A 57,671-nucleotide genomic window follows, 5' to 3' on the forward strand; every position below is an offset into this window, starting at 1 on the left:
TTTTTATTCACAGGTTCGCATTTTTTTGAGAGTTTGCTCGGTGAAAACCGCACGATTTCAAGATAATAGCTGGTTTTTACTATTCCGCATGAATGTGTAATGAGTGTGAATCACTGCTATTGGTGATGCATAGCATCATATGTATCGGTCATCAATGTTTCTCAACGATGGCCGATATTTCATGTAAGGATAAAACAGAATATGACTCAGAATCGCTCTGAGAACCCGGTATCGTCTGCTGACGACTTCTTTGAAGAAGAGCAGGCGGGCTTTCATAAGTCACTGGGACCGCGCCAGCTTCAGATGATCGCTATCGGCGGCGCTATCGGCACCGGCCTCTTTCTCGGTGCAGGCGGACGCCTGGCAACTGCAGGCCCCGCACTTGCTTTAAGCTACGCATTTTGCGGTATTTTCGCATTCTTGATTTTGCGTGCATTGGGTGAGCTCGTTGTTCACCGCCCCTCATCAGGTTCAGTCGTTTCTTACACCCGCGAATTCTACGGCGAAAAAGCTGCGTTCGTTTCGGGCTGGATGTACTGGATCAACTGGGCAATGACCTCCATCGTTGACTCCACCGCTATCGCGATTTACGTGAAGTGGTTTGGCCAGTACAGCACTTTTATCGCGGGTATTCCACAGTGGCTCATCGCTCTTCTCGTGATTTTCTTGGTTGTTTCACTCAACCTGATTTCAGTGAAGGTCTTCGGCGAGCTTGAATTCTGGTTCGCACTGATCAAGGTCGCAGCTCTTGTTATCTTCTTGATCTTGGCTGTCTACTTCGTTATCTTCGGTACTCCCACCGGTTCAGAACGCGGCTTCTCTTTGATTGCCGATAACGGTGGCTTCTTCCCGCACGGTATCTTGCCCGCTTTGATCATCATGCAGGGCGTTGTGTTCGCCTACGCGTCCGTTGAGCTCGTCGGTACTACCTCGGGTGAAACCAAGGACGCTCGCAAGGTAATCCCCAAGGCAATCAACACCGTGATCTACCGTATTGCGATCTTCTACGTCGGCTCCGTTCTGCTACTGACCTTGCTTCTGCCCTACACCGCATTTAGCAAGGACGAATCCCCGTTCGTAACCTTCTTCGGCTCCATCGGTGTTGACTACGCAGCACCTATCATGGAACTCGTTGTTATCACCGCAGCACTGTCATCGCTCAACGCTGGCCTGTACTCCACCGGCCGCATCCTGCACTCCATGGCAATGGCTGGCTCAGCACCTGCTTTCGCTAAGAAGCTCAGCAAGAGCGGTGTTCCCTTCGGCGGCATCTTGCTGACCGCAGGTGTTGCACTTCTCGGTGTTGCCCTGAACGCAATCGTTCCCGACCAGGCATTCGAGATCGTGCTGAACCTCGCGTCCTTCGGCATCATCGCGGCATGGGGCTCCATCGTTCTGGCCCACCAGAAGTTCCTGTCGCTGGCAAAGAAGGGCGTCTACAAGCGTCCTGAATACCGTATGCCCGGCGCGCCTTTCACTGACTGGCTGACCGTCGCATTCTTGATCGGCGTTATCGTTCTGATCGGCCTGGACTACCCCGTGGGTACCTGGACTCTCGGCGTGATGATCGTCATCGTTGTTCCTGCTCTCATCGCAGGCTGGTACGCAGTGCGCAAGCGCGTTCTGCAAATCGCAGCGGAACGCGAAGGCTTTACCGGTCTCAACCCAGTCATCGCGCAGCGTCCTGCAACCTCTTACCTCAAAGAGCACCCGGAACACCATCGTCGCCACTAAATAGTGCGAATATGCCCCTTACTGCCTACCGGCGGTAAGGGGCATTTTTGCGTCATAAAATGGTCACAAAACGGGGTATATGACCTAGTGAAGCTATGTTACTGAAGATTCCGCAATGCGACTTTTTACTGCTTGTGAAGCGTCATAAAACTGCATATAGAAACATAGCGAATAACGCCTTCAACCGCTTTATTTCACCCCCGCACATGGTGTTTTCTAGGTAGTGACATACAGCCGTATAAACAAAGGAAATACCTATCATGTCACTGAGCACCGATCGCATTTTGACCACCCACGTTGGTTCACTTCCGCGCTCACTGAAACTGCAAGAAGCTAATGTCGCTCGCAAGGCTGGCACACTTGATGAAGCTGACTTCCAATCCACCCTTGCCGATGAGGTCAAGCAGGTAGTCGCCAAGCAGGTTGAGACCGGAATCGATATCGTCAACGACGGCGAATACGGCCACGCAATGACTCAGGCTGTTGACTACGGTGCATGGTGGACGTACTCCTTCGCTCGCACTGGCGGCCTTGAGCTGGTTAAGGACGGCAACCCCGCTAACGAGGTTCACCGCTCAACCCCCGGCAACCTGAAATACACCACCTTCGGCGATCGTCGTGACTGGACGAAGTTCCGCGATTTTTACACCAGCGAAATTGATACCGGCAATGACCCTGACAGTGCCTTCCCAGTTGCTACCTCCGAGATTTCTTACATTGGGCAGGACGCGGTTGCCTCCGACGTGCGTAACCTGAAGGCCAGTATTGAGGCGGCAGGCGCATCCGCAGGTTTCGTTGCGGCGCTGTCACCCGGTTCTGCAGCTCGCGTGGGCAACAAACACTACGCATCCGATAAGGACTTCCAGTTTGCGTGGGCTGAGGTTCTACGCGAAGAGTACAAGGCAATTACGGACGCCGGTTTGACCCTGCAGATTGATGACCCCTCAATTTCTGAGGGCTGGGACCAGATCAACCCTGAGCCTTCTGTTGAGGACTACCTGGCCTTTATCAAGACCTCTGTGGACGCGTTGAACTACGCCCTGGAAGGCATTCCAGAAGACCAGGTGCGCTTTCACCTGTGCTGGGGTTCATGGCACGGCCCGCACACCACCGACCTTGAGTTCAAGTACCTGGCAGACACCTTGCTGTCGATCAATGCGCGCGGCTACACCTTTGAGGCCGCTAACGTGCGTCACGCGCACGAATGGAAGGTCTGGGAGAACCTGACTCTGCCCGAGGGCAAGTACATTGTGCCCGGCGTTGTCTCGCACTCCACCAACGTGGTTGAGCACCCTGAGCTGGTAGCTCAGCGCATCGAGCAGTTCGCTTCCGTCGTCGGCAAGGAAAACGTTGTCGCATCCACCGACTGCGGTCTGGGTGGACGCCTGCACCCCGACGTGGCGTGGGCAAAGCTGGCGTCGCTGACCGAGGGTGCGCGCATCGCGTCGGAGCGCCTGTTCTCATAAACCTGCTTCGTACATTATTTTTCCCTTTGTACATCGATAATCTTTGTACAAAGGGAAAAATAATGTACAACACCGCGGGGTTGCGTAAGTAATAAACCTGCTTTTTATATTCATTCTGGAAAGATAAAGCCTATTAGATGTATCTAATGTTTTGTCCCCCGTACACATTTATAAAAAAGAATGAATATGAAAACACAATCATGGTAGAAGTTCGGCACCGTCGCTGCCCTCTCAGCTTCCATGCTCTTCCTCAACGTGCCGGCCTTCGCAGAAGAAGCACCGTCTGCACCACAGCCCACCGAAGTTTATGTATCCGACGCTGAGCGTGAAACCGGCCAAATGGCGTCAGCGGCATCTGTTGGCGATTCAAACAACCCAGGTTTTAACTGCGAAGCCACACCCAAGATTGAAGCGCATTCATCCAACCGCGTGTGGAATGCACGTGCAGGAGTACATCAGGACGGCAATGTCACCATGAACGCCAAAAACATTCTGGTTGTCGGTGACTCGCAGGTATGGGGCGGTAACACTCCAGATTCAGGCTTGTGGGGTGGTACTCAGGCTGAAATGGGTTCATGGGTTCTGCGCGGCATCAAGCAAACCGGTCTCACACCTATCACCTACCGTTGCGGTGGAATTGGTTTTGGTAAGTGGCGCCCCAATGTTAGTAGCGACTACTACGGCGGTGTAGTGAGCAATGAATGGGACCTGCCCATGGGCAAGCCGCGAGCAATCTACATTCAGGGTTCAGGCAACGACTCGTACAACGAAGCAGACCGTCAACGGGCTGTTTCACGTGCACGTGAAACTATCAATAAGCTCCGCCTCATTACCCAGATACGCAGATTATTCTGACGGGTCTTATTAGTAATGAAAAGAACTCCAATCACGGTAGCCGAGATGATCTCAGCGAGAAATATTCTGCTTTAGCTCGGGAAATGAACGTTACTTTTGTCCCCTATCAGCACTGGGTATCAGATTACGGAGTGGGTTATGCGTTATACGATAGCTTGCACTTTCACGATTATTACCAGCACCTCCTCGCCACTCCCGTCCGCAATTCCCTGAACGCAGCCCTCGCCGGCTTCACCCTGAAGGGTGGCGTCCAGAGTTATGTGTCTAATAACGGTGGCGCTGCCTACTTTGGTGTTCCGACTTCTAATGAGACCGCGTCCGTTGATGGGGGGGGTGTGGCAGAGCTTCTCTAACGCTAAGACCGTCTACTGGTCGCCGTTTGGCGGCACTCACAGCGTCAAGCTCGGTGGTGAGGCAATCGGTAATAGCTTCCGCACCGCTGGTTACGAACGCGGAGTAGGCTACCCCATTGAGGATGAGACCGCCTACTACTACGGTGCGCGTCAGGTCTTCCAGAAGGCAAATGGTGAGCAGACCCGTTTCTATTGGTCAGCTAATACTGGCTCTCACGCGATGAATGGTAATGGCGCGATTTTCAACAAGTGGGTTCAGGCAGGTCACGCACCTACGCTGGGCTTCCCTGCAACTGATGAAATCTCTCGTGAAGGCGGCGCTCTTCAGTATTTCCGCGCATCCAACGGACGCGAAACCGGCATCTACTGGTCACCGGCTACCGGTGCTCACACCATGAACTCAAAGGGCGCAATCTACAACCACTTTGCGCGTACCGGTTACATCGGTAAGTACGGATTTCCGACTACCGATGAGTACACGGATGCTAACGGCGTCACTCACGTGAAGTTCTCGGGTGGTGCCGACATCACGTGGACGGCACGCGGCGGCGTAGTGGTTCGTTAGCCCGTTTCGTACATCCTTTTCTCTGTGTGCAACGAAAATCGTTGTACACAGAGAAAAGGATGTACAAAGCCGTGAGGGAGGACGCGCACCCCCGCGACCACCTGTTCACACTGTGAAATAGATTCTCGCTCATTGGTCGCATCTCTTCAGAAGCGTAGACTTTTACACAACACACTTGAAGAGACTTGAAGGGAAGAAAAGCAATGCCCCACTTGCGTTCACGCACCTCAACTCACGGTCGCAACATGGCTGGCGCTCGCGCCCTGTGGCGTGCAACCGGCATGGGAGATAGCGATTTCGGTAAGCCAATTATTGCTATTGCTAACTCCTTTACCCAGTTTGTGCCCGGCCACGTGCACCTGAAGAATATGGGCTCGCTGGTCGCATCCGCTATTGAAGAAGCTGGTGGCGTTGCTAAAGAGTTCAACACTATTGCGGTGGATGATGGCATTGCGATGGGTCATGACGGCATGCTGTACTCCCTGCCGTCGCGTGATTTGATTGCTGATTCTGTTGAGTACATGGTGAATGCGCACCGTGCGGATGCGCTGGTCTGCATTTCGAACTGCGACAAGATTACCCCCGGTATGCTGATGGCGGCTATGCGTCTGAATATTCCGGTTATCTTTGTCTCCGGCGGTCCTATGGAGTCCGGCGAGGGCGTTGAGGGCGTCGTTGAGCACCGCCTTGACCTCGTGGATGCGATGGTGATGGCTGTGGATGATTCGGTGAGCGATAACGACCTGGCTCAGATTGAGAAGAATGCGTGCCCTACCTGTGGTTCGTGTGCGGGTATGTTCACCGCGAACTCCATGAACTGCCTCAATGAGGCTATCGGTTTGGCTTTGCCCGGTAACGGCACCACTTTGGCTACTCAGGTGGCGCGTAAGGATCTCTTTGAGAACGCGGGTAAGCAGATTGTTGAGCTTTGCAAGCGTTACTACGAGCAGGATGATGAGTCTGTTCTGCCTCGCAACATTGCGACTAAGGCTGCGTTTGAAAACGCTATGGCGTTGGATGTTGCAATGGGCGGTTCTACCAATACTGTTCTGCATATCTTGGCAATTGCTAATGAGGGTGAGGTTGATTTCACTCTGGCTGATATTGACCGTATTTCGCGCAATGTTCCTTGCTTGGCTAAGGTTGCGCCGAACTCCACTAAGTACCACATTGAGCATGTTCACCGTGCCGGTGGCATCCCCGCAATTTTGGGTGAGCTCAACCGCGCCGGTTTGTTGAACACGAACGTCCACTCGGTGCATGCTGATTCACTGGATCAGTGGTTGAGCGACTGGGATATTCGTTCTGGCGCTGCCACCGATACCGCTAAGGAGCTTTTCTTGGCTGCTCCTGGCGGCGTTCGCACCACGCAGGCTTTCTCAACCGCTAACAAGTACGAGTCCCATGAGACCGATGCTGAAAACGGTTGCATTCGCGCGGTAAAGCATGCTTACACCAAGGACGGTGGCTTGGCGGTTCTTTACGGCAATATTGCTGAGGACGGCGCTGTTATTAAGAGTGCGGGTATTGATGAGGAGCTCTTCCACTTTGTGGGTAAGGCATATGTGGTGGAGTCGCAGGACGAGGCTGTACACGAGATTCTGTCTAAGAACGTAAAGGAAGGCGACATTGTCGTCATTCAGTACGAGGGGCCCAAGGGCGGCCCGGGTATGCAGGAGATGCTCTACCCGACGTCCTACCTCAAGGGTCTTGGGCTGGGTAAGAAGTGCGCGCTTATTACCGACGGACGTTTCTCGGGCGGTACCTCGGGTATTTCTATTGGTCATATTTCACCGGAGGCTGCCGCTGGTGGCGCTATTGGTTTGGTGGAGCACGGCGATGAGATTGAGATTGACGTGCATAACCGCATCCTGCGCGTGAATGTTTCTGATGCTGAGTTGGCTGAACGACGCGCGAAGAAGGGCGATGCGCCGTGGAAGCCCACCAAGCCGCGCGAGCGTGAGGTGTCGAAGGCTTTGCGTGCTTATGCTTCTATGGTGACTAGCGCTGACAAGGGCGGCGTGCGCGTTGTTCCGGAGTAAAAATGATGTAGTTTGCGTATAACAATTGGTCCCGGGTTTTACACCCGGGACCAATTGTTATCTATGGAAAAGTTTAGAAGGTGTAGATTTCTACATCCAGTGGTGCTGCCAAGTGCTTTTCCCATGCTGCTACCGCACCGGTGAAGTGGGAGGTTTGCATATGCTGATCTAGAGCTTTTTGATCTTCCCATCGCTCGATAAAAGCAAAAGAAGTTTCGGAGTCTGCAAGCTTGCCAAAATCATAACTGATGTTGGTGGTTTCTTGACGGCTTGCTTCTACCAGTTCCTGAGCAATAGCGATGAATTCTTGGATATTATCGGGCTTGACCTCAACAGCGGCGCGTACACCAATCATGGTGTTCTCCTTTTAAAAGATGAGTGGTTTGGTCTTTTCAACATAACATTAGTTTTCAGTTGCTCCTCTCACAGTAATATTTTGTCCCCAGAACAGCTGAGCTCATTGCGTTAACCTTCCGTTCATAGATATAAAAGATATAAAGGATATAAACGTAAAGCTTCATAGCGCAGTCATCAGAGAGAGGAAAAGAGCATGTTAACGTCTATGTCAGCGGCGCAAGCGGCTGAGCGCTCGAGCGAACTTGCAATCTTTACCTCTCGCATGACGGGTGAAAACCGCCTGCCTCTTGTTATCACAGGACCCGCTGGGTTCGGTAAAACCACCGTGGTCACCGCGTTTGAAGATTTAGCACGCACTCATAATTGGCGCGTTATTTCAGAAACCGCCAGCAAAGGCGCTTACTCTCGTCTTACCGGCACATATTTGCCGGCGCTATGGGATTCTTTGCAAGATTCATCCGGTAGCTCTTCTGAGAAAAACTTTGAAACTCTATGTCTGACAGAGCAACTTGAGATGCTGTTGGACGCCCTTGAAGAGCTAGGCGCTGGCCTGCTCATCACCTTTGACGACTTTCAAAAATCCAGCGTGAAAGAACTCAAAGAGCTCTTTGTTTTTGCGGAAAAAACCAGAGAAACCAACCAGCCCTTGCAGATTGTGGTGGCGGGGCGTCCTACCGATATGCGCGATGTTCTTGCGCAGTCCAAGGCGTCCTACCTGAACGCGGGGGAGCGCGTAGATCTTTGCTCCTTCAACCGTGAGCAGACCGAAGCGGCTTTCAAAGAAGCATACGTGAGGTCAAACCGTGATCTTGCTAGCGATGCGTTGGCGATGATGTGCGCAGTCACCAAGGGGCATCCACATATGGTGCGTTTACTCTCGAAATTCCTGCTGGATTCCTGCGTGCACCCGCCCACCGAACATGAGATTGAGCAAGGAGCTAAGGCTGCCACAGAGGTTCTAGACTCTACAGTATTTGAGCCGATGCTCGCCGAATTCTCTGCCGGTGACCGCGCTTTCTTGGAAGCTATGTCGGTGGATGACGGGCCGTCCAAAATGAGCGATATCGCAGCTCGTCTGGGCAAAAATCCGCAGTATACCGGGGTCTATCGTAACCGCCTGGTTGAAGCGCACATTATTCGCGCGGCATCCTACGGCAAAGTCACCTTTGCGATTCCTCACTTGCGCGAGTATTTGCGTAGAAAAGCTGAGCAACCCTCAGACTTTAATTTTTAAAAGATTTAAAACAGAAAAACAACATCAACATTTGGAGGTGAAAAGAATGGGTATAACACCGGCAAGTATCAAAAAGATAGAGCTGACATGGGAACCGCCTGACTACACGTCGTCCTATCCTGCGGGTTACACGCAAGAGGGCGTTGCTGTTATTGCGATTATGATGCACACGCATCAATCAAAAGGGATGTGTTACACGGGATTATCAGCGATGCTCTACGTGTCGCGTGAAAACGGTGATCGCGAGATTTTAGCGTGCGGACCAATTACAGAGGGCCGAACGCACTCAATGTTGGATTCGTGCGATGATGTGCACGTTGCCATGATTGGCCGCACTATTTTGCGGGCGTGGGAGCAGATTCCGCAGCAGTACAAAAAGAATCTGGTGACGGTGGTAGCTGACAAACACTACCTCAAATTGCTGTTTCGTCAGTTCCCGCATTTGAAAGAAATTCTTGAGTACAGGGCGCTTGAGAAAATTCTCAACCCTTACGAGTCTCATTCACTGGGCGAGATTCACGTGAAGGTTCTGCGCTCTGAGGCCGGTGAGGTTGTTCCTTACCACCTTGAAGAAGCATCGCGTCTTGCTCATGAACAGATGGAGCGCAACCTTGCGCAGCGTCCTTTAGAGAAACTTGAAGAGTACAGGGTTTTTACGGATTGTTCGTTCCGTTCGACAAACAATAAGCGGTACTCCAAGGGCGGACGCATGGGTATCGGAGGCGTGAGTGAGGACGGCTTTTACTTTCACTCGCACTACGATGCCACCAACATTATGACCGGTGAGCTGACTGCCATGTTGGCTGCTTTCAACATTTTCTACCACGGTGGCCGTCAGCTGATTATTCATACTGACTCTCTGGGTGCTCTCACTTTTGTGCTACGTCTGGCGCATAATCGCTGGTCTTTTGAGCACTGGGTTAAAGAGGGTGTGCAGAACCCGCAGGTCATTCAAGAAATGACCGATTTGACCACCGCTATTCGCGAACGACGCGTGCTGGTCAAGCACGTGCCGGGGCATACCGGTCACGGTCTGCAGGAATCTAGCGACTCGGTGTCTAAGATGCACCGGCACTTTCCGGGGCAGATTGTTGAAAAGTGCGATATGGCTGAGTTCAATCGCCGATGCGAGTCAATTATCACCGCGTTGTCGGGATGCAAAAAGGCTGTGCGTCTGATGTGCCCCGACTGGCTGCAGATTCGCCCCTCGGTGGTGCACGCCCGCAACCGGTTGTGGAAGTAAAAACACTTACTCTACTGAAAAGATCTCCTCGCCTCTTGAGGACGGGGAGATCTTTTGTTGTGAACATCCAGCATCCACCCAGATAACCGCTCATATTAAGTGATATAGCACTCAATAAGTGGAGAGATGGCTTACTTAAGTAACGAACTTGTTTGGTTTTAGAGGCTCCACCCCGCGCACCATGCGTTACCGTAGCTCTGTACTTGACCAGAAAGTTCACTTATGAATACTCCAGAACAGATTCACCAGTCCGTCCCCCTTCTCAAAGAAGAAGACGTGCTGGTTGTCGACCAAAAAGAAATGAAGAAGGCTCTGCGAGCTACCATCTTGGGTAACTTCATGGAGTGGTTCGACATAGGCGTCTACGCATACCTTTCCGCTTCAATCACCGCTGTCTTCTTCCCCTTCGGTGAGCCCTGGAACCAGCTAGCGTTCTTCGGTGCGCTGGCCGCGACCTTCATCGTGCGTCCTATCGGCGGTCTCATTCTCGGGCCGCTGGGCGACAAGCTCGGACGACGCAAGGTACTCGCATTCACCATCATCATGATGGCGCTGGGCACCTTCCTCATCGGTTGCATCCCCTCCTACGACAGCTGGGGCATGTGGGCACCCATCACCTTGATCCTGCTCAAGTTCGTTCAGGGCTTCTCAACCGGTGGCGAATACGCAGGTGCAGCAACCTTCATCGCAGAATACTCAGCAGACCGCCGACGCGGCTTCTGGGCGTCCTTCCTGGACATGGGCTCATACATCGGCTTCGCTTTCGCAGCTGCCCTAGCAACCGGGGTTGAACTCTTGCTCACCGACGAACAGATGATCTCATTTGGCTGGCGTATCTGCTTCTGGGTTGCTCTGCCCCTCGGTATCATCGGCGTTATCATGCGCTCGCACATCAAGGAATCAGCAACCTTCGAAGCGCAGCAGGAAGCCGCTAAAGACGAAGAAGAAAAAGGTATGGGCGCAACCCTTATCGAAATCTTCAAGAAGTACTGGCCCCAGCTTCTCACCGGTGCTGCTCTGGTGATGTGTGCACAGGTTATCGGCTACGCGCTGACCACCTTCATGCCCACCTACCTCACCGAGAACCTGGGCTACGACACCCTGCACGGTAACGCCCTGCTCATTCCGGTACTGCTGATTGTGGCGGCTGGCCTGCCCATCTTCGGTCACTTCTCAGACAAGATCGGCCGCAAGCCGATTCTGATTGCCGGCGCTATCATCAGCATCTTCCTGGCAATCCCGTCCTTCTACCTCATGATGAACGGCGGCGTCTGGATGACCTTCTTCGGCCTGCTGATTATGGGCTTCATGCTCATGTTCCAGGCAGCTATCCAGCCCTCAGCACTGCCCTCACTCTTTGCAACCGAAAACCGCTACGCAGCAATGGGTATCATGTTCAACATCGCTGTTGCGTTGCTCGGCTCAACCACCGGTTCAGTCATTACCGTTCTTGAATCATGGTGGAAGACCGACTATGCCGGCGCCTACTACATCATGATTGCCTGCGTTGTTGGCCTGATCGGTATGTTCTTCTTGCGTGAATCAGCAGGACGCAACCTGCTCGGCTCAATGCCCACCGTTGAATCACACGAAGAAGTACAGGAACTGGTTGAAACCCAGCTTGAAAACGACAAGCTCGACACCTCAACCATGCCCATTCCCGTTGTTCGCATCGAGAAGGCAGAAGCACAACTCGCATCCGAAAACGGTACTGCAACTTCTGCTGCAGAAGGTTCACAGCGCGTAGAATAAACTGCCTGAACCTTCGCGAAGAAACATGAAGGACGCCGGCGCTCAGCAACTGCTGGGCATCGGCGTCCTTGCGTTTAAAGAAGAGGAAAGCGAGTAGGACGATGCGGCCGTCAGCTGGCATTGGGGTTGGCATGAATCGCAGGTGTGAGCGTCAGCGAACCCTGCGAGAGGGACTGCCGGCGGGTCGTAGCGTCCTACAAGCATCCGTTTGCTGGCGACTGCGATCGGCTATCGAGCGCGCCTATCGCAGCTGAGCGTCGCATCCTTGGACTCAGTGTTTTACAGCGCCGGCTTGCCCTGCTTTTTGCGCTTGCGCTGGCGACGAATCAAGAAGAAAAGTAGCGCCGCAACTGCAAGGCCCAGAACAATTTTGACGATCAGGGAGTATTCATCGATGACGACTCCTACCTGCTCCCAATTTTCGCCCAGCACAAAACCGAGGTAGATAAGTACGGCGTTCCACAGGGCAGAACCTGCCAGCGAGAACAGGCCAAAGGTCACAAGATTCATGCGGTCGATGCCTGCTGGAATCGAGATGAGTGAGCGCACACCGGGCAGTAGGCGTCCAAAGAAAATGGACCATTGACCGTATTTATCGAACCATGCGAGGGACTTATCAACGTCCTCGGGCTCAACTAGCCACATCCATTCGGCGACGCGGCGCAGACGTTGCGCGCCGATGGCGGCACCAATGTAGTAGAGCACGTAGGCACCGGCTACTGAGCCTACTGTTGCCCAGATAAAGGCGGCCCACACGTTAATGGTGCCAACGGATGCGGTAAAGCCAGCGAGCGGCAGAACAACTTCGGATGGGATCGGCGGGAAGACGTTCTCAAGGAAGATGGCGATGCCCACGCCGGGCGCGCCGAGGGTTTCCATGAGAGAGATGATCCAGTTGACGATCGAATCGAACATTGAGGCCTTTCAAAATTTTTGTGGTTCTCACTATTCTCAGCGAACTTACTGTATTGCGCTACAGAACTTGCTCCGTGTCACCTGTGAAACTGACCTCTTGTAAAAGTTTTAGGCGGGACTGTCAAAAAACATACTGAGTGTCACTTTCCGTGGATTTGCGCTGTAATTTTCGGATTTTTTCAGCGCCAATCCACGGAAAGTGAGAGGGCAGGACGCGTGCCGCCACCCGCGTCCGTCATATTTCGAAACCTGGGTCACAGTTGTTTACCTGCGCCGCCTTCACCCACTATGGACAGTGAAAAGTTCTACCCTGATTAAAGGAGCACTGAGGTGGCTGAACATACTTTCGGTTTCCGCACGCGCGCATTGCACGCCGGTGGCACCCCTGACACTGAGCACGGTTCTCGTGCCGTCCCGATTTACCAGACCTCGTCCTTCGTTTTAAGGATGCAGATGACGCCGCTAATCTCTTCTCCTTGCAGAAGTACGGCAATATTTATTCGTGACTTTCAAACCCCACCGTGGCGGCGCTTGAGGAGCGCATTGCGTCATTGGAAGGTGGCATCGGTGCGGTAGCGACCGCATCGGGTATGGCAGCTGAGTTCATTACGTTCGTTGCTTTGTGCCAGGCAGGGGATCATATTGTGGCGTCCTCCCAGCTGTACGGCGGCACCGTGACCCAGCTGGATGTGTCGTTGCGTCGTTTTGGTGTTGAGACCACTTTTGTGCCGGGAACTGATCCGGCTGATTTCAAGGCGGCTATCCGCCCTGAGACTAAGGCAGTGTACACCGAGATTGTGGCTAACCCGTCCGGTGAGATTGCCGATTTGAAGGGGCTGGCTCAGGTCGCTCACGAGGCCGATATTCCCTTGGTGGTGGATGTGACGCTTTCCACTCCTTACCTGGTGCGCCCCTTTGAACACGGTGCTGACATCGTGATTCACTCCGTGACCAAGTTCTTGGGTGGTCACGGTACCACTCTCGGTGGTGTTGTGGTTGAGTCTGGAAAGTTCAACTGGGGTAACGGTAACTTTCCGACCATGACCGAGCCCGTGCCTTCGTACAATAATGTTTCATGGTGGGGCAATTTTGGTGAATATGGTTTCTTGACCAAACTGCGTTCTGAACAGTTGCGTGACTTTGGTCCGTCCATGAGCCCGCAGTCAGCGTTTAACCTGTTGCAGGGTGTTGAGACCTTGCCTCAGCGCATGGACGCCCACCTTGCCAACGAGCAAGCTGTTGTCGAGTGGCTGAACACTGATCCTCGCATCGCGTACGTCAACTACGCTGGCTTGCCTGATCACCCGCATCATGCGCGTGCGCAGGAGCTTTTGCCGCTAGGCGTGGGTTCTGTCTTTTCCTTTGGTGTTGCTGGTACTGAGAACGCGAGTGGACGCGACGTGGGTGCCGAGTTTATTGGTGCGCTGCAACTGGCGTCGCATCTGGCTAACATTGGCGATGCTCGCACGCTCGTGTTGCATCCGGCGTCCACCACTCATCGCGCAGTAGCTGGTAGAAGGCGGCGTGAAAGAAGATTTGATTCGTATTTCGGTAGGTCTTGAAGATGTTGAAGACATTATCTGGGATCTTGATCAGGCACTGACTTATGCCACCGGTACTAATCGCGAAGGTGAGAAGGTGGGTGAGTCCGCTGCGGATCAGCGTGCTGCCGCAGAACGCGCCGCTCAATTAGCTGCTGAACAGGCGGCATTCGACGCGGACGCTGCTTGCTACCTACGAAGCTGCCAAAAAGGAGGGCAGATAATGGCTGAGACTACCGAACGCACCTGGGAAGGCCCGTCAGCACCGGAGCGTCTGAACATTCTACGTGATACCCGGTCCATTGCGATCGTGGGTATGTCCGACAAGATTTCTCGTGCATCTTACTTTGTGGCAACTTACCTGCTGTCATCTTCGCGTTACACCGTGTACTTTGTGAACCCTATTCTCGCGGCGAAGGGCAAGGAAGTTTTGGGGCAGAAGGTTTACGCTTCTTTGGAGGATTTGCCTGAGGTTCCCGATATGGTTGAGATTTTCCGTCGTAACGAGGACCTTCCCGGCGTTGTGCAAGAAGCCATTGATCTCGGAGCTAAGACCGTCTGGATGCAGCTGGGGTCGTGGAATGAGGACGCGGCGCATCTTGGTGAGAATGCCGGACTCAACGTGGTCATGGACCGCTGCGTGAAGATTGCGCACGCACGATTCCACGGCGGCCTGCACCTGGCAGGCTTCAATACCGGCGTCATTAGCTCAAAGCGTCAGGTCACAGCCTAGAGTCTGAGCAAACGTGAGAGTAGTTGTGGTGCACTATCACTTTCATAAAGTGCACCACAGCTTTCTCTCACACATAAAATCTCGCCCGCGAAAAGGGTGGGTGAGCGATTTCCCTACAGTGGGCTTTTCTGATGGTGAAAATTTGTTTCCCCGCTCGGAATTTTCACCGTCAGCTCATCTCGCGGTTTACGAGACCCGAAAGTTTTTCTCCAGCCACTGCTGCTGCGTCATGGTTGCGCGCCAAGCATCCAGGCGGGTGGGGGCGCTTGCCGCGTCCAGGCGTCCTGCCGTGCCGTTTTCTACGAACTCGATGTCGCTAAAGCCGAGTTTTTCTGCCACATGACGGCTGGCATCGTTGCCGTAAATAGCCGTCCAACCTAATGCGTCAAAGCCCAGGCCCTGCGGGTCAAACGCAAACCCAATCATCACGCGAAGCGCCTCGGTGAGCAATCCCTGCCCACGAGATTCCGGGTGCGCCCAAAAGCCTAGCTCCGCGAAAGGCCCCTCAATCTCGTGGAGCGTGACGATTCCGGCGAGCTTACCCGAAGCATCAATACCCCACACCAATTCAGTGCCCTGTTCACCGGCTGCACACGTAAAACTGATGTAGTTGCGCGCCGTTTCTTCGGTGTAGTTCAACGGCACACCCATGCACCATTTCAAGATCTCAGGGTCTTGGCAAGCGGCAGTAATAGCGGATGCGTCTGCCTCCCGCAAAGGACGCAACGTAAAGCGTTCGGCAATGAGATCTGGGTGCATGAGAGCCGTCCTTTAGTGAGGCTTATTTACCGGGGGAGCCTGAAGCCAAGCCCGGTGGCCGATAAATTCTTAACCAAAAATCATTACCAGTCTGCGTGGGCATCGCAAAATCTAGCGGGGCGAAATGTGCGGGGATTATTCCGCTAATTCTTGCATTTGAAAGTATTAGAGAGTGTCCGAGCGACTAAAAACCCGCGAAGTAAAGCGGTTTTTCGTAGGCTGGCTCACAAGAAAAGCGTACCAAAAGCTTTTAAGTCATAAAGCTTCATATTAATTACGGTAACCACTTTTGACGGGCATAAACTAACCCAATCACAGAAGTACGCGAAGCGTCCCCGAACAACCACGAAAGAAGTTTTACATGTCAGGTTTTACTACTCGCGCTATTCACGCCATTGAGAACATCGAGAATGATGCAATCGTCCCGCCGATTTACCTCGCATCCACTTTCGGTCAGCCCACCACTTTCGAAGAGGGCCCCTTTGAATACCAGCGCGGCGGCAACCCCACCCGCGCCAATGTGGAAACCACCATGGCAAAAATTGAGGGTGCCAAGCATGCGCGTGTTTTCGCATCCGGCATGGGTGCAACCGCAGCGGTTATGGGTATGCTCAAGACCGGCGAGACCATGCTCATGGGAATGCCTGTATACGGCGGTAACTACCGCTTTGCAACCATCGAGCTACCCAAGCGCGGCGTCGAATCACGCTTTATCCACGACTTTGCAACCCTGAGCGATGATGACTTCGATGAGACCGTCAAGATGGTCTTCCTCGAGACTCCCACCAACCCCACCCTGCGTGTTGCTGACATTGCGCGCATCGCTGAGATTGCCCACCGCAACGGCGCAATCGTGGTTGTCGATAACACCTTCATGACGCCCTACCTGCAGCTCCCGCTAGAACTCGGTGCGGACGTCGTTGTACAGTCAGCCACCAAGTACCTAGCTGGTCACGGTGACTTGCTGGGTGGTGTTGTCACCACCAACGATGCAGAAATCGACGAGCAGGTCTTCAAAGCACAGCTGATTTCCGGCGGCATCTTGCCTCCGATGGATTCATACCGCCTGATGCAGAACGTCAAGACCTTGGCAATCCGCATGGAACGCCAGCAGGAAAACGCTCTCAAGATTATTGAGATGATGCGCGATCACCCCGCCGTTGACGAAATTTTCTACGCGGGCTCAGCCAACGAGAATGAGGCTGAAATCCAGTCACGCCAGGCAAAGGGCATCGGCGCACTGTTCTCCTTCACCCTCACAGAAGGTAAGGACGTCAAGGCCTTCCTCGACACCCTTCAAATCTTTGAATTCGCGGTATCACTGGGCGGCATCGAATCACTGATCTGCCTGCCTGCAACCATGACGCAGGGCGCCTACGCACCTGAGCACCTCAAAGACTCGCACGTTGCCCCCAACCTGCTTCGCGTAGCGGTCGGTATCGAAGACATCGACGATCTTCTGGGCGACTTGCGCACCGCGCTCGACGCCGCGTAAACCCGCGTCCACTAGAGTTTAAAAATAACCCCGCCAACGAAAGGTAAACACACATGGCACCGGCAGTAACACGTAAAGCAGCTCTTCAGCTTGTTGGTTTGGGCGCAGTTGGCGCTTTTCTCGCGGCATGCTCGTCAGACAACGGCTCAGGGAGCACCAACGCTGCAGATAAGTTGCAGGCAATTAAGGATGCCGGCAAAATCCGCATCGGTATGGAAGGCACCTTTAAGCCCTTCGGCTACCACGACGAGTCAGGTAAGCTTGTCGGTTTCGAGAAGGAAATCGGCGACCTCATCGCTCAGGACCTCGGCGTTGAAGCGGAGTACATTGAAACTCAGTGGGACTCACTGATTGGTGGCGTTGATGCTGACCGCTACGATCTTGTGATCAACAACGTTTCGGCTACTGATGAGCGCAAGCAGAAGTACGACTTCTCAGTTCCTTACGCAATTTCAGAGGGACGCGTGGGCGTGCTCGACAACTCATCGTTGAAGAAGATTGACGACATTTCAGGTAAGACCGCAGCGCAGTCAGAGACCTCAAACTTCCGCACCCTGGTTGAAGAAAAGGGCGCGACCATCATTCCCGTCACCGGTTTTGATGAGGCAATTGAGCAGGTTCTCTCGGGTCGCGCAGACCTTACCGGCAATGACTTCGTGACCTTCCAGGCGTACATCCAGGAGCACCCCGAAGCTAAGCTCCGCTTGCTTGATGGCACTTTGGGCGAAGGTTCAGAGGCTGCGATCCTTATGCCTAAGGGCGCAACTGACCTTAAGAAAGCAGTGGATGATTCCATCACCAAGCACCTGGACAACGGCGACTTCAAGAAGATCTACGAGAAGTACGTCAACGCTGATTTGAGCCCGAAGGCATAACTAACACCATCTCAAGAGTAGTGTTCTGTCCGGCAGATACATCGTCGTCCGCTGTCCCTCTCGCTTCACTCGCGCGGGGGCGCTCGGAAGCGATTCACGCCAGCCCCGAGCCAGCAGCGGACGACAGATGTATCTACCGTTCAACGGACGCCGATAGAAGGCGTTGAAACTGTCTTCGTCAGGCCTGCTCTGTGTAAGTTTTGTTGATTGCAGGCACCATCTACACCCCCAATATTTTTAAAGGTTATTGATGAACCGCTACATTGAACTCTGGATAGAGTCGCTGCCTCAGTTGCTTGAGGCAATGGTGAAGGTGACTTTGCCGCTGACTCTGATTGCGTTCGTGCTTTCACTGCTGATTGGTATTTTGGCAACCGTGATGCGCACCCGCTCGAATGTGAACCCGTTGAACTGGATTTCACGTTTTTATGTGTGGGTTTTCCGCGGAACGCCTCTGCTGGTACAGCTCTTTTTGATTTTCTACGGCCTGCCGCGTCTGGGCATTACCCTTGATACGTGGACGGCCGCCATTATCACCTTGAGCCTCAATACTGGCGCGTACGTTGCTGAGACTTTCCGCGCGTCTGTGGCGTCTATTCCGCGTGGCCAGTTTGAGGCTGCTCGCACCCTCAATTTCACTAAGATGCAGACGCTGACCAAGGTGGTTATTCCGCAGGCTGTGCGTATTGCTTTGCCGCCGCTGGGTAATGATTTGATTGACTTGGTGAAGGGCACTGCGTTGGTTTCAACGATTTCGCTGGTTGATCTTTTCCAGTCAGGACGCCAGGTGGCTGCTCGTACCTACGAGCCGCTGGCGATGTACCTTGAGGTCGCTTTCCTGTACCTGATTATTGTCACGATTCTTTCGTGGGGTCAGCGTTATCTTGAGAAGCGCAGCAGCCGCTATGTAAGGAGTGCGAATGCTTAAGCTTGAGGATCTTACAAAGAGCTTTGAGGCCACCACGGTGCTCGATAACATCTCGCTGGACCTTGAGAGTGGCGAGACCACTGTTATTTTGGGCCCGTCGGGTTCGGGTAAGTCTACGTTGCTGCGTTGCTTGAACTTGTTGGAGACTCCGCAGTCCGGCACTTTGTTTATTGAGGGCGATCTTGTGGAGTTCGGCGGTAAGCTCACCGATGAGCAGGTGCGCACTATCCGCAAGCACTCGGCTATGGTGTTTCAGAGCTTTAATCTTTTCCCGCATTACACTGCTTTGCAGAACGTGGCGTTGGCGCCGGTTCTTAACGGCAAGATGAATAAGAAGGACGCGAACAAGCTGGCGTCTGACTTGCTGGATAAGGTGGGTTTGGGTGCGAAGAAGGATTCGTACCCCGATAATCTTTCGGGTGGTCAGCAGCAGCGTGTGGCTATTGCTCGCGCGCTTGCGGTCTCACCCGATTACTTGCTGTTTGATGAGCCAACGAGCGCGCTTGATCCGGAGCTTGAGGCTGAAGTAATCGGTGTTCTGATTGATTTGGCGCGTGAAAAGCGTTCGTTGGTTGTGGTTACCCACAATATGGCGTTTGCGCAGAAGGTAGCCGACCGCATCGTCTTTCTTGAGGGCGGGCATGTGCTGTATAACGGCAGACCAGAAGGCTTTTTCTCGTCAACGAATGAACGTATTCGCAGGTTCTTAAATATCTTCGAAACCGTTTAAGGTCGCTTGAGTAAATCAATAAATGAGGAGCGGGCAAGGCGTTGGCGCCTTACCCGCTCTTTTGTTGTCCTTTTATTTACGGGCACCTAAACTTTTTATAGTTCACTTGATTAACAGTCCAGTAACTGGAATCTATGTTTAAGGTTACCTCTCAAGGTTGGCTAAAAACCACAATTTAGTGTTGTCCGTTTTGCCTAGTCACGGTGCTTATTATCTGCAAAATACTTTTTTCTTCAACCAATATGGGTACAGCCTGGGGCTGTATGTCGGACGCTCAGACTGCTTATAAATAGCCAAAAACCCGTAGCGTGGTAGATGGTCTTGCACCAGTTCGGGTAGGGGAAACCTGAACTGCGGGGAAGAGCAAGACTGTATCGCACACACCGTGTTACGCGTAAATCACGCCCATTTTTATCTACAAGGGGATAACAAATTTTATGGGCGACTTCCGTCTAAACCGTCGAACTGCTTTGATCGCTGTCGGTGCAGGTGCCGGCGTACTTGCCGCATCACCGGCTTATGCGGCTGAAGAATCAGGCACAATTACTCCGCCGACTCCTGTACCTGATCCCAGCACACAGACTCTTGCTCAGCGATTCATCTCGCAGCAGCAGTTTGTTATTGCACATCGCGGTGCTGGCGATGTTAATCCTGAGCACACCGCTTACGCTTACCAGCAGGCAATCCTTAAGGGTGCGCAGGCTATAGAAATCTCAGTGAGCTCCACTGTGGATGGCGAGCTCGTGTGTATGCACGATAACGCACTTTCACGCACCACCACTCAGAAGAGCGGCTACGTCAGCAGCACTACTTTGGCTGATGTAAAGCGCGCCATGATTGATATGCGCCCGTTCCTGGGTTCTGGCACTCTGCTGCAGAATATCGTGACTCTTGACGAAGCTCTAGATCTGATTGCGGCAACTCCTGCAGGCGGTGCTTACGGCTCATCTGGCCCTAACACCATCTTCTTCTTGGAAGCTAAGGATTCTGCGGCTCAGCTGAAGATTCTGGATGTTATGACCCGCCGTGGCCTGGTTGGTCAGACCGTCATTAAAATGTACCGCAACGGTGCCGGTGGCTTTGATCCCAACGCAGGTTTTGCAAAGTACGCCAAGGACGCTGGTTTCTTGACCTGGTGCTACTTCGACGCTGGCGATGCTGCCACCTCGATTAACGCTATGGCTCAGTCAGCTAATGTTGACCTGATTGGTCTGCCCTACTTTGAGACTGTTCTGGATCGCAACTACGCATCAATGTCTGATTACAAGGTGCGGCAGGTTGTAGCGATGGGTAAGCCCGTTATTATGTGGGAAATTCACCGTCGCAGCGCAATGGAGCACTTCGCATCCTTGGGTGTTCGCGGCTTCATGTCGCCGGATCCTTACTGGCTCTCCGGCGGTAGCATGGCGGCAGATTTGAAGCTGACCACCGCGCGTCGTCAGCACGGTATGCTTCCGGCTGGCCAGCAGGATGTTGCGAATATGCCGGTGTGGGAAAACGGTGCGCTGATTCACCGTCAGACCTACGATGAGTCCATCATGCTTGGTCCTTTGACTCCGTTGGCGCAGTCTTACCCTTCGTATGTTCTGTACTTCACGATGAAGTGGGAAGATCTGTTGCCGACCACTAACTGGCAGTACGGCTACATTGCTTTCGGTCGCCAGACCGATGCGCCGTTCGGTTTGGGTGGTAAGCACGCTGTTACGAACAACAATGGTTGCTATGTTTTGGCGATTCGTCCTAAGGCTGATGCTATGGACGAGAACGGCAAGTACGTAAACGGCGACATGATTCAGCTGCTTCGTATCGATAATGGAACGAATAATCCTGTGCCGGTGAAGACTCTTTACCCCAAGCAGGGTTTTGCGCCGAATAAGGATATCAACGGCAAGATTATCGTTCGTCCTGACTCAATCACTATTGATGTTGCCGGTGCACGTTCAGAGGCTATTGCAGATACCGCGTACCGTGGCCCCTACATGCACTTTGGTCGTTACCATGATAACTCAACCGGTGGCGGTCTGGCGCTCAGCAATGTGACTGCGTACCGCCTGTAGGACGCTTGTATAAAGCAAGGCGGGGAGCACGGTTTATCGTGCTCCCCGCTTTGTTATAGCGTGACGGGTCTGGTCGTTCCCGCGGTTTCTCATCGGTGAGTTGCCTTGCGCTATGTTCACTGCTTGTCTTTTGAGGACGTTTTTATCTTCTCAGTAAATATGCAGATAGTCACCCACATTTACTAAATTCTTTTCAGGTATTCTTCAGTGTAGGCTTTATGTCTTTTTGTTATTGTCCGGTATCTTGGCGGATTTTTCCTTAATCAGCACGAGGAGTGGGCATCCATACCTCTGCTTCAGAATCTGAGGGGTAATAATGCCCCTCAGGAATCGTTTGAAGTTCGATAAGCATTCCCCAAGGAGCTTTTACATAGACGCTGCCGTTGCCCTCTGAGTCTTCGTATCGGCTATTTCCGTGTACTTCTGACAGTGCTGTGCCGCCTGCGGCGACCAAGCGTTTAAGAGATTCGTTGATGTCGTCGCAGTAAAAAGAAACATGGTTGAGACCAAAGTCAGCGAGTCCTGCGGCTTCTCTTTGCTTTCCTGAAATTTCAAAAACTTCTAAGCCGGGTCCATTGCCGATAACAAAGAATCGCTGACGGTGGATTGCAGCTCCCTGGGGTAGTCCTAGCTGACGTTCTACCTCCGGCCCCTGACGTGGCTCATCATCCGGTGAGAGTCCGTCGTACGCTATCTTGGCACCCAGACCTTCTACAAGAAATGTGGTTGCAGCTTCTAAATCGGAAACCGTCACTCCGATATGTTGTACAGCTCGGGGCAGTGCGAGATTCTTCTTGTTAGTCATGGTTTAAACATACTCCTCTGGCACGAAGGTAATCAGCCTGCTTTCAAAATGCGGAAGGTCATTGCGAAGGTATTACAGTGCACTGTTTATCGGGAACGCGGTGTTTCTTCGCCGTAAAATGTGCTCCTGCCACTAGCCGTGCGATATGGGTATATGTAAGGCTAAAAGTGAGTAAACAAACGAAGGGGTTTCTTGTGAGTCGTTTTGAACATGAAATCGGTCAGCAATCGCTATCGAAGGGTAAGACTGTCCCAGCAGCTGCTCAGACAATGATTCGCTCTGCCCCTTTTGCGCATCCGCCAGCGGGTGATGTTCAAGGTTTCTATGAGCGTGGGACCGCACGTTTTACCGGAATCCCGTATGCTCGGGCGGAACGATTTGAAGCTCCTCACCCGCTTGATCGCTGGGGCGATGTCCTGGTGGCGACGCGTCCTGCCCCGGCATGCCCGCAAAATCCCAGCCCCGCCATTGAGAACATGTTTCACGCCCGCGTCGAAGAACTGGGCTTTAGCGAGGATTGCCAGAACCTTTCGATTACAGCGCCCGAGGATGCGGCTGAGGGCGATGACCTGCCGGTAATGGTGTGGATTCACGGCGGTTCAAACATTTGCGGTGCAGGCGATATGCACGGTACAAATCCGACTGCCCTGGTCACCGAACAGAACGTGGTAGTGGTGAACGTGACCTACCGCCTGGGCATCCTGGGATATCTCAATATTGAGGGTCACCCCGCCAACCGCGGTCTTCTGGATCAGGCAGAAGCTTTGCGCTGGGTGCGTCGTAATATCGCAGCTTTTGGCGGTAATCCCGAGAACATCACGGTCTTTGGCCAGTCCGCCGGCGCGGATGCTATCCAGCACCTCCTATCCCTGCCTGAGTCATTGTTTGACCGTGCAATCTTGCAGAGCCCACCTGCTGGTATCGTGCTAGGACGCGAGTCAATGACAGCCAAAATGCTTAAACTTGGCGCCGACCTGAACCAAGACACCCCGATTTCTGACATTCTGGCCCTCGAGAAAAAGATTCTGAAATCGGTGCTCGGGTACGGGGTAAAAACGGGTATGGCATTTGGGGTCCAACACGGTGCCGAACCCGTTCCACCCGCCGCCATGCTCCCTATTGCGTGGCAAAAGAAATCCCACGTAGCGCTCATGGTAGGGCACACACAGTACGAGACGGGGTTCTTTACCCAGACTCTCGGCATCGCCGATGCTCTACAGCCGCTGGGCAAGACGGGGTCACGCATCCAAGAAAAACTGATTGAATCAACGACGCGTTCGGTCTACGCCGCGGGGATCGAGGAGTTTACTCGTAACCAGCAGGAGGCGGGCGCACCGGTGACTCGGTACGAGCTGAGCTGGCACGGGTCAGGGGAACTTGGAGCGGTTCACGGCATCGACGTGCCACTGCTTTTTGAAGAACCCGGCATTGAAAACCTGCCGATTATCGATGGCGCTACCGCCCAAGAGGTTCACCGTGCAGGGGTGCTGCTGCGTAATATTTGGGCTGATTTTGCCCGAGGACTCGACGTGTCAACACAGCGTGAAGAAGGAATTATCAGCTTTATCTAACATTATTGCTAGGGGCGAACCTAATAACGCTCAATCATGCACGGCACAAAACGGCTGTAATAGTCGGTGATGTACCCGTCTGCCTCGCGCATAGCAAAAGCGACGGATTCAGCGTCCACCACCCACGCACCAAGTAGCGGGTGGTTAGGTTCGTTCTCATCACTCAGGTAGTTCGGTGCCTGAACGTACGCCTGGTAGATGTACTCCTCTTCTGTTGCCGTTTCGGTGATGTAGCCGTCCGTGTGTTCAACGTGCACGTCAAAACTCGGCGCGTTAATCACGATGCCGTCACCCTCGCGCCCAAACAGGGGTTTCTTTACCCAGTCGCGCATCTCGCGCGGGGAATCAAGGTAAGCAGGCACAAGTATCGGATGATGCGGGAACAGCTCCCACAGCGCCACCAACAGAATCTTGTTAGAGAGGAACATCTTCCACGCTGGCTCAAACCAGTTATCCATCGCCTCATAACCGCCGTTGGCAAGCACCTTGCCGTACTCGTCAGAGACCATATCTTCCCACGGGTAGAGCTTAAAGAGATTGCGGACGCGCCGCCCAGCAGCATCGTGCCAGATGCGGTTGTTCGCGTCCCAAAATAGCTGATCAATATCGATAATGTGGGTTTCCCAGCCCGCCATCTTCGCGGCGTGTGCCACTACCTCAAGGTTGGCTTTGTCTTCGCCGGTGGGGTTGATCTCGTCATTGACGCAGGCAAGATGCAGCACATGATGCTCGGTATAGTCACGTAGTTCGCGCCAGCGTGACACAAAACCGGTGCCTAGCTCGTTCCACTCTTCAAAGCCCTGCAGGTGCATGTTCTTGTCGGTAAACCAGGTGGACTGCGAGATAGCGCCCTCCACTATGCCGGTGGGGGTATCTGCGTTGTATTCCAGCAACTTGAGAGAATCATCGTCACTGTTGTAGATGAAGTCAAAGCGGCCGTAAAAGTCGGGCTCGCGTCGTCGCCAAGAATCTAACGCCAAGCGGATAGCGTGATCGGGCAACCCTAAACGGAATAGGAGCGGGCCGTTGATGATGTGATCGATAGCTTCCAAGCACATGGCGTGGGCTTCTTCGATGCGGTCTTGCAACCACATCGTCTCACCGCGGGTGAAAGTGTAGGCGGCAAATTCGTTCCAGTAGTGGTCATCGCCGTCAAAATCCTGCGAGAAAACGAGGCCCTCAGACTTGATGGTGTTTTCCCAATCTGGGCGAGGGGCGGGGAAGGTTTTGCGTTGCATGGAATCCTCTGAAGTTGTGAACGGGTAAAACTAGCGGTTGAGGTCTCTATTACCCGCCCTTTGATCCGCCACCTGTACGCGCGCCGCTACCAAAGCCACCGCGGCTCGAGCTCTTGCTTGACTTTCCGCCGTATTTGCTGTCACCGGATGCTTTACCTGCGCTGCTGCTACTTTTCGCGTCGCGGAACGACTGCGCGAAGGTGCCACCCTGCCGTGAAATACCCTTGTAAATATGGCCGTTGGTGGGACGCGTCGTCTGACCACCAGCTACTTTTTGCCCCACGCCGGGAACACGATTTGCTGAGGATGAGGAGTTGCTAACCCAGTACCAGCCGTGCCCACCGCTGGAATGTCCGCCGCCGCCGGATTCACCGTCGTCTATGTTCTTACAGTAGGAGTCATCAACACGCTCATTGGTGGCTTCGTCGTAGCAAACCTGCGCGTACTGGCGTGAAACTTCGCGGTTGGTTCGGTTCGGACGTGGCTGTGTAGCGCGCACGGGTGCGTGCGTGACGCCGTAGCCGGCCGCAGCGAGGACGCCCGCGGCTGCGGCAGTGGTCACCGCGATGATGAACGGGTGGCGAGGGCGGTGAAGTGACATAGAAAAGCCAATCGGTGAGTGAGCGTGACCTCACTATCTTATCGAAGAGGGTCGGCCAGTAACGAGGAACCTCACTTTCTGTGGATTTGCGCTGGAATTTGGTCGTTTTTACAGCGCAAATCCACGGAAAGTGCTTAGCTCCTAGAACGTGAATTGTGCCAGCGTGGTGCACTCATAGCCATCAACGTTTTTAAAACCTAATGAGAGGTAGAAATCAATGACGTGCTGATTAGCAGCTGCAGAGTCTGTCGTCAGATAAGTTTGGCGAATTTTAGCCTCAGAAATACGGGTGAGGACGCGATTCATTAGCTCGCGACCGATGCCCTGCCGTTGATAGTCAGGTAGAACCAAGAGATCTTGAATATAGGCAACACTAAAACCGTCGCCAACCACGCGCGCTAGCCCAACAAGAGCATCCTCATCGAAGGCAGCGTACACATACCAGCAGTTTCTTACCATGGGTACTAGATCTTCAGGATTATTGCTGTATGCGCCCCACCCTACGGCGGTGTAGAGGTTGAGCAGTTGCTCGGCGTCTAGTTCTTTGGTTTCAACATACTTCATGAGTGAAATCTACAGCACCTGAATCGGGCTGACCTTACTTTCCGTGGATTCGCGCTGTAATTTTGGTGTTTTTACAGCGCAAATCCACGGAAAGTGCGGTGATTGGCGGGGTCTAACGCCATTCCCCGCCAATCACTGCGTACTGTTTACGCAATGACGCGTGGTTTTTGGCCGGTGGAATATACACCCAGGCGGTGTGTGTGGTGCCGTCCGTGGTCTCTACTTCGTGAAGGACCCTGTTATACAAATTGTCGTCATGCTCAGGATGCGCCGGGTCAGTGTCTTCAAGTTCGTCAAGGGCAGCCGAAACCTGCGCCCAAGCGGTCGCATCCACAAAAACTAGGGTGCCGAGGATGCGGGCGCTCGCATCCTGGGCGGGCAAAAGATAGGGAAAGCTGCCGCCCCAACGCTTAGCTGTCAAGCCACTGCTTACAAGCCTCTGCGCTCGCGTCCTGAAAACGAGAACGAGCACGGAGGATTTTTATACTTAGAATCCCGCGAGAAAAGTCTTACAGGAGCGATGACCAGAGTCTGCAGACGTTCTCTACCATTTTTACGCGTAGCGGGCGTTCTACCCATTCGCTGTAGCGAATTTCTTTGGTGAGTTTGTCGTAGTCTTCAACGATGCTTTCAATTTCGTGGACGACCTCTCGGTTGACGACGAAAGTTGAGATTTCCATGTTGAGCGAGAATGAGCGCGGGTCCATGTTTGATGAGCCGATGAAAGCGATGTCATCGTCAATAAGCATGAACTTGGAGTGCAGGACGGTGGGGCCGGGGTAGGCATGAATCTTGACGCCGGTGCGCAGAAGTTGCTCGTAATAGGAGCGTTGTCCCATGTTGGCGAGGAACTGGTCGCCCTTTTCCGTCACGATGAGGTCCACCTGAATATTTGAGAGAGCGGCGTTGGTGAGCGCTTGCAGAAGTGTTTCTTCAGGGACGAAGTAGGGCGAGCAAATAAGGATGCGTTTTTCGGCATTGTAGATGAGGTAGTTGATCAGGCGCAGGTTATTTTCGGTTTCGTAACCGGGGCCTGATGGTACTACCTGGGCTAGCGCACCGCCGTGAACTTCTTCGAGGGTAGGTTTAATTTCTTCGAGAAGGAGTTCTTTGGTTTCTGAGTACCAGTCTGAGATGAAGACTGCGTTGAGTTCTTCGACGATGGGGCCGCGGGCAGTGAACGAGAGGTCCAGCCATTCAAGACCTTTTCGTTTGTTGCGTCGGGTTTCGTAGGAGCGGTGAATAGCGTTCTGCGAGCCGGCGAATGCTTGTTCGCCGTCAATGATGACGATTTTGCGGTGGTTGCGAAGATCAGGACGCTGCCATTTACCTTTGAAGGGTTTGACGGGTAGCATGAGGTGCCAGTCCATCTCGTCCTGCTTCAAAATGCGCTTGAGCTTTTTGAAGCCTGCATATTTGCGCGAGCCGATATGGTCAACGAGGACGCGCACGGTGACGCCGCGCTGGTGGGCGCGCACAAGGGCGTCCCACAGGGGTGAGGTGGCTTTGTCGTAAGAGGTGATGTAGAACTCTACGTGCACATAGTGCTGTGCCTTATCGACTTCTGCCGCTAGGTCAATCATCGCCTGGTGGTTATCGGGGTGCAGGGTAAAACTGTTACCGCTGACCATGGGTAGCGCACCGAGTTTGTAGTTCAGGTTTGCTGCTACGCGCACCTCATCGGAGATGCGGTGGTTGTTGCCTAGGATCGGGTCGTTGTTGGGGACTGCCTCGCGCATGAGTTCGTTCATGACGCGTTGACGCGCGCGACGGTAGCGGGGCAGGTTTGATGAGCCGAAGACCAGAAAGGCTATAAATCCGATGTAGGGCAGGAAGAAGATTGCCATGAGCCAACCGAGTGCCACGTTGGGTTTGCGGTTGTACGGTAACCAGCAGATAGCGATAATGCGGATGACGATATCGATAATGACTGCAGTAACAGATGCCCAGGGGAGTAAGCCTGGGATATTAATGAAGGGGTAGGTCAGCTGGTTCATCGTTTATAAGTGTATCGTGTGTGGGCCGGCTGGTTTCTTTTTGTGTCGAAGGTTCTTGTGGTGAACACAACCGCGGTTAAAGCCGGTTTGGGGTATTTCAAAACTCAAAAGAGACATAAAATTGCAGTTATGCAAAAAAGTGAGGTATCGCTACGCGAACGCAGAAAAGATCGCACCTGGAAAGCAATTCACGAGTCTGCCCAGCAACTCGTGCAAGAACGCGGTCTAAAAGGCACTACCACCGAAGAAATCGCGGTGAGTGCCGGGGTGTCGCCGCGTACCTTCTTCAACTATTTTGCCACGAAAGAGGACGCCGTACTGGGCTTACGCAAGCCTCGTTTAGCTCCTGAAATGCTTGAGGCCGATGCTGGCCGTCACGGTGTCTATGTCTTTGAACGCATCACCCATTTGCTACTCGATATCCTGGTGGCAAGTTTTGGTGAGGACGCCCTGCCGCGCATCAAACAAACGGTGGAGCAGTATCCTGAGCTTCGCAATCGCATCAAATGGACTCAGATCTCCGGTGAGCAGATTCTTACCGATTTTTTGCTGACGATAGACTGGAGAACGTTCGCCGCGAACGGCCGCAAGGGCGAGTTCCCTTTGCTGGGGGAGGGCGTTGAACCTGATGCTGATACTTTCTCGCGTGTGCGCGCATCCGTTCTCATCGCTTCTGCAGCAGTGCGTCACCTTGAGCTGCACAAGGGCGCTGTAGATCTTGAGAATATTGACCGGTACATCTCAGATACTGTGGCGATGTTCCGTATGCTGCTTCGCGAAGACTAGCGCTGATGCGCTACTGAAATTCAAAGAGCGCAATAAACCTATCTACCGCACTTTTTAGCCAGTAGGCTTAGAAAGTGCGGTATTTTTGTAAGAGACCTCGACCCGTGAAGGAGAAGTTCCAATGAAGATTCTTGTACCCACCTCCGTAAAGCTCGATGAATCAAAGCTGGGCTTGACCAGCGAAGACACCACTGTCAGCTACGACCCCAAGCAGCCTATTGATTCTGCCGACTATGATGCAGATGTCATGATTGCCTGGGCTAACACCAATGACCAGCTCAAGGATGCGGCTGCCAACCTGAAGGACGTCAAGCTGGTACAGGCGCTGCTGGCAGGCCCGGACCAGGCGCGAGCTGCGGGCTTCCGCGATGAGGCTGTCATTACCTCCGGTAGTGGCTTGCATTCTAAGACCGTTGCCGAGCATACGCTGGCGCTGACCCTCAACTTCATCCGTTTTCTGCCGACCCTGGCGGATCACCAGGAACGCAAGCACTGGGCATCAGAACTAGGTGGTGCGCAGGAGCTTTACCCCGAAGATCAGGTCACCACCCTGCTGAACGCTAACGTCACCATTTGGGGCTTCGGTTCTATTGGTAAAGAAACGGCTGACCTGTTCAAAGCGTTTGGTGCGAACGTCACCGGTGTGGCAACTACCGCGGGTGAGCGTCACGGTTACCCCGTGATTGCTACCGAAGATATTGATGCTCAGCTTGAGAAGACTGACGTTTTGGTCATGATTCTGCCCACCAGCGATTCCACCAAGAATGCGCTGAATGCCGACAAATTGGCTAAGCTGCCCAAGCGTAGCTACGTCATCAACGTTGGACGTGGCACCACTGTTGATGAAGATGCTCTGATGGCATCGCTCAATTCCGGTGAGATTGCAGGTGCGGCACTGGACGTTGTCGTTGAAGAGCCGTTGCCTGAGGACTCACCGCTGTGGGGTACCAAGAACATTGTGATTACTCCTCACTCAGCTGGCGGACGTCCGGTCAACCCCGAGGAGCTCATCGCGCAGAACCTGCAGGCTGTACGCGACCTTGAAGCGGGTAAGGAGCCGAACTGGCGTAACAAGATGTAAGCGCCGTCTTAGAGCCGTGAGAGGGGAGGGATGTACCGTTTTTAGCTAAAACCGGTACATCCCTCCCCTCTCACGTTCTATCTAGGAAAGAATTTTTATTTCCTCGCTCGGAAAATTCTTCCCTAGCTCCTCTCGCGGTTAAAAGCTAAAGCTTACGCATACATCGGGTTATGTCCGGCCTGCACACGTTCGGACGCGCGAACCTCGCCGGGTGCGGTGGCACCGGCATCCGCGTCAAAGGGCGAGCCGCCCAGCTTTTCGCGTCCGTGCTCGCTCAGCCATCCCGAAAGGTCAGGGCCTACAGGAACAATGCCGGTGGGATTAATGTCCTCGTGAACGATGTAGTAGTGTTCCTTGATTTGCTGGAAGTCTACGGTGTCACCAAAGCCGGGAGTCTGGAAGAGGTCGCGTGCGTACCCCCACAGATTGGGCATGGATGCGATGGTCTGGCGTCCGCACTTGAAGTGGCCGTAGTAGACCGCGTCAAAGCGAACCAGGGTGGTAAAGAGGCGAACGTCGGCTTCGGTGATGTGATCGCCCATGAGGTAGCGGCGGGTGGCCAGGCGTTCTTCAACCCAGTCAAGTGTAGTCCATAGGCGTTCAAACGCCGCATCGTATGCTTCTTGTGAGCCCGCGAAACCGCAGCGGTAAACGCCGTTATTAATCTCGGTGTAAACGCGCTTCATGACCTGGTTCATCTCGTCTTCCAGTTCCTCAGGCCAGAGGTTGGGTGCACCCTCACGGTGGAATTCTTTCCACTCTTTCGAGAAGTCTTCGGTGATTTGCGGGAAGTTGTTGGTAATGACTGCGCCAGATTTGATATCGACAATCGCGGGTACGGTGATGCCGCGCGGATAGTCGGGAAAACGCTTAAAGTAGGCTTCCTGCAGGCGCTCAATGCCGAGCACGGGATCCTTGCCCTCCTCGTCGAGATCGAACGTCCAGGAGCGCGCGTCGTGGGTGGGGCCGGGGAGCCCAATGGAGATAGCATCTTCAAGACCGAGCAAGCGTCGCACAATCAGGGTGCGGTTTGCCCAGGGGCAGGCGCGTGCGGCAACTAAGCGGTACTTGCCGGCTTCGACGGGCCAGAACTCGTGGTTGTTATCCGCTGTGTGCGCGGCAGGGTTTGCCACGATGCGGTCTTCGATGTAGTTGGTGTCGCGGCTGTATTCTTCGCCCGCGTGAACGTAAGAGCCGAGGGTGGAGCGGGGAGTGGTCATGGTAGTAACTATACTCCAGAGATACTTTCGAAGTAAAGTATTGCTCTTTATTTTATATGGTTGAAGGTCGCACAAACATCCGAAAATTACTTGATGTCGAATGTTATGCGACCTTCAACTATCTATAGCGGATAACTACCAGATTTCTTCGGTACGTCGTCCGCTACGAATCAGCGCCAGAATACGTGAGGACGCGAGTACCCCCGCAAGTGCCCAGATGCAGCAGATTGCCAGCTCGGCGAGGGCATGTAGAAGCACCGCGTCGGATAATCCGTTCCCGGCTGCGACCTCACGGAAAACTACTATCCCGTGGGTGAGAGGTAACCACTGCACCAGTACGGCCAGCCACGCAGGGTAGGCAGAAACAGGCGCGAGCACCCCGGCCGTGAGCGGTAGTGCAGCTGCCACCACGTTGGAGATCAGGTAAGGGTCATTGAGGGCAACCGAAAGTGTCGCACAGGCAAACCCCAATAGCGCACCCGCCAGAATAAAACAGGGGAGTAGTGCAAGTGCTGTTCCCGCTATTTTCGCTGAAGAATCCGGTGCGAATAACCAGATACCGCCGATCATCACGCACCCCATCAGCGCTGCGTTGAGACAAGGAACAGCCAGCTTCGAAAACCAGAACACAGGGTTGAAAAAGCGGGTGAGCAATACATCGTGCAACACACCAATATTGCGGTCGTAGGTTACCAAGGCAATACTCTGTGCCATCACCCCGGTTGCAGCAGCTACTAGCGCACCGCAGTAGGCGGTCATGACTAGCTGAGGCGAGTTCATCGCGGATGCCACAGCTACCAGCATCAGTAACTCTGTCAGAGGTAGCGCCACCAGCGTGGTGAGAGTGGTGGGCACGTTGATGAAGGTTTGCGTTGCAGCAAGCCGCGCCGCAACTGCGTAGCGTGAGGTACTCACTTACATCACCTCCAATGACGCGTCGCGATGTGCCTTGATCAGGGCGCGTTTGAGCAGAACGGTGCTGAGTGCAAACCACGCTAAGCTCACCGCTACCGAGACAGCAATGGCGCCCCAGAAGCTAGATTCCGTCGTACTTGTTGACCCCGCGTCCAACACGGCACGCACTGCGCTGGACGTCGGTAGCAGATAGCTCACCGGCACTGCCCAGTGCTCAATGGAGGCTGGAATACCGAAAATGCCACTGACCAGAATCAAGGGAGCAACTAGCAACCCCTCGTACGTCATGGCGTAGGGCGTCAGCACAAACAAAGCCGCCACTGCACACGAAATACTCAAACATGCGAGCCAGAAAACGAATACCGCGGGCACCAGCTGCCAGCTAACCTGCGGGTGTAACCGCAGAATCCACGCGAGTAGACCGGCAAGCGGAAAAGCAAACAGACCAAAAGCTGACGCCGAACCTACGAGCGGAAGCAGGGTAGAACCGGCACGCGTTGGAGTAAATACCAAGTGCACCAGTGTGCCCTGAAACCGTTGAAAACCAATGAGGCCCGCGGCAACCGTGCAGACCGTCCACGTACCCACTAGTCCAGCGCGCAACCAGGCGCTACTGGCCGATGAGGGGGAGTGCGATGCAAACGACGCCACATACTGCATCAGTAAAATCGTCACCGTCGATGTAATCATCAACTGTACAAAATAACTATTGCCCGCGAATAAGCGTGTGTGAAAGGCGAGCATACGAAGAACCCTCACTACTTGCCCTCCTGCTCGGTTTCAACGCCCAGAAGCGCAAAGTAGGCGTCCTCTAAGGTGGCATGGTCGGCAAGTGAGCTGTGCGCCCGTAGATCCTGTAGCGTTCCGTGGAAAGCTGTCTTGCCCTCATTGATAATCAAAAGGTCATCGGCAAGTGCCTGAGCTTCTGCCAGATAGTGCGTGGTGAGTAGGATGCCCGTGCCAAGCTGCGCTAGCGACTTCACGAGTTTGCGCACCTCAAGAGCCAGTTCTGGATCAAGCCCGTTGGTCGGCTCGTCCAGAAAAAGCAGGGCGGGGTCGTTGAGTAGTCCGCGCGCGATGTGCAGTCGCTGCTTCATACCGCGCGAAAAATCTTGAACCTTAGAATCGGCGCGTTCGGTGAGAGCCACGGCCTCTAGCGCATCTTCAACACGTTCCTTGCGGAACTTACGGGGGACGCCCAAGACATCTGCGAAGAAGAGTAGGTTATCCCGAGCTGTGGCACGCGAGTAGAAACCTCGATCGCCACCGAGGACCAGTCCAATGTGCTGACGTGCCGCGCGGGGCTGCGCAACCGCGTCCACACCGGCTACCTGTATATCGCCGGACGTCGGCGCTAACAGAGTGGAGCACATGTTAATAGTGGTGGTTTTACCGGCACCATTTGGCCCGAGAAAGCAGAGAATCTGCCCAGCGTTGATCTCAAAAGAGACGTGATTGACCGCGCGAAAATTCTTCGGGCCCAGATCGCGCACCAGATTGTGCGCGCTAAAAATAGGTTGGAAAGCCAACGTTATGCCTTTCAAGCATGAGAAATTCAGAGGATGCGTGATGAAAGGGGAGCCGAAGGCACAACAAATAAACCCTACGAGTCCGGTATTTACGGACAGGAGGTATCAACTGTCTTAAGACGGGTTAGGCGGTTACCTTCAGCATCTCGTGCGCGCGAACAGTTGTTGACATGTGGCATTCCTTAGAAAAACAAAGATGTTATCTGAATCATACTCTTAAATGCCGAGAGGGGTCACTTATCGTTCAAAAAAGCGTAATTTTTGAACGTGAAGTGACCCCTCGCGGGAGAAAAGGGCTTAGGAAACCACGTGACCGGTTTCGTCCAGCAACTTGGCGCGTAGCTCGCGTCGTTCTGCCTGAGCCTTGGGATCGGGCAGCGGAACCGCAGCCAGCAAACGCTGGGTGTATGCCTGCTTGGGGTGGCGCAGAATCTGTTCACGCGTACCCTGCTCGACAATTTCACCGCGGCGCATCACGGCGATGCGGTCTGCCAGGGCATCGATAACCGCCAAGTCGTGAGTCACGAAGAGGCAGGCGAAGCCCATTTCTTCCTGAAGTTCCTGGAAGAGCTCGAGCACGCGAGCCTGAACGGAGACGTCCAACGCTGAGGTGGGCTCATCGGCAATCAGTAGCTTGGGCTTGAGCGAGAGCGCACGTGCAATACCCACGCGCTGCTTCTGACCACCGGAAAGCTCGTGCGGATAGCGGTTGCGGTAAGAGCGGGGCAGCTCAACACGGTCCAACAGGCCCTCGATGCGACGCTGCAGCTCAGCACCCTTAGCCTCACCCGCGAGGAACATAGGCTCACCAATGGACTCACCGATAGGCAGACGCGGGTTCAGCGAGGACGACGGGTCCTGGAACACCATACCGACGTCCTTGCGGACAGCCGCCAGGGTCTTGCGGTTGGGCTTGCGCATGTCGTAACCGCACACGTTCAACTCGCCTTCGGCAACATCCAAGAAGCCAACGGTCGCGCGACCAATGGTTGACTTACCGGAGCCGGATTCGCCCACCAGACCGAGCACCTCGCCGGCGCGGATTTCAAGGTTTGCGCCGGTGACCGCGCGGAAGGGGCCAACGCGTCCCTGCTTGGGGTATTCCAGCGCCACGTCCTTCAGCGAGAGAATAACGTCGCCGTCAAACTCGCGCGGGGGCATGACCTGGTTGATAATAGCTGTCGGAGGACGCTGGCCCTCGGCTGCATCGTCGATAGCCGCGTTGACGTCGATCTCGCCGCCACCCAGATTGAGCACTGAACCGAGCAGCGCCTTGGTGTAGTCATGCTGCGGGTTGTTGAAGATATGCTCAGCGTCGCCGGTTTCAACAATTTCACCGCGGCGCATCACAGCAACGCGGTCTGCGAGGTCAGCAACAACACCCATGTCGTGGGTGATGAGAATAATTGCTGAGTTGAGCTTCTTCTGCAGGTTACGCATGAGTTCAAGGATTTCAGCCTGAACGGTCACGTCGAGCGCGGTGGTGGGCTCATCAGCAATCAGCAGCTTGGGGTCGGTTGAGAGCGACTGCGCAATCATGGCGCGCTGGCGCTGACCACCTGACATCTGGTGCGGGTATGAGTTGAATGCCTTGATGGGATCCGGCATTTCAACCAGTTCCAGCATCTTGATGGCTTCTTCTTTACCCTGCGCAGGCGAGATGTCCTTGTGCAGACGCAGGGTCTCCACAATCTGATCGCCCACAGTCATTACCGGGTTCATCGCGGTCATGGGTTCCTGGAAGATGACTGCAATGTCATCGCCACGAACGCCAAGAAGCGCTGAGTTGCTCAAGCCAATGAGCTCGCGTCCGTTGAGCTTAACGGAGCCTGAGACGCGGGCGTTCTTGGGCAGAAGGCCGATCATACCCATGGATGAAACCGACTTACCTGAGCCAGATTCACCCACGATTGCCAGAACTTCACCGGCGTGGACGGTGTAGTTCAGGTTGGTTGCTGCCGGAACCCATTTACGGTCGACGCCAAAGTCGACGCTGAGGTTGCGTACTTCGAGGACGGGCTGTGCTGCTTCTGCACGGTCTGCTCGTACGCTAGCTGTTTGAGTAGTCACTTGGGTATCCCCACTCTTATTTGTGTATCAATTCTTGGGAGCGTTGCTCGTATGTTGGTTGTTTGCGCTTGAATCTTTGAGAGAATTTAGAACTATGAAATCCCAGTATCTTCAGAACCCGCCGGTGCGTTTTCGCCCTAAGACCGCTGTCTTCTACACCGTTGTTGCTGTTGTTATTGCTGTCGTTTTGGTTGCGGCAACTTTGTACGTTTACGGTGTGTATGGGATGGTTGCTAAGTGCTGGCCGTGGTTCTTTTTAGCCTACGGAGTGTGGTATCTGCTGGGCTATCCTTCGTTTGAGGTTGACCGCGATGAACTCTGCATCAAGAACCCTTTTGTTTCTCACCGCGTGGGTTACCCCAACCTGATTGATATCTCGACCAAATTCAACTTGACCTTGGTGACCGCTCGTAAGAAGTATCAAGCATTTGCTGTGCCTTCTACCGGTATGCGTGCTGGGTTACATACTCGCGAGGAAGAAATTACCAATCTGCCATCTATCACTTACGGCGGTCATGGCTCGGTTCGTACTTCTGATCTCCCCACGGGATTCTCCGGTAGTGCTGCCATGGTGGCTCGCGGCTACTGGCAAGAAATCGTTGAGGATGAAGCTCTGAGCACCTTCCCCGGGATTGAAGAATCAACCTTCGATGTCAAAGGCGGCGTCATCTTTGCGCTTTTAGCATTTGCCGCTGCGGTGAGTGTATTTCTCTAGTTCGTTATCTCTATAAAGTTTTCAAGAGGCGGTGGACGCTTGCTCCTGTGTGTAGCGGGGCGGGCGTCCACCGCTTGTTCTTTAGCGCTTGGTAACGGTGATATCAGACCAGGGAACCTGGCCGTCTTCGCCGTCTTCAACGACCTTGCCGCGGTTGACGGTTGCCTCACCGGGGGCTGCTACTGCAAGACCTTCGATGCCCAGACCGTTTTCAGCTGAGTGAGCGGTGCGCTCCTTAGCCTTACGCGGGTTGAACTTCTTCTGGCGGGGGTCGAATGCGTCGCGCAGACCGTCACCGACGAAGTTCACGCACAGTGAGAGCACGAGGATGAACAGGCCCGGGAACCAGAAGAGCCAGGGGCGGGTTGAGAACGCGGTCTGGTTAGCTGAGATCAAAGAACCCAGTGACCAGTCGGGAGCCTTCACACCGAAGCCGAGGTAGCTCAGCGCAGTCTCGGTCAGAATTGCTGATGACATCATGAGCGAGACGTTCACGGTCACAACGCCGATAGCGTTAGGCAGAATGTGCTTGAAAATGATGCGCATATCTGACGCGCCAGCCAGGCGGGCAGCGTCCACGAACTCACGTTCACGCAGGGTCAAGAACTCTGCACGAACCAGACGAGCCAGTGAGCTCCAGAAGAGCAAACCAACAACCACACCGAGAGCAATGATGCTCCAGGTGCCGTGGAAGTAGTTACCGGCGATCTTACCGAGCACAGCGGTGAGCAGCATCAGAGGAATAATGATGATGATGTCGGTAAAGCGCATGATGATGGTCTCTACCCAGCCGCGGAAGTAACCCGCCAGACCACCGAAGAGAACACCGAGGAAGCCTGCGATGCCGCTGATGAGGATAACCACTAAGAAGGTGTTTTGCACACCGCGCATGGTCATTGCAAAGAGGTCGCGACCGGTTGCGTCCTGACCGAACCAGTGTTCACCGGAAGGCGCGCCGCCGTTGACCATTTGCTGCATTTCGGTGTGGTCGTACTTCCACCAGCCGGGAATGGGGCCAACGCCCATAGCGGTCATTGCCAGCAAGAAGATGAAGACAATAATTGCCAGCGAGATAATTGCACCGGTGTTCTGCACAAAGCGCTTACGAACAATCTGGCCCTGAGTTTTACCCGCTGATTCCTGGTTACGGTTATCAACGTTGGTTTCGACGGAGCGCAGAGCGGTGGTTTCTGTGGTGGGCGCTTTGGTGCTACCCGAGGTCTTGTTTTCGTTGGTGCTCATTATGCTTTCACCCTAACGCGCGGATCAAGGACGGAGTAGAGCAGGTCTGCAATGAGGTTGAAGACCAGCGCCATAATACCGGTGACGAGGAAGACGCCCATCACGGGGTTGGGGTCTGTGTGCGCTAGTGAGTCCAGGAAGAGTGAACCCATGCCCTTGAAGGAGAAGATACGTTCGGTAATTGCTGCACCACCGATGATTGCGCCGAAGTCCATCGCGATGATGGTTGCCAGCGGAATCAAAGCGTTGCGGAAGGCGTGCTTCATGACGACTGCGCGTTCTGAAACACCCTTTGCGCGTGCGGTGCGAATGTAGTCCTGGTTCATGATTTCGAGCATGGACGCGCGTGAGTAGCGTGAGTAGCTAGCCAGCGAAATCAAGGTCAGAGCAATGGTGGGCAGAAGGATGTGGGTGAAGGTGTCCAAACCGCTGATCCAGAAGTCCCCGTTGAGGTTAGGGGTGGATGCGTTTGCGGTCGGGATCGGACGGCCCTTAATACGGGGGTTGGTGATGTAGTCACCCCATGACTGCATGAAGCGGTCTGCGAAGATCAGCAGTGCCATGACGAAGCCGGTGAGTGCACCAACGCGTGCGCCCTGACCCTTGTCGTAGCCGCCTGCGAGCAGACCTGCAATGATACCGAGAACGATGAAGACAACGGAGATGATGACGATCATCAAGAAGGTTGCCTGGTCGAGAAGGTTCTGAATGGGGAAGTAGACGATCAAACCAACTACTACCATTGCCAAACCTGCAATGAGTGCGCGGCGGTTACGAAGACCGGACACCAAAATGGTGAAGACAACCGCTGCAAGAACGCCGAGAACCAGCATGAAGGGAATACCCAAGAAGGGGTTGAGCAGCCACTCGGTAGCTGAGACGAAGATAATCAGACCTGCGGTGAGCACAAAACCGAAAACAGCTAGCAGGATGCGGGTCTTCTGCTTGCCGTAGGAGGCTGCGTACCAGAAAAGGCCAGCCACCAGTGAAATCAACAGCGTTGTTGGGATGGTGACCTGCGGGTTCTTCAAGAAGTCGTTGAAGCCGATTGCCAAGAATTCCTTGAGTAGGACCGCAATCCAGAAGGAAGGCAGTGAGAAGAAGAGGAAGCTTGCAAAGGTTACGGTGTAGTCCAAGCCTGAGTACTGGCGAAGAGCTGAGATGATACCGAGGCTCACACCAATCAGAATCGACAGAATGGTTGCCGCAACTACCAGAATCAGGGTCTGGTAGATAGCGTTTGACAGCAACTGGGTGACGGGAGTGCCTGCAAGGTTTGAGCCAAAGTCGCACTTGCCCGTGAAGCATCCCAGCACGCCGCCGAGCCATATAAAGTAGCGCAGGGGAGCGGGGGTATCAAGATTCAGAGCATCAATGCGCTGCTGGATTAAGGCTTCTTTATTTGCACTTTGTAGGGTGCGGAGTTCCGCGAGGGGGTCGCCCGACGCGGCTGTCAGAAGGTAGATCAAAAATGATGCACCAAAGAGGATGAACACTGCCGTGAGCAGTCTCCTCGCTACGTACATGAACATGGTGGAATCCGTAAGGGTTGTAATTGAGGTTCTATGGTTATAGGTCTACACAACCAAAGCGCGGATGCAATTGCACCCGCGCTATGGCGTTTTCTCAAGTGGTGAGCATAAAGACTGGGTGCCCTATCGCGATTAGCTAGCGATATCCCATTCTTCAGCGTTCCAGGTTAGAGGCTGCTGACCCGGCTTGGGCTTTACACCGGTAATCGCATCATTGTAAGAAGCGACTGCTACGGACTGGAAGAGGGGCAGACCGTAAGCGTCCTTGAAGAGCTCTGCGTCAGCTGACTGCTTGAGCTGTTCAATCTTGCTCTGGTCAGTGGTCTTCATAATGTCATCTGCTGCTGCATCAACAGTTGCGTTGGAGTAGCTGGTGAAGTTAGAGGAAGCGCCGGTCTTGAAAATCTGACCCAGGGCTGAGTTGCCAACACCTGATGAAACCCAGCCGAAGATAGATGCGTCGTATGCGCCGTCCTTACCGGTGGGAAGCTGCTCTGACCAATCCTCGGTACCCTTGTCTTCGACCTTGAAACCTGCCTTCTCAGCTGATTCCTTAATCATCTGGTAGGAGTTCACGCGGTTTGCGTTCTTGTTGTTGTAGAGGATGCGAACGGTCGGGGTCTTACCGCCGAGCAGCTCTTTTGCCTTCGAGATGTTCTCATCCATGTTGTCTGAGGGGTACTCAGATGAGGTGTTGTTCTCAACGCTCTTGTCGTAGTTTTCCTTGTCTGATAAAACGTAGAGCTGTGAGTTCAGAACTGAAGCATCAGATTCCATAGGCTTGATGAGCTTATTGACGATGTCCTGACGGGGAATAGTCAGCAAGAATGCTTTACGAACGTTCTCGTCAGCGAAGGGGCTACCTTCAACCATGTTGAGGTCAACGTGATCGTAAGACTGGTCGGGCTGGGTCTTGGTGGTAACACCGTCAACACCCTGCAACTGTGAAACGGTGTCGATGGATGCCTGAGGCGCAACCATGTCAACGTCACCGTTCTGAATTGCCTGAACCTGCGCTGAAGGGTCAGCCATGGTCTTGAAAACGATTTCGTTGACCTTGGGCTTGTTATCGCCCTGGTAGTTTTCGTTGGCAGTCAGGGTAACTGACTGGTTTTCAACGATGTCGGTGACCTTGTAGGGGCCGTTACCTACGAGCAGTGACTCATCGCTGGGCTTAGTAGTGGTATCAAAACCGGTGTTCCACGCGTCCGCAATCTTGCGTAGGTCTGAGTTTTCCTTGCCGGGCTCAGCATTCTCAAGTGTTTCAGCGAGCTTGGCTTCGTCCATGCCTGCCTGCTGTGCTACAACATGAGCAGGTACTGAGATGTTGTAGGCAATCTCCCAGTCAGCAAACTGCTGGGGGTAATTGAAGGTGATAGAGCGACCGTCTTCGCCCAGAGTGGGCTTGCCAGCCTGGCCAAGACCCTGGGTCTCGCCTGCAAAGTCAAAGTAGCTAACGCCGTTCTCGCCTTCGCCATTGAAGTAACCGGACTCTGCAGCCCATGCGAGAAGAAGATCAGCCTTGTCGATATCGTTGCCATCAGACCACTTCTGGCCTTCGTTGACCTTGTAATCAACCTTGATGCCGTCGCCGTCTTCGGTCATGTTGTATGAACCGAACCAGTCATTGTGGCGAACATCGAAAGTGTCGGTAATGGTGTAGAAGCCACGGGTAGTCAGCTGAGCAATAATACCGTTGGTATCTGAGTTGCCACTAGCGGTATCAGTGTTGAGCGATGAGAAAACGTTGGTCAGAGCAACAGACACTGACTTGTCTTTGTTGTCTGATGAGCCCGATGAGTTGTTTGATGAACCGTTTGATGCACAAGCGGTCAAACCCAAAGCAGCGATAGCGGTGAGGCTCAAAATGCTGGAGATGCGTGACTTAGCCATTCGATGGTCTCCTTGAAAGTGAAAAGGAAATGCGGTGGTGCACTTGTAGTGCATACAGGCGAGACAGTCACTTAATGTGACTGGCAACACTTATTGGTCTTATAGTAGACCAAAGATGCTGAAAACGGGTAACCAGAATGACTTTTTTTCGTTTTATTTCTATGTTGCGGATTTATTGCCCACGATTTCACATGGTGGCATCTCGAATTGAGGATGCGCCGCGACAGGTGGAAAATATAGTGCACGCTCGAGGTTGAGACGCCCGGCGGTGTCCTCACTTAATGGGATAAATTAACGCTTAGAGACGTCATAGTAATGTGAGGCTTCATGTTCACCGCTAAAAAATTCTCAGACTTAACCGTTGAAGAGCTCAACGCTATCTACATTGCGCGGTCAAAGGTGTTTACCGTCGGCCAGCAACTCACCGTTCAAGAACCGGACCTCGCTGACCGCCAAGCTGTGCACTTCTTTTCACAGAATGATGCCGGCGAAGTTGTAGCCTATATGCGTCTGATCGATCTTGAAAAAATTGAAGACGACCACTACGAACAGGTGTCCGGCGCCTACGCCCTGTCTCGCGTCGCCGTTCTCAAAACCCTGCGAGGACAAGGCATGGGACGCAAGCTCCTCGACGCTGCTATTCAGTGGGTTCGCGATGAAACTGAAGCAACCAAGATTATTATTGATGCACAGGCATACCTGCGCGATAGTTACTACGCGCCAGTAGGGTTCGTGCAAGTAGGTGAAGAATTCCGCGAGGCAGGGCTACCCCACGTCAAAATGATTCTGGAGCTCTAAATGTTTACCATCAAAAACTTTGATGAACTCACCAACACCGAGCTGTACGCCATCTGCGCTCAACGCGTCGCGGTTTTTGTGGTGGAACAGAACTGCCCTTACCAAGACATCGATGGGTTGGACCCTCGTTGCCAGCATATGTTCGTGATGAATAACGGTGAGATTGATGCTTACCTGCGCGTCTTTGACAGAGGTACTGTTGATGACCACCACTCCCCGCGTCGGGAGGGCGTCGCATCCTTGGGTCGAATTATCACCGGACCGAAGGCGCGTGGCAAAGGCATGGGGCACCAGCTGGTGGCTGCCGGAATTGAGCATGTGCGCACAACGATGCCGCATGTCCACACTATTTTTATTTCAGCCCAGGAGCACCTAGCAGAAACCTACTACGGCAAGCACGGATTTGAGAGGGTCTCCGAGGTGTACTTGGAGGACGACATCCCGCACGTGGATATGGAACTGAAGCTTTAACCATTAGCCGCGAGGGGGCCGGGCGCTGATTTTCCGAGCGAGTGAGGAGGTGAAAGTTAGCGACTAGAGGGCTTTCACGCGGAGGCCGCCGTCAGCCTACTTATAAAAGCAGACTTATAGATGCGCGAGAGGGGAGGGATGGACCGTTTTTGGCAAAAAAACGGTCCATCCCTCCCCTCTCGCGGAAGAAAAAGCGAAAGTTATCCACAGATTTAAGAATTTGCCCTAAACGCACATGAAATAATACAGACTGAAAGACATGAACCGCACCTATCCTTCAGTTTTCACGACTCAAGAGGCTGCTCAGCATGGAGTCTCTCGACGCGTACTTAAAAGAAATAACAACATCAATCAGCACTCACAGGGGTTAAGATTTGTCGGTAACCCCGATGTTGCACTCATCGCTGAAAAGATTTGCGAGCTTACCGAAGACATCGTAATTTCCCACCACACAGCGGCAAAAGTGCATGGCCTACGAATACCTAACTACCTTGAGAAGAAGCACGAAATCTCAGTGCTAAAAACTCATGGCAAATGGTCTACCAAGAGACAGGGAGTTGTCGGTTATCGAACGAAAAAGCTTCTTGACGATGAAACTCAACCATTTGGCTCTGCCTACATTACGACTGTCGAACGTACCATTTTTGATTTAGCGCAGTATCTGACACCCTATCAGCTTATCCAAGTAGTAGACGGAGCTATTAATTCTCATGCCCATGGATATTACTGTTTCGAAGCGCAAACTAGCATCGAAAAAATTCGGGGTCTCTGTCTTAAGCATCCCGGAGAGCGCGGCGTCAAGAAACTGAAGCTCTGTCTAGAGCGGGCACGGGTAGGTTCGGATTCCGCGCAAGAAACGCTTCTTCGCCTGTTGCTCGATGACCACGGAATACACGGACTTCTTCTGAACCATCCCGTTTATTCAGAAGACGGAGAGTTGCTATTTCAGTCAGACTTAGCGGACGAACGCACAAAAACAAGTATCCAGTATGAAGGGGAACGCCACTCGGAACAGCTTCAAGTTCGTCGTGATATCCGCAGAGAACGTCGTACCGAAGATGCAGGATGGACTGAAATTCGAATTATGGCAACTGATCTTTACGAAGAGGTTTTTGATGCGGACGCTCAAGACTGGATGCCGAGAGCCGTATCGATTGTTCGCCGCGTCCTCAAAGCTAAAAGTTAATTAGATGCGCGAGAGGGGAGGGACGGACCATTTTTGGCGAAAAAACGGTCCATCCCTCCCCTCTCGCGCATCTACTCTCGCGGAAGGTGGAGAACTACTTGGTAGTAATCTTCAGGATTTTATCCGACTGGGTGACGTCGCCGGTTGCGCCCTCAACATCGTCGAACTTGACGGTGTTAGTCACGAGAACCGGAGTGGTCAGCGGGTAGCCCGCCTTCTTGATGACGTCATGATCAAAAGTCAGCAGGGTCTGACCAGCGGTAACGCGCTCGCCCTTCTTCACCTTCACGTCGAAGCCTTCGCCGCCGAGGTTTACGGTGTCAATACCAACGTGGATCAACAGCTCAGCACCGTTATCCAGCTTCAGACCAACTGCGTGGCCGGATGCGGGGGTTGCAATAACCTTGCCGTCAGCAGGAGCCACAACGGTGTTGCCGGTGGGCTCAATCGCAGCACCCTTACCGAGCTTCGCAGCAGCGAAGATGGGGTCGGGAACCTCAGACAGCGGGATAGCGCGTCCAACAATGGGGGATGCAATAGCCAAAACGGTGCCTGCCTCGTAGGAGTCAGGTGAGGTAGCCACGGGTGCGGCGGTAGCTGAAGCGGATGATGCGGTAGCACCAGCTGCTGCCGCAGTGCCAGCGGGTGCGGTGCGAGCACCTGAGTGAAGAACCTCTGACTCATGAGCTACGGGAGCTCCTGATTCAACGGTGTCAACAACGGCAGCTTCGCCACCCTCTGCATCAATTGCGGGAGCGTTGTCGCGCTTTGCACGTGATTCAGCAGCCTGAGCCTTTGACTCGTAGCCGAAGATCAGAACGCCAGCCATTGCACCGAAGAATGCAACAGCCAAACCGATAACGAACAGCGGAATGGGCTGCATCGCGGGGATTGAAAGCAGTGAGGTGAACGCGAATGCGTATGACCTAACACCGAGTGCTGAAATCAAAGCACCGCCGATAACAGCGGGAACGAGAATCAGCGGGAAGACACGCTTGTAGCGCAGAACAACACCGTAGAGTGAGGGCTCAGAAATACCACCGAGAAGACCGGAAACAGCCGCACCGGTTGCGGTCTGACGCAGTTCCTTATCGTGCTTTGCACGGATAGCAACACCGGTTACCAGGCCGAAGACTGCAAAGTTGTAAGCAGCCATGGGTGACTGGATGAAGTCGAAGCCGTTGGTCTGCAGGTTGTTAATCATGACAGCGTTCAAAGGCCAGTGCAGACCCAGGGGAACCATGAACAGGTAGGTACCAGCGATAACTGCACCAACGAGCCACGGAGCGATGTCGTTCAACCAGCCGAAGAGGTCTGAGATGCCCTGGCCCAAGAGGATGCCGAAGGGGCCGATAACCAGTGCGGTCAAGGGAACGAGAATCAGGATTGAAATCATCGGCACAAACACCATGTGAAGCATGGTGGGGATGATCTTCTTCAGGAAGCGCTCAAGTGGAGCAAGCAGAGCAGCAGCGAACAGCGGAGGGAAGATCTGGCCGGTGTATGAGAAGAGGTAGAGCGGAACAGCCCAGCCACCGATGTGGAACAGGTCTAGGTGGTTAGCGCCCTCGGGCAGAATCTCTGACAGGCCGCGGAAAGCGTCCGTCATGAGTGCTGCGGGGATAGCTGCACCAACCCACATGTTCGCGCCCAGGCGCTTAGCAGCGGTGGCACCAATCATGATGGGCATGAAGTTCAGAACTGACAGTGACGCTGCCAGGATCAAGAACCAGAAAGTGTACTCGGTACGCCATGAGTTCAGCATGTCAGCGTTCAGCGCTGCATCGCCGAGCTTAGGGCCGTTGACGAGGTCCTTGTTAACAACTTCGCCAGCGAAGTTGGTGTAGGTGCCGAAAACACCGAGCTGCTGCAGCAAAACGATGAGGGTCAAGATCATCGATGAGCCGAGCAGTGCCCACAGGACAGGGCGGAATGAGTCTGAGAGGACGTCGAAGGTACGGGTAATCCAGTTAGCCTTCTTCTCGTTGGGGTCAGCAACTTCGTTACCTGCTGCTACTGAGCCTTCGCCAACGCCTGAAACGCCGGGAAGCTTCTGCATCTCGTTGTAAACAGCCTCAACTTTGTCGCCCAGAACAACCTGGGTCTGGCCTGACTGCTCGATGATTGAGAGCACGCCGGGTACGTTTTCGATTGCCTTCTTGTCGATGGCAGCCTTTGACTTAGGAGTCACGCGCAGGCGGGTTGCGCAGTGCGTGAAGTGAGAAATATTCTCGGGGCCACCAAGACCCTCAAGAATTTTCTTGCCCATTTCGGAGTTATTCACCGTTTGAGCTCCTTGCTAGTGATGAAAGTGCCCTGAAAACGCAAAAAGACCCGAGTTACTTACTTCCATTTTCGCGTGCGCATCTGTGCGGATGCGGTTAGTCCAGGACTAATGGCGAGGAGCATAGAGTCCTAGCCTGCGAAAAGTGAACGATGCGTGTAGGTGCATTTCTGCGCCGTGCACGAGCTACGTTCAGATGAAATGAGTAACTCAGGTCTTGCCTGCATTGTCAGTAACAATCCTGATGATTACTACTTGGTTCACACCAAATTCGATGCTTACTCTACTCCGGGTTGTCACAATACGCAACACTTGGTTTTTGATGCTATGCCACAGAAAAACATGGATTTCACTTGGCTATATACAAGCTGTGGAATGAGTAAGTTTAAGGCTTCCCTTAAAATTTCTAATACTTTGCTGCGCGAGTGGCGGCAACCGCGTCCGGATGATACCTACGCAACCAACGCTGATGGTACTGATAGTTGACTTCAACCAGCGCGCTACCGAGCACACCGAGTGCCAGCGTCCACACCAGGAGGGGGCCGGTGGGAAGCTCAAACTGGTGATACCACTGCGAGATGGGGACGAGAACCGCAAGCGCCAAACCGAAGTACATGGCAACCACTAGAGCCGCTCGTTTGAGATCGAAGGGACGCACCGCCGTGGTCAAATTCCACAGCCCCAGCATGACCAGCGTAATGAGCGTTGCCGTCTGCAACTGTGTCAAGGACGCTCCACCGGCTACCTGCTCTGCGCGTCCCACAAAATTCAGCACAATAAGCGAGAGAGCAATAATGATGGCACTAGGTGCCGCAAAATGCAGGGCTCTATTCAAGAACCCGGGCACATAGCGGCGGGTATTGTTCATCATGGTCAAGAAGAAGGCAGGGCCTCCCACCATCAGAAGATCAGCCGTGGAGTACTGGCGCGGTAGCAACGGGAACTGCCAGCACAACAGACCCAGAAGAACACCGAGCACAATCGCAAAGCCTGTTTTGGTCAGGAACAGGTTGGTAACGCGCTCGATGTTTGCGATAATCTTGCGCCCTTCGGCGAGGACGGAAGGCAGACGATCGAAACGTCCGTCGAGAAGAATCAGACGCGATACTGCCTTGGTGGCGGGGGCAGCGTTACCCATCGCGATGCCGAGGTCTGCATGTTTGAGGGCGAGAGCGTCGTTGATGCCGTCACCCGTCATGGCTATGGTGTGACCAGCTTTCTGCAGGGCGAGCACCATATTTTTTTTCTGCTCGGGCGAGACGCGACCGAAGACGTTGTGCGTGAGCGCCGCCTGAGCAAGTTCTTCACCGTCGGCGGGTAGGGCAGACGCGTCGATAGCACCGCTATCGACGTTCATGCCGGCGAGCTTAGCGGCTGCAGCCACGGTCTGTGGGTTATCACCCGAAAAGACCTTGAGGCTGATGCCCTGGTCAGCAAAGTATTGCAGGGTTTCCGGTGCCTCTTCGCGCACCTGCTCGCGGAAGGTTATCAGCAAAGCCGGGCTAGCTTTTGGCTTATCGGTCAGCACCTTGCCGTCTGCAGTGCGCGGTAAGGACGCGGTGTGCGCGAGAACCATGGTGCGCAGGCCGGACGCGGCGAGTTCGCTGGCTCGCTCGCGTTCTGGGGTGCCCGCGTCCAACAGTGCCTCTGGCGCACCCAAAACCCAGGCGCCGGTGGAAAGCTCCACCGCAGAAAAACGTTGCGCCGAAGAAAAGGCAATGGTTCCCGACGCTTTTTTGGCAGGTACGTCGGTGAATTCTTCGCTCAGGGCAGCGGCTGTCGGGTTAGCGTTTTCATCGGCACCAAACCAGGCTAGCGCCTGACGCCAGCCTGCCGGTGCGTTATCGAGTGCCTGCACAGAATCAAAACCCACACCACCCTCGGTGAGCGTACCGGTTTTATCGAAGCACACCACGTCCACGCGGGCGAGAACCTCAACCGCAGGCTGCTCCTGAATCAGCACCTCGTCCTGCGCCAGTTTCACGGCCGCAACCGCAAACGAAATGGTGGTCATCAACGCCAGACCCTGCGGAATCATGGACGCGATGGACGAGACCGCGACGATGGTGGCATCCTGCCACGCACCGCTTGATAAGGCGCGCGACCAGCCGCCAACCGCCATCATCTGGCCGTTCACAACAATCGCGATGATTGGAATTAGAGCGAAGGTAATCCACTTGACCACACGCTCCATACCGGCGCGCAACTCGGAATTAATGCGCGTAAACTGGCGGGCTTCCTGCGCCAGCTTGTTCGCGTGTGAATTAGCACCGACGGCGAAAATCTGCACGCGTCCCGTACCGCCCAGCACCGACGATGCAGAAAGCACCGCATCACCCGGGACCTTCGCCACGGGGTCATTCTCACCGGTCAGCATTGACTCGTCGAGGTCCAACCCATCGGACGTGAGAACGGTGGCATCGGCGGGAACCTGGTCACCGCGCTTGAGCACCACAACATCGTCTACGACGAGCTGATCCAGCGGCACTTGCTGCACGCGTCCTTCACGCACTACTGTTGCGGGATCGCGGCGCAATAAGGCAATCTGATCGAGCTTTTTCTTAGCCGAATATTCCTGCACAAAGCCCACCACCACGTTGGTGATAGCGGCCAGAAGAAAAAGGGTGTCGAACCAGCGTCCCAGAAGGACAACAGCAAGCCCGCACAGCCCCAAAATAAGGTTGAAAAGTGTGAAGAGATGGGTTCGAACAATCGTCCAGACGCTACGGGAGGTCGTGGAATCCACAGTGTTCGCTAACCCGGCGTTGATACGGTCTGAAACTTGGCTCTCGCTCAGCCCCTGATGCGGGTCAATGTTCTGTCGGTCTTCGGCGCGAGGAACAACTGTTGAGCGAGAGTTTTTCATACAACATTTCCGGGGTCTGGTCGGGGTGTTTTTATCATTCTAGAGGACGCTGGTGGGCGGCGGCATCCTGCGTAAGGATGAGATACCGCCTCGGCTCACAGCGTCCCACATACAAAATTCCCGAGCCACACACGAAAATCATGTGTAGCTCGGGAATTTTGTATGTGGTTACCTTGGCGGTAAGAGCCTTAGCCCTGTGCTACCTCACCGAAGTAGCGTGCCATGGTGCCTTCGTGTGCTTCGCGCATCTGGTCGAGGGTGAGGGTAAACTCGCCCTGTACTTCCAATGCCTCGGACGCCGCGTCCACCACGCCGATGCGTGCGAACGGGAAGTCGCGTGCGGTGCACATGTCCTTGAATCGAACCTCTTCGGAGCGAGGAACGGAGACAACCACACGGCCCAGCGACTCCGAGAAGAGCAGGGTGAAGGTGTCTACGTTATCGCGTTCTGCAACTTCGCCCAGACCGATGCGAGCACCGGTGCCAAAGCGCAGGCAGGACTCAACGAGGGTTGCTGCCAGACCGCCAGCTGCAACGTCGTGTGCAGCGTCGATCATGCCGTCGCGGCTCATGTTCACGAGCATGTCGCCCAGAGTGCGCTCCAGTGCCAAGTCAACCTTGGGAGGCTGGCCACCCAGGTGACCCTTCAAGCGTGCCCATTCTGAGCCGTCCAACTCGTCGCGGGTGGTGCCCAGCAGGTAGATAGCCTGGCCGTCTTCAGCCTTTGACCAACCTGAGGGAGTGCGACGGGTGACGTCGTCCATAACGCCCATCATTGCCACAACGTGGGTGGGGTTGATGGCGCGGTCGCCGGTCTGGTTGTAGAGCGACACGTTACCGCCGGTGACGGGAACGCCCAGTTCCATACAGCCATCAGCCAAGCCACGAACAGCTTCAGCGAACTGCCACATGACGTCCGGATCCTCGGGGGAGCCAAAGTTCAGGCAGTCAGAGACAGCAACGGGACGTGCGCCCACGGTTGCTACGTTGCGGTAAGCCTCAGCCAAGGACGCGCGTGCGCCCTCGTAGGGGTCGAGGTAGGTGAAGCGGGGGTTTGCATCGGTTGCCAGTGCAACGCCCAAACCGGTGTTTTCATCCACGCGTACCACACCACCGTCGTCCGGCATTGCCAGGGCGGTGTTGCCCTGAACGTAGCGGTCGTACTGGTTGGTGATCCATGACTTGGAGCAGAGGTTGGGGCCAGCCATCAGTTCGAGAACAGCGTTGCCGAGGGCACCGCCGGTAGGACGTTGCGCGTCCGCCTCTGAACCGGTGAAGTGGTCAGCCTGAACGTCGTCCTGCCAATCCGGGCGTGCAAAAGGACGCTCGTAGGTGGGGCCGTCGTGTGCAACGGTCTTGGGGTCAACGTCAACGATGATTTCGCCGTCCCACTCGATGGTCAGACGGCCCGAGCCGGTGACCTCGCCGAGTACTGAGTACTCAACGTCCCACTTGGCCATGATGTCTTCAAAGCGTGAGAGGTTCTCGGGGGTGACAACTGCCATCATGCGCTCCTGAGATTCTGACATGAGAATCTCGCCGGGAGTCAGGGTGGGGTCACGCAGAAGTACCTTGGTCAGGTCAACGTGCATACCGCCGTCGCCGTTTGACGCCAGCTCTGAAGTTGCACAGGAGATACCTGCTGCGCCGAGGTCCTGAATACCTTCAACGATGGAGTTCTTGAAGAGCTCCAAGCAGCACTCAATGAGTACCTTTTCTGCGAAGGGGTCGCCCACCTGAACAGCGGGACGCTTTGAGGGCTTGGAGTCGTCGAATGACTCGGACGCCAGAACGGACGCGCCGCCGATGCCGTCGCCACCGGTGCGTGCACCGAAGAGGATGACCTTGTTGCCAACACCCGATGCGTTTGCCAGGCGGATGTCTTCGTGACGCATGATGCCTACAGCCAGCGCGTTAACCAGCGGGTTAGCCTGGTAGCACTCGTCGAATTCGACTTCGCCACCGATGTTGGGCAGACCCAATGAGTTGCCGTAGCCGCCAACGCCGGATACAACACCGGGTAGGACACGCGCGGTGTCTTCGTGATCGATGGCGCCAAAGCGTAGCGGATCCATGACAGCAACGGGGCGAGCACCCATGGAGATGATGTCACGCACAATGCCGCCAACCCCGGTTGCTGCACCCTGGTAGGGCTCAACGTAGGAGGGGTGGTTGTGTGACTCAATCTTGAAGGTCACAGCCCAGCCGTTGCCGATGTCGGTCACACCGGCGTTTTCGCCGATACCGACCATCAGGTCCTTCTTCATCTCGTCGGTTACCTTGGCGCCGAACTGCTTCAGGTGAACCTTGGATGACTTGTAGGAGCAGTGCTCAGACCACATGACTGAGTACATTGCCAGCTCAGCTGCGGTGGGGCGACGGCCAAGAATCTTCTTGACGTCTTCAAATTCGTTTTCTTTCAGACCAAGCTCAGCCCAGGGGAGCTCGGTGTCTGGAGTTGCCGCCGCGTTCTCGACGGTGTCCAGATTGAACTGCTTTTCACTCATATCGTAAAAATTCCTTGAAATAGGGCAGACGCTTAGCGTGCTGAAACGAGCTTGTTGAGAACCGAGGTGAACACACCCAGGCCGTCAGCACCGCCGCGCAAGGCGACGTCGCCGGAACCGGATGAGTCGGGGCCGAAGCCGGGTTCTACAGCGTGCTCGGGGTGAGGCATGAGACCCACGACGTTGCCGCGCTTGTTCGCGATACCCGCAATGTCGTTGCGTGAACCGTTGGGGTTTACGCCTACGTAGCGGAAGACGACGCGTCCTTCAGCTTCAAGCTCTTCGAGGGTTTCCGCGTCCGCAACGTACTGGCCGTCCTGGTTCTTCAGGGGCACTACGATTTCCTGACCCTTTTCAAAGTCAGAAGTCCACGCGGTCTCGTTGTTATCGATGCGCAGAACCTGGTCACGGCAAATGAACTTGCGGTGATCGTTCTTAATCATCGAGCCGGGCAGCAAGTGGGTTTCGGTCAGTACCTGGAAACCGTTGCAAATACCCAAAACGGGCAGTGCCGCATCGGAGTTAGCCGCTTCGATAACCTTCTCCATAATCGGAGCTTTAGCAGCAATAGCGCCAGCACGCAGGTAGTCACCGTACGAAAAACCGCCGGGTACGACAACAGCGTCTACGTCCTGCAGATCAGTTGAATCGTGCCACAGCGGTACAGCGGTGCCACCGGCAAGGGTCACGGCACGAGCAGCGTCGCGGTCATCCAGCGTGCCGGGGAAAGTAATAACACCAACGCGCACACCTGATAGTGCGGAGTCGGTAGTCGGTTGTGAGAAGTCACCCACCAAGGGAACTTCGGTAGGAGCCAAAGACTCAGCCATGCTTAGTCCTCCAGTGCTTCAACGTTGATGACGTCCTCAATCACGGGGTTTGAGAGCAGCTCAGCGGCAGCTTCGCGAGCCTGCGCCAGCAGCTCTTCGGTAACCTCACCGTCAACAGTGAGTTCAAAACGCTTACCCTGACGAACATCGGTGAAGTTCTTCAAACCAATGCGGGGCAACTCGTTAGCAATAGCCTTACCCTGAGGGTCAAGGATTTCAGGCTTGAGCATAACGTCAACAACAATACGGGCCATAGTATGGGCACTCCTAGATGTGCGTAAAAAGGTAACAATTGACCGTTAAACATCTTAACCCGAAAAAGTGAGCTGAAGTAACCCGGGCGCGCTGAGGTGTAAATGTTCCAAGGAACTGCATCAGATAAGTTTAAATTTTGAATAAGTAAAGCGTGCGGTGCTCGTCCGCTAAGGGCCTTCGACGTTTATTATATTTAGGTGCAACAGAAACACCGCCAGAAAAGAGTCCTTCGTGGATCGCTTTCTGCTACCTTCGCAACGTTTGCTGCGCTATGTTCGCACGCAATAGCAGGTGGTGCGTGGTCATTTTCAATTCTTGCTATGCTCATTCCACTGGTGCTATCTACACCGGTCTGCATAGCCTTGAGCTCTCATAAGTTCTCGTTGCCGCGCTTAGGTGCAGTGGTTCTTACCAGCCAATTTGTTTTCCACACATTATTTGAAGCATTAGCGAAAGCGCATGGACCCGTGATGCACCACCATCACGCATTCCATCCTTCGCACTCTCATCAGATACAGGTGCATGTGCCGACGCGGGTTGCAGAATCCCACCATCTCAGCATCAGCATGTGGCTAGCACACTTTATTACAGTAGTCGTTACCGTGCCCACGATGCTCATACACGCCAAGAACCTCAAGAGCAGGCTATTTCTTATGACCGTATTCTGCAGGACGCTCGCCAAGAGCCGACCATCGACTCCCGGAATATCGAGATAGTTCCCGGTGCAGACAGGACGGCGTGGACTGTTACCGAAACTCAGCGCAGCTTTCCCACCCAGGTAGATTCTGTTGCTGTGAATCCGCAGAATGACACCATCGTCGATACCGTTCGGTTTGCAGATTATCCGCTCGCTGCAAAGCTGACTCGATGGGGTGTTGATACACATATGGGCATCATGTTTGGCGCTGTTAACCAGCTGGTCATCGTGATATTTTCTGTGGCTCTAACAATGCTGTGTATCTGGGGATACGTGATGTGGTGGCAACGTCGTCCTAAAAATAAATCTCACAGATTGGGTGCGGTTCCTCCTCACACGATGTGGAAGAACATACCCGTGTGGTTCTGGCTTCCTTTAACCCTAGTTGCTGTAGCGATTGGTCTTTTCTTACCGTTGCTAGGGATTTCTTTGGTGCTCTTCTTAGCGCTAGATACAGTGTTTATCTACCGTAAGAAACAAACACAATAGATGCGCTAAGGCATCGCTTCAGGCCATAAGCACGCCACAAACCTTCATACCAGGGGTCTAAAAGGTCTCATGTGGAAGGTTTCTGGCGTACTTATGAGCCGCGGACTATACGATGGCATTATGGATTTTCTCACCGGTACCGGTCTCGCGGCATCCGCAGGGCTTAATGCGTACATCCCCCTTCTGGTTCTTGGCCTTCTTGACCGATACACCCAGTTCGTCAATCTCGGCAGCGGATTCGACTGGCTTTCCAACGGCTGGGCGATCATCATCTTAAGCGTGTTCCTAGCCCTTGAAGTCGTGGCTGACAAAATCCCCGCCGTCGATACTGTTAACGACTTTATCCAGACCATCGTGCGTCCGACCTCCGGCGGTATCGTCTTCGGCTCCACCGCAGTCTCAAACATTGCCGGTTTCAGCGTAGGCGGTAGCGACACCGTCACCGATCCCGAAGCCTACGTGCAGTCCGGTGCCTGGGTTGCCATTGTCGTGGGCATTATCATCGCCCTGCTCGTGCACCTCTTTAAAATGACGACGCGTCCGCTCATCAACGGCGCAACCGTCGGCGTGGGTGCGCCTATGGTCTCAACCGCCGAGGACGCCACATCCGTACTACTGTCCATTGCCGCTATCTTCCTGCCTATTCTCGCTGCCCTGATATTGGTAGCCATTGCCATTCCCGTCACTATGGCAGTGAGCAGAATACGCGCTCGCAAAAAGCGATCACAGGCAGCGACCACCTACTAGTAAGCCGCGTGAAAGCGCAAAAAAGAGGGGCTCAACCCGTAATAGGTTGAGCCCTTCTTGCACGTAAAAACCTTAGATGAGGTCGGTGCCGTTCAGCGCGCCACGCAGGGTGTCGCCACCGAAGCCGCTGTCTTTGAGCGCGCCCAAAGCCTCGGGTGAGAACTTCAGACCGTCCTCGCCACCGCCTGCAGGTGACAGCTTGCCTTCGTCAAGCAGTGACTTCACTGCTGACTCATCAATGCCGAGTGCAGCAGCAACCTGCTCAATGCTCAAAAGATTGTTATCTGACATGGGTCTACTCCTTCTATCGGGTATCTCGTGTTAGTAAGCCTACACGTCAAATGTGACAAACAGGTTACCTGCATCACTGAAGATGCCAATATTGCGGAAGGTTTCGCTGTACTTGCGAAGCCTCCGCCTCGCTGAAGTTTTAGTATTCCCCGCCGAAATCACGCATCATGGTGCGTGATTCACTCTTGCGGTTGACCAGCACCTCTTTCAAAGCCTCTACGGACGCGCGAGTAAAGCGGACGCCGGGCGCGGACTCATCCTGTACGAGGGCGTCCTCACCAAACCATGTCATCACGGAAAATTCGTTGACGCCCAAGTATTCGGCGGTCTCTGCGATGGTCAGTGACTCAGCCATGATTACCTCTTTCTAAACAGCTTTTTAGACAGCTTCGGTAAGCGCGAACCTGTACGTTTCGACGACCGCGAGGAGGCTATTTCTAAGTTCCACCGACCTCTCGGCGAACTCGCGTTGAATCTGTACGTATTGCGCCTTACCTTCGGTAGTTTCAACTTTAACCGGTTCATAACCCCAATCCTTCAGATCGTACGGTGCCGCCTTCATATCGAGTTCACGCACTTCCCATGCCAGCTCGAAGGCGTCCATGAGGAGTTCTGAGGAGACCAGCGGAAGAAGCTTGTACGCCCACTTGTAGACGTCCATGTTGGCGTGCAAACAGGCGGGCTGCTCAAGGTTACGCTGCTGCTCGCGGGTGGGCTGAAGCTCGTTCATGGGTGCTGCCTGCGGCATGAAGAACCTGAACGCATCGAAGTGCGAGCACCTAATTTTGTGGGACTCCACCACCTTATCGGTGCCCTCAGCACCGAGTCGAAGGCCAAGGTAGTCGTGGCGGATATTGTTCTCCACTGACTTATAGGCCATGGCCCACTCGTGCATACCAAAGCACCCGAAATAACCGGGTTTAGCGGCAGTATTGCTCAGAATCTCGCGAGTAAAGCTGACGGCAGTTCCGCGTTTTTCTAAGAAGCCTTCAATATCGACGGTTACAGCGGCGCTCTCGTGCGCCAGCTGTTGCGCACGCTCTGCCCGGACGCCGGCATCCTGCAACTCCTGCGCCGTCACAGCCCGGTAGAACTTCTGATCTGCGTACTCGGGTGCGTCTAACAAAATGATGCCAGCGCCCGGATGCCAGCGCATCATCTGACCGGGTTTGAGAGTGTAATAGGTAAAGAGAAAGTCCTCAACGGGGTGCTTTTCACCGCGGTTACGACGCTCAACGTAGGGGTTCGCGTAGCGTCCGGCGCGCGCTTGGTGCGCCTGCGCTAATTCCTGCCATTCGGCGCGTTCTAAAACTAAGGTCTGCGGTGAAAATTGCATGGTTTCAAGTTTACCTGCGCAAGATGTGACAGTGCCCGCGAGTTCTTGTCAATCGTGACAAGATAGACATATGTCTGGTTCATCGCGTATTCGCAGTGTTCTGTCGCCCGATATGCCCCGGATTATCTGTCGCTGGCTCTGCCCGTCCTGCCCGTGTGCGGATGCTGGCCGATCTCACTTTCACGCGCGATGGACAGCAGGTGAGTGAGCAGGCGATTTTTGATGCCATCGAGCAGGTTATCGCTAACGCCCAAAAATTCTTGGTGCTCGATATGTTCCTGTTTAACCCGGACCACTCACAGGAGCGCGACTACCCGAACCTGTCAGCGCGCATTACGCGGCTTCTGATCCAGCGCAAAGAAGCTGCGCCACAGCTGCCCATTGTGCTGATTACAGACCCCATGAACACCTTTTACGGCGCTTATTCTCGTGACTATTTTGAGCGGATGTGGGCTGCCGGCATCGAGGCCGTTGAAACTAACCTGGATGCGCTACCGGATTCTAACCCCGCTTACTCTGCGCTGTATCGCAGTGTATTGTCAAAGCTACCGGTTGGTGCTTCTGTACTGCCGAACGCGCTACATCCACAAGGTCCTAAGGTGAGTGCGCACGCCTATACTCAGCTGCTAAATTTCAAGGCTAACCATCGCAAGGTGGCGCTCAATGAGCGCGAAGCCGTGGTGTCGTCGGCTAACCCGCACGACGCGTCCGCGCCCAACGCTAACTTTGGTTTTCATGTTGATGGTGCTGTGGTCGCTGACCTGCTGGCAAGTGAACGCGCCGTGTACGCGTTTTCTGCACCGGAGGGCACTTTCTTTGACAATCTCAGCATGGAGGTTGATGCTGGCGATGAGGACGGCGCGGATGCTGCCTCGCTCCTGACCGAAGGCGCAATCCGTACACGCGTGGTAGAACTCATTAATTCCGCGTGCCCCGGTGAACTACTGACCATTGGGATGTTCTACTTCTCAGAACGCAGCATCATCAACGCCCTCAAAGATGTTGCGCGCAGGGGAGCGCGAGTGCAGGTCATCCTTGCTAAGAACAAGGACGCTTTCGGGCGCAACAAAACCGGTTTGCCCAACCTGCCGGTCTCAGCCGAACTTGCGGACGCCGGTATTCAGGTGCGCTGGGCGGCAACTACTGGCGAGCAATACCACCCTAAGTTCATTGCACTTTTGACGCCGGACTCCATCGAAATTATTGTTGGATCGGGCAACTTCACGCGCCAAAACGTGTCAGGTTTCAACCTTGAAACGTCGCTGTACGTGCGCTCCACTCGACCAAAATTTATTATGGAGTTCACCGACTACTGGACCGGGCAATGGGAAAACCGCGGAGCCACGTTCACGCAGAGCCTCGACGAGTACAAGAAACCAGCCGCCTGGCAGCATCTTGTTTACCGCGTGCAGGAGGCAACGGGGCTCAGCACCTTCTAGGCTCTGGCTTCACCCGAAAGCTTACAAGGACGCCCGCCCTCCTTTCCTGCCTACGGCAGTAGGGGAGAGCGGGCGTCCTTTT

Annotated in this window: 50 protein-coding genes and 1 pseudogene; 26 read left to right on the forward strand and 25 right to left on the reverse strand. The window is 54.2% G+C overall.

Annotated features, from left to right (window positions below; translation table 11 throughout):
- Positions 1 to 201: 201 nt before the first annotated feature.
- The 6 genes from HF984_RS02500 (at position 202) to ilvD (ending at position 7,015) form a co-directional block, all read left to right on the forward strand.
- Entirely contained in the window at positions 202 to 1,734 is a 1,533-nt protein-coding gene (locus HF984_RS02500) for an amino acid permease (protein ID WP_168614112.1), read from the forward strand.
- 260 nt (positions 1,735 to 1,994) lie between these two features.
- Positions 1,995 to 3,200 carry a cobalamin-independent methionine synthase II family protein gene (locus tag HF984_RS02505; RefSeq protein ID WP_168614113.1) on the forward strand — a complete coding sequence of 402 codons (1,206 nt, stop codon included), beginning with the start codon at positions 1,995 to 1,997 and terminating at the stop codon, positions 3,198 to 3,200.
- A 255-nt stretch (positions 3,201 to 3,455) separates the two neighbouring features.
- Complete coding sequence (locus HF984_RS02510; RefSeq protein WP_168614114.1) at positions 3,456 to 4,055, forward strand: hypothetical protein; 600 nt, start codon at positions 3,456 to 3,458, stop codon at positions 4,053 to 4,055.
- A gap of 83 nt (positions 4,056 to 4,138) precedes the next feature.
- Positions 4,139 to 4,408: a hypothetical protein gene (locus HF984_RS02515; RefSeq protein WP_168614115.1), complete on the forward strand. Its 270-nt coding sequence runs from the start codon at positions 4,139 to 4,141 to the stop codon at positions 4,406 to 4,408.
- Positions 4,389 to 4,973: an LGFP repeat-containing protein gene (locus HF984_RS02520; protein ID WP_168614116.1), complete on the forward strand. Its 585-nt coding sequence runs from the start codon at positions 4,389 to 4,391 to the stop codon at positions 4,971 to 4,973. The genes HF984_RS02515 and HF984_RS02520 overlap by 20 nt, the downstream gene beginning before the upstream one ends.
- 203 nt (positions 4,974 to 5,176) lie before the next feature.
- Positions 5,177 to 7,015 (forward strand): dihydroxy-acid dehydratase, encoded by a 1,839-nt coding sequence (gene ilvD, locus HF984_RS02525; protein WP_168614117.1) that lies wholly within the window; start codon positions 5,177 to 5,179, stop codon positions 7,013 to 7,015.
- Between the two features lie 73 nt (positions 7,016 to 7,088).
- On the opposite strand, the gene HF984_RS02530 is transcribed toward ilvD, so the two are convergent.
- On the reverse strand, positions 7,089 to 7,370 hold the full coding sequence (locus HF984_RS02530) for a putative quinol monooxygenase (RefSeq protein ID WP_168614118.1): 282 nt from the start codon (positions 7,368 to 7,370) through the stop codon (positions 7,089 to 7,091).
- Between the two features lie 195 nt (positions 7,371 to 7,565).
- On the opposite strand from HF984_RS02530, the gene HF984_RS02535 reads away from it, so the two are divergent.
- From HF984_RS02535 to HF984_RS02545, 3 genes are all read left to right on the forward strand, one after another.
- A complete protein-coding gene (locus tag HF984_RS02535; protein WP_168614119.1) occupies positions 7,566 to 8,606 on the forward strand; it encodes an AAA family ATPase in 1,041 nt (346 codons plus the stop codon).
- Between the two features lie 46 nt (positions 8,607 to 8,652).
- A complete protein-coding gene (locus tag HF984_RS02540; protein WP_168614120.1) occupies positions 8,653 to 9,849 on the forward strand; it encodes an RNase H family protein in 1,197 nt (398 codons plus the stop codon).
- Positions 9,850 to 10,071: 222 nt separating this feature from the next.
- Complete coding sequence (locus HF984_RS02545) at positions 10,072 to 11,601, forward strand: MFS transporter (protein ID WP_168614121.1); 1,530 nt, start codon at positions 10,072 to 10,074, stop codon at positions 11,599 to 11,601.
- A 279-nt stretch (positions 11,602 to 11,880) separates the two neighbouring features.
- Here HF984_RS02545 and HF984_RS02550 read toward each other — a convergent pair whose 3' ends face one another.
- Positions 11,881 to 12,516 carry a DedA family protein gene (locus HF984_RS02550; RefSeq protein ID WP_168614122.1) on the reverse strand — a complete coding sequence of 212 codons (636 nt, stop codon included), beginning with the start codon at positions 12,514 to 12,516 and terminating at the stop codon, positions 11,881 to 11,883.
- Between the two features lie 330 nt (positions 12,517 to 12,846).
- On the opposite strand from HF984_RS02550, the pseudogene HF984_RS02555 reads away from it, so the two are divergent.
- Together HF984_RS02555 and HF984_RS02560 are read left to right on the forward strand one after the other, a co-directional pair.
- Positions 12,847 to 14,142, forward strand: a pseudogene (locus HF984_RS02555) (O-acetylhomoserine aminocarboxypropyltransferase/cysteine synthase family protein); the annotation flags it as partial.
- A gap of 138 nt (positions 14,143 to 14,280) precedes the next feature.
- On the forward strand, positions 14,281 to 14,790 hold the full coding sequence (locus HF984_RS02560; protein WP_168614229.1) for a CoA-binding protein: 510 nt from the start codon (positions 14,281 to 14,283) through the stop codon (positions 14,788 to 14,790).
- Between the two features lie 186 nt (positions 14,791 to 14,976).
- On the opposite strand, the gene HF984_RS02565 is transcribed toward HF984_RS02560, so the two are convergent.
- Complete coding sequence (locus HF984_RS02565; RefSeq protein WP_168614123.1) at positions 14,977 to 15,549, reverse strand: GNAT family N-acetyltransferase; 573 nt, start codon at positions 15,547 to 15,549, stop codon at positions 14,977 to 14,979.
- A gap of 361 nt (positions 15,550 to 15,910) precedes the next feature.
- On the opposite strand from HF984_RS02565, the gene HF984_RS02570 reads away from it, so the two are divergent.
- The 5 genes from HF984_RS02570 to HF984_RS02590 all read left to right on the forward strand — a co-directional run bounded on the left by HF984_RS02570 (position 15,911) and on the right by HF984_RS02590 (position 21,634).
- Complete coding sequence (locus tag HF984_RS02570; protein WP_168614124.1) at positions 15,911 to 17,044, forward strand: trans-sulfuration enzyme family protein; 1,134 nt, start codon at positions 15,911 to 15,913, stop codon at positions 17,042 to 17,044.
- A 53-nt stretch (positions 17,045 to 17,097) separates the two neighbouring features.
- The gene (locus tag HF984_RS02575; RefSeq protein ID WP_168614125.1) at positions 17,098 to 17,919 is read left to right on the forward strand and encodes a transporter substrate-binding domain-containing protein; all 822 of its coding nucleotides are present in this window, start codon (positions 17,098 to 17,100) and stop codon (positions 17,917 to 17,919) included.
- Positions 17,920 to 18,169: 250 nt separating this feature from the next.
- Positions 18,170 to 18,847 carry an amino acid ABC transporter permease gene (locus HF984_RS02580; protein WP_168614126.1) on the forward strand — a complete coding sequence of 226 codons (678 nt, stop codon included), beginning with the start codon at positions 18,170 to 18,172 and terminating at the stop codon, positions 18,845 to 18,847.
- Complete coding sequence (locus HF984_RS02585) at positions 18,840 to 19,577, forward strand: amino acid ABC transporter ATP-binding protein (protein ID WP_168614127.1); 738 nt, start codon at positions 18,840 to 18,842, stop codon at positions 19,575 to 19,577. The genes HF984_RS02580 and HF984_RS02585 overlap by 8 nt, the downstream gene beginning before the upstream one ends.
- A 437-nt stretch (positions 19,578 to 20,014) precedes the next feature.
- Positions 20,015 to 21,634, forward strand: a complete 1,620-nt coding sequence (locus tag HF984_RS02590; RefSeq protein ID WP_168614128.1) for a glycerophosphodiester phosphodiesterase — start codon at positions 20,015 to 20,017, stop codon at positions 21,632 to 21,634.
- A gap of 259 nt (positions 21,635 to 21,893) precedes the next feature.
- Here HF984_RS02590 and HF984_RS02595 read toward each other — a convergent pair whose 3' ends face one another.
- Positions 21,894 to 22,439, reverse strand: coding sequence for a VOC family protein (locus tag HF984_RS02595; protein ID WP_168614129.1), 546 nt, complete (start codon positions 22,437 to 22,439; stop codon positions 21,894 to 21,896).
- 194 nt (positions 22,440 to 22,633) lie between these two features.
- Here HF984_RS02595 and HF984_RS02600 point away from each other — a divergent pair, with 194 nt between their 5' ends.
- Positions 22,634 to 24,010, forward strand: coding sequence for a carboxylesterase family protein (locus tag HF984_RS02600; protein ID WP_168614130.1), 1,377 nt, complete (start codon positions 22,634 to 22,636; stop codon positions 24,008 to 24,010).
- 20 nt (positions 24,011 to 24,030) lie between these two features.
- Here HF984_RS02600 and HF984_RS02605 read toward each other — a convergent pair whose 3' ends face one another.
- The 5 genes from HF984_RS02605 to cls all read right to left on the reverse strand — a co-directional run bounded on the left by HF984_RS02605 (position 24,031) and on the right by cls (position 28,410).
- On the reverse strand, positions 24,031 to 25,248 hold the full coding sequence (locus HF984_RS02605) for a glutathionylspermidine synthase family protein (protein ID WP_168614131.1): 1,218 nt from the start codon (positions 25,246 to 25,248) through the stop codon (positions 24,031 to 24,033).
- Positions 25,249 to 25,297: 49 nt separating this feature from the next.
- Positions 25,298 to 25,849 (reverse strand): hypothetical protein, encoded by a 552-nt coding sequence (locus HF984_RS02610; protein ID WP_168614132.1) that lies wholly within the window; start codon positions 25,847 to 25,849, stop codon positions 25,298 to 25,300.
- 141 nt (positions 25,850 to 25,990) lie between these two features.
- Entirely contained in the window at positions 25,991 to 26,413 is a 423-nt protein-coding gene (locus tag HF984_RS02615; RefSeq protein ID WP_168614133.1) for a GNAT family N-acetyltransferase, read from the reverse strand.
- Positions 26,414 to 26,525: 112 nt separating this feature from the next.
- Entirely contained in the window at positions 26,526 to 26,834 is a 309-nt protein-coding gene (locus tag HF984_RS02620) for a gamma-glutamylcyclotransferase family protein (RefSeq protein ID WP_168614134.1), read from the reverse strand.
- An 88-nt stretch (positions 26,835 to 26,922) separates the two neighbouring features.
- Entirely contained in the window at positions 26,923 to 28,410 is a 1,488-nt protein-coding gene (gene cls / locus HF984_RS02625; RefSeq protein WP_168614135.1) for a cardiolipin synthase, read from the reverse strand.
- A 129-nt stretch (positions 28,411 to 28,539) separates the two neighbouring features.
- Here cls and HF984_RS02630 point away from each other — a divergent pair, with 129 nt between their 5' ends.
- Together HF984_RS02630 and HF984_RS02635 are read left to right on the forward strand one after the other, a co-directional pair.
- Entirely contained in the window at positions 28,540 to 29,196 is a 657-nt protein-coding gene (locus HF984_RS02630) for a TetR/AcrR family transcriptional regulator (protein WP_168614136.1), read from the forward strand.
- A gap of 121 nt (positions 29,197 to 29,317) precedes the next feature.
- Positions 29,318 to 30,277: an NAD(P)-dependent oxidoreductase gene (locus HF984_RS02635; RefSeq protein WP_168614137.1), complete on the forward strand. Its 960-nt coding sequence runs from the start codon at positions 29,318 to 29,320 to the stop codon at positions 30,275 to 30,277.
- Between the two features lie 152 nt (positions 30,278 to 30,429).
- Here the strand turns inward: HF984_RS02635 and HF984_RS02640 are convergent, their stop codons facing one another.
- From HF984_RS02640 to HF984_RS02660, 5 genes are all read right to left on the reverse strand, one after another.
- Positions 30,430 to 31,497, reverse strand: coding sequence for a glutathione S-transferase family protein (locus HF984_RS02640; RefSeq protein ID WP_168614138.1), 1,068 nt, complete (start codon positions 31,495 to 31,497; stop codon positions 30,430 to 30,432).
- A gap of 135 nt (positions 31,498 to 31,632) precedes the next feature.
- Complete coding sequence (locus tag HF984_RS02645) at positions 31,633 to 32,412, reverse strand: ABC transporter permease (protein ID WP_168614139.1); 780 nt, start codon at positions 32,410 to 32,412, stop codon at positions 31,633 to 31,635.
- A complete protein-coding gene (locus HF984_RS02650; RefSeq protein ID WP_281727775.1) occupies positions 32,413 to 33,156 on the reverse strand; it encodes an ABC transporter permease in 744 nt (247 codons plus the stop codon).
- 14 nt (positions 33,157 to 33,170) lie between these two features.
- Complete coding sequence (locus HF984_RS02655; RefSeq protein WP_210729532.1) at positions 33,171 to 33,941, reverse strand: ABC transporter ATP-binding protein; 771 nt, start codon at positions 33,939 to 33,941, stop codon at positions 33,171 to 33,173.
- A 297-nt stretch (positions 33,942 to 34,238) separates the two neighbouring features.
- Positions 34,239 to 36,011, reverse strand: a complete 1,773-nt coding sequence (locus tag HF984_RS02660) for an ABC transporter ATP-binding protein (RefSeq protein WP_168614141.1) — start codon at positions 36,009 to 36,011, stop codon at positions 34,239 to 34,241.
- Positions 36,012 to 36,105: 94 nt separating this feature from the next.
- On the opposite strand from HF984_RS02660, the gene HF984_RS02665 reads away from it, so the two are divergent.
- Positions 36,106 to 36,726, forward strand: a complete 621-nt coding sequence (locus HF984_RS02665) for a hypothetical protein (protein WP_168614142.1) — start codon at positions 36,106 to 36,108, stop codon at positions 36,724 to 36,726.
- Positions 36,727 to 36,807: 81 nt separating this feature from the next.
- On the opposite strand, the gene HF984_RS02670 is transcribed toward HF984_RS02665, so the two are convergent.
- The 3 genes from HF984_RS02670 to HF984_RS02680 all read right to left on the reverse strand — a co-directional run bounded on the left by HF984_RS02670 (position 36,808) and on the right by HF984_RS02680 (position 41,393).
- Positions 36,808 to 37,968 carry an ABC transporter permease gene (locus HF984_RS02670; RefSeq protein WP_168614143.1) on the reverse strand — a complete coding sequence of 387 codons (1,161 nt, stop codon included), beginning with the start codon at positions 37,966 to 37,968 and terminating at the stop codon, positions 36,808 to 36,810.
- Positions 37,968 to 39,500, reverse strand: a complete 1,533-nt coding sequence (locus HF984_RS02675) for an ABC transporter permease (RefSeq protein WP_168614144.1) — start codon at positions 39,498 to 39,500, stop codon at positions 37,968 to 37,970. Before HF984_RS02675 ends, HF984_RS02670 begins: the two co-directional genes overlap by 1 nt.
- Positions 39,501 to 39,632: 132 nt before the next feature.
- Positions 39,633 to 41,393: an ABC transporter family substrate-binding protein gene (locus tag HF984_RS02680; protein WP_168614145.1), complete on the reverse strand. Its 1,761-nt coding sequence runs from the start codon at positions 41,391 to 41,393 to the stop codon at positions 39,633 to 39,635.
- A 327-nt stretch (positions 41,394 to 41,720) separates the two neighbouring features.
- On the opposite strand from HF984_RS02680, the gene HF984_RS02685 reads away from it, so the two are divergent.
- From HF984_RS02685 to HF984_RS02695, 3 genes are all read left to right on the forward strand, one after another.
- A complete protein-coding gene (locus HF984_RS02685; RefSeq protein WP_168614146.1) occupies positions 41,721 to 42,191 on the forward strand; it encodes a GNAT family N-acetyltransferase in 471 nt (156 codons plus the stop codon).
- A complete protein-coding gene (locus HF984_RS02690) occupies positions 42,192 to 42,662 on the forward strand; it encodes a GNAT family N-acetyltransferase (protein ID WP_168614147.1) in 471 nt (156 codons plus the stop codon).
- 259 nt (positions 42,663 to 42,921) lie between these two features.
- Positions 42,922 to 43,848 carry a type IV toxin-antitoxin system AbiEi family antitoxin domain-containing protein gene (locus HF984_RS02695; protein ID WP_168614148.1) on the forward strand — a complete coding sequence of 309 codons (927 nt, stop codon included), beginning with the start codon at positions 42,922 to 42,924 and terminating at the stop codon, positions 43,846 to 43,848.
- A 94-nt stretch (positions 43,849 to 43,942) separates the two neighbouring features.
- Here the strand turns inward: HF984_RS02695 and HF984_RS02700 are convergent, their stop codons facing one another.
- The 5 genes from HF984_RS02700 to purS form a co-directional block, all read right to left on the reverse strand.
- Entirely contained in the window at positions 43,943 to 46,132 is a 2,190-nt protein-coding gene (locus HF984_RS02700; protein ID WP_168614149.1) for a glucose PTS transporter subunit IIA, read from the reverse strand.
- A 406-nt stretch (positions 46,133 to 46,538) separates the two neighbouring features.
- Positions 46,539 to 48,998 carry an HAD-IC family P-type ATPase gene (locus HF984_RS02705; RefSeq protein WP_168614150.1) on the reverse strand — a complete coding sequence of 820 codons (2,460 nt, stop codon included), beginning with the start codon at positions 48,996 to 48,998 and terminating at the stop codon, positions 46,539 to 46,541.
- A gap of 188 nt (positions 48,999 to 49,186) precedes the next feature.
- Entirely contained in the window at positions 49,187 to 51,505 is a 2,319-nt protein-coding gene (gene purL / locus HF984_RS02710) for a phosphoribosylformylglycinamidine synthase subunit PurL (protein WP_168614151.1), read from the reverse strand.
- A gap of 32 nt (positions 51,506 to 51,537) precedes the next feature.
- Complete coding sequence (purQ, locus tag HF984_RS02715) at positions 51,538 to 52,335, reverse strand: phosphoribosylformylglycinamidine synthase subunit PurQ (protein ID WP_168614152.1); 798 nt, start codon at positions 52,333 to 52,335, stop codon at positions 51,538 to 51,540.
- 2 nt (positions 52,336 to 52,337) lie between these two features.
- Positions 52,338 to 52,589 carry a phosphoribosylformylglycinamidine synthase subunit PurS gene (gene purS / locus HF984_RS02720; RefSeq protein ID WP_168614153.1) on the reverse strand — a complete coding sequence of 84 codons (252 nt, stop codon included), beginning with the start codon at positions 52,587 to 52,589 and terminating at the stop codon, positions 52,338 to 52,340.
- 569 nt (positions 52,590 to 53,158) lie between these two features.
- On the opposite strand from purS, the gene HF984_RS02725 reads away from it, so the two are divergent.
- Together HF984_RS02725 and HF984_RS02730 are read left to right on the forward strand one after the other, a co-directional pair.
- Positions 53,159 to 53,776 (forward strand): PepSY domain-containing protein, encoded by a 618-nt coding sequence (locus HF984_RS02725; protein WP_168614154.1) that lies wholly within the window; start codon positions 53,159 to 53,161, stop codon positions 53,774 to 53,776.
- Between the two features lie 93 nt (positions 53,777 to 53,869).
- Positions 53,870 to 54,523: a DUF4126 domain-containing protein gene (locus HF984_RS02730; protein WP_210729533.1), complete on the forward strand. Its 654-nt coding sequence runs from the start codon at positions 53,870 to 53,872 to the stop codon at positions 54,521 to 54,523.
- 72 nt (positions 54,524 to 54,595) lie between these two features.
- On the opposite strand, the gene HF984_RS02735 is transcribed toward HF984_RS02730, so the two are convergent.
- The 3 genes from HF984_RS02735 to HF984_RS02745 form a co-directional block, all read right to left on the reverse strand.
- Positions 54,596 to 54,814 (reverse strand): helix-turn-helix domain-containing protein, encoded by a 219-nt coding sequence (locus HF984_RS02735; RefSeq protein WP_168614155.1) that lies wholly within the window; start codon positions 54,812 to 54,814, stop codon positions 54,596 to 54,598.
- A 139-nt stretch (positions 54,815 to 54,953) separates the two neighbouring features.
- On the reverse strand, positions 54,954 to 55,169 hold the full coding sequence (locus HF984_RS02740; RefSeq protein WP_168614156.1) for a hypothetical protein: 216 nt from the start codon (positions 55,167 to 55,169) through the stop codon (positions 54,954 to 54,956).
- A gap of 24 nt (positions 55,170 to 55,193) precedes the next feature.
- The gene (locus tag HF984_RS02745; protein WP_168614157.1) at positions 55,194 to 56,150 is read right to left on the reverse strand and encodes a 3-methyladenine DNA glycosylase; all 957 of its coding nucleotides are present in this window, start codon (positions 56,148 to 56,150) and stop codon (positions 55,194 to 55,196) included.
- 200 nt (positions 56,151 to 56,350) lie between these two features.
- Here HF984_RS02745 and HF984_RS11815 point away from each other — a divergent pair, with 200 nt between their 5' ends.
- Entirely contained in the window at positions 56,351 to 57,589 is a 1,239-nt protein-coding gene (locus tag HF984_RS11815; protein WP_168614158.1) for a phospholipase D-like domain-containing protein, read from the forward strand.
- The last annotated feature ends 82 nt before the right edge of the window (positions 57,590 to 57,671 follow it).

This window comes from Rothia terrae (genome assembly GCF_012396615.1).
Classification (GTDB): domain Bacteria; phylum Actinomycetota; class Actinomycetes; order Actinomycetales; family Micrococcaceae; genus Rothia; species Rothia terrae.

What these genes read in the sequence shown, in the direction of transcription:
- HF984_RS02690 (WP_168614147.1), top strand. Translation starts at nt 42,192, where the DNA reads ATGTTTACCATCAAAAACTTTGATGAACTCACCAACACCGAGCTGTAC.
- HF984_RS02515 (WP_168614115.1), top strand. Translation starts at nt 4,139, where the DNA reads ATGAACGTTACTTTTGTCCCCTATCAGCACTGGGTATCAGATTACGGA.
- HF984_RS02535 (WP_168614119.1), top strand. Translation starts at nt 7,566, where the DNA reads ATGTTAACGTCTATGTCAGCGGCGCAAGCGGCTGAGCGCTCGAGCGAA.
- HF984_RS02575 (WP_168614125.1), top strand. Translation starts at nt 17,098, where the DNA reads ATGGCACCGGCAGTAACACGTAAAGCAGCTCTTCAGCTTGTTGGTTTG.
- purL (WP_168614151.1), bottom strand. Translation starts at nt 51,505, where the DNA reads ATGAGTGAAAAGCAGTTCAATCTGGACACCGTCGAGAACGCGGCGGCA.
- ilvD (WP_168614117.1), top strand. Translation starts at nt 5,177, where the DNA reads ATGCCCCACTTGCGTTCACGCACCTCAACTCACGGTCGCAACATGGCT.
- HF984_RS02665 (WP_168614142.1), top strand. Translation starts at nt 36,106, where the DNA reads ATGAAATCCCAGTATCTTCAGAACCCGCCGGTGCGTTTTCGCCCTAAG.
- HF984_RS02695 (WP_168614148.1), top strand. Translation starts at nt 42,922, where the DNA reads ATGAACCGCACCTATCCTTCAGTTTTCACGACTCAAGAGGCTGCTCAG.
- HF984_RS02570 (WP_168614124.1), top strand. Translation starts at nt 15,911, where the DNA reads ATGTCAGGTTTTACTACTCGCGCTATTCACGCCATTGAGAACATCGAG.
- HF984_RS02590 (WP_168614128.1), top strand. Translation starts at nt 20,015, where the DNA reads ATGGGCGACTTCCGTCTAAACCGTCGAACTGCTTTGATCGCTGTCGGT.
- purQ (WP_168614152.1), bottom strand. Translation starts at nt 52,335, where the DNA reads ATGGCTGAGTCTTTGGCTCCTACCGAAGTTCCCTTGGTGGGTGACTTC.
- HF984_RS02740 (WP_168614156.1), bottom strand. Translation starts at nt 55,169, where the DNA reads ATGGCTGAGTCACTGACCATCGCAGAGACCGCCGAATACTTGGGCGTC.
- HF984_RS02595 (WP_168614129.1), bottom strand. Translation starts at nt 22,439, where the DNA reads ATGACTAACAAGAAGAATCTCGCACTGCCCCGAGCTGTACAACATATC.
- HF984_RS02735 (WP_168614155.1), bottom strand. Translation starts at nt 54,814, where the DNA reads ATGTCAGATAACAATCTTTTGAGCATTGAGCAGGTTGCTGCTGCACTC.
- HF984_RS02675 (WP_168614144.1), bottom strand. Translation starts at nt 39,500, where the DNA reads ATGTTCATGTACGTAGCGAGGAGACTGCTCACGGCAGTGTTCATCCTC.
- HF984_RS02610 (WP_168614132.1), bottom strand. Translation starts at nt 25,849, where the DNA reads ATGTCACTTCACCGCCCTCGCCACCCGTTCATCATCGCGGTGACCACT.
- HF984_RS02680 (WP_168614145.1), bottom strand. Translation starts at nt 41,393, where the DNA reads ATGGCTAAGTCACGCATCTCCAGCATTTTGAGCCTCACCGCTATCGCT.
- HF984_RS02585 (WP_168614127.1), top strand. Translation starts at nt 18,840, where the DNA reads ATGCTTAAGCTTGAGGATCTTACAAAGAGCTTTGAGGCCACCACGGTG.
- cls (WP_168614135.1), bottom strand. Translation starts at nt 28,410, where the DNA reads ATGAACCAGCTGACCTACCCCTTCATTAATATCCCAGGCTTACTCCCC.
- HF984_RS02605 (WP_168614131.1), bottom strand. Translation starts at nt 25,248, where the DNA reads ATGCAACGCAAAACCTTCCCCGCCCCTCGCCCAGATTGGGAAAACACC.
- HF984_RS02635 (WP_168614137.1), top strand. Translation starts at nt 29,318, where the DNA reads ATGAAGATTCTTGTACCCACCTCCGTAAAGCTCGATGAATCAAAGCTG.
- HF984_RS02745 (WP_168614157.1), bottom strand. Translation starts at nt 56,150, where the DNA reads ATGCAATTTTCACCGCAGACCTTAGTTTTAGAACGCGCCGAATGGCAG.
- HF984_RS02640 (WP_168614138.1), bottom strand. Translation starts at nt 31,497, where the DNA reads ATGACCACTCCCCGCTCCACCCTCGGCTCTTACGTTCACGCGGGCGAA.
- HF984_RS02505 (WP_168614113.1), top strand. Translation starts at nt 1,995, where the DNA reads ATGTCACTGAGCACCGATCGCATTTTGACCACCCACGTTGGTTCACTT.
- HF984_RS02685 (WP_168614146.1), top strand. Translation starts at nt 41,721, where the DNA reads ATGTTCACCGCTAAAAAATTCTCAGACTTAACCGTTGAAGAGCTCAAC.
- HF984_RS02650 (WP_281727775.1), bottom strand. Translation starts at nt 33,156, where the DNA reads ATGCTCGCCTTTCACACACGCTTATTCGCGGGCAATAGTTATTTTGTA.
- HF984_RS02630 (WP_168614136.1), top strand. Translation starts at nt 28,540, where the DNA reads ATGCAAAAAAGTGAGGTATCGCTACGCGAACGCAGAAAAGATCGCACC.
- HF984_RS02550 (WP_168614122.1), bottom strand. Translation starts at nt 12,516, where the DNA reads ATGTTCGATTCGATCGTCAACTGGATCATCTCTCTCATGGAAACCCTC.
- HF984_RS02580 (WP_168614126.1), top strand. Translation starts at nt 18,170, where the DNA reads ATGAACCGCTACATTGAACTCTGGATAGAGTCGCTGCCTCAGTTGCTT.
- HF984_RS02530 (WP_168614118.1), bottom strand. Translation starts at nt 7,370, where the DNA reads ATGATTGGTGTACGCGCCGCTGTTGAGGTCAAGCCCGATAATATCCAA.
- HF984_RS02500 (WP_168614112.1), top strand. Translation starts at nt 202, where the DNA reads ATGACTCAGAATCGCTCTGAGAACCCGGTATCGTCTGCTGACGACTTC.
- purS (WP_168614153.1), bottom strand. Translation starts at nt 52,589, where the DNA reads ATGGCCCGTATTGTTGTTGACGTTATGCTCAAGCCTGAAATCCTTGAC.
- HF984_RS02565 (WP_168614123.1), bottom strand. Translation starts at nt 15,549, where the DNA reads ATGCACCCAGATCTCATTGCCGAACGCTTTACGTTGCGTCCTTTGCGG.
- HF984_RS02730 (WP_210729533.1), top strand. Translation starts at nt 53,870, where the DNA reads ATGAGCCGCGGACTATACGATGGCATTATGGATTTTCTCACCGGTACC.
- HF984_RS02545 (WP_168614121.1), top strand. Translation starts at nt 10,072, where the DNA reads ATGAATACTCCAGAACAGATTCACCAGTCCGTCCCCCTTCTCAAAGAA.
- HF984_RS02615 (WP_168614133.1), bottom strand. Translation starts at nt 26,413, where the DNA reads ATGAAGTATGTTGAAACCAAAGAACTAGACGCCGAGCAACTGCTCAAC.
- HF984_RS02560 (WP_168614229.1), top strand. Translation starts at nt 14,281, where the DNA reads ATGGCTGAGACTACCGAACGCACCTGGGAAGGCCCGTCAGCACCGGAG.
- HF984_RS02670 (WP_168614143.1), bottom strand. Translation starts at nt 37,968, where the DNA reads ATGAGCACCAACGAAAACAAGACCTCGGGTAGCACCAAAGCGCCCACC.
- HF984_RS02540 (WP_168614120.1), top strand. Translation starts at nt 8,653, where the DNA reads ATGGGTATAACACCGGCAAGTATCAAAAAGATAGAGCTGACATGGGAA.
- HF984_RS02705 (WP_168614150.1), bottom strand. Translation starts at nt 48,998, where the DNA reads ATGAAAAACTCTCGCTCAACAGTTGTTCCTCGCGCCGAAGACCGACAG.